The 41,681-nt window shown below is 67.1% G+C and carries 28 protein-coding genes and 1 pseudogene; 17 read left to right on the forward strand and 12 right to left on the reverse strand.

Annotated features, from left to right (window positions below; genetic code table 11):
* Nucleotides 1–389, forward strand: a 389-nt coding sequence (locus tag GPA27_RS20385) for a biotin/lipoyl-containing protein (protein WP_284440137.1), incomplete at its 5' end; no start/stop codon positions are given.
* A 121-nt stretch (nt 390–510) separates the two neighbouring features.
* Here the strand turns inward: GPA27_RS20385 and maiA are convergent.
* The 4 genes from maiA to GPA27_RS20405 form a co-directional block, all read right to left on the reverse strand.
* Nucleotides 511–1,155 carry a maleylacetoacetate isomerase gene (maiA, locus tag GPA27_RS20390; RefSeq protein ID WP_169142346.1) on the reverse strand — a complete coding sequence of 215 codons (645 nt, stop codon included), beginning with the start codon at nt 1,153–1,155 and terminating at the stop codon, nt 511–513.
* Nucleotides 1,156–1,340: 185 nt separating this feature from the next.
* On the reverse strand, nt 1,341–3,218 hold the full coding sequence (locus GPA27_RS20395; RefSeq protein ID WP_169142322.1) for a potassium transporter Kup: 1,878 nt from the start codon (nt 3,216–3,218) through the stop codon (nt 1,341–1,343).
* A gap of 34 nt (nt 3,219–3,252) precedes the next feature.
* Nucleotides 3,253–3,945, reverse strand: coding sequence for a response regulator (locus GPA27_RS20400; protein WP_169142323.1), 693 nt, complete (start codon nt 3,943–3,945; stop codon nt 3,253–3,255).
* Nucleotides 3,942–5,486, reverse strand: a complete 1,545-nt coding sequence (locus GPA27_RS20405; protein ID WP_169142324.1) for a DUF4118 domain-containing protein — start codon at nt 5,484–5,486, stop codon at nt 3,942–3,944. Before GPA27_RS20405 ends, GPA27_RS20400 begins: the two co-directional genes overlap by 4 nt.
* Nucleotides 5,487–5,710: 224 nt before the next feature.
* On the opposite strand from GPA27_RS20405, the gene GPA27_RS20410 reads away from it, so the two are divergent.
* Nucleotides 5,711–6,724, forward strand: coding sequence for a zinc-dependent alcohol dehydrogenase family protein (locus GPA27_RS20410; protein ID WP_169142325.1), 1,014 nt, complete (start codon nt 5,711–5,713; stop codon nt 6,722–6,724).
* A 17-nt stretch (nt 6,725–6,741) separates the two neighbouring features.
* A complete protein-coding gene (locus GPA27_RS20415; protein WP_169142326.1) occupies nt 6,742–7,179 on the forward strand; it encodes a YaiI/YqxD family protein in 438 nt (145 codons plus the stop codon).
* 133 nt (nt 7,180–7,312) lie between these two features.
* Here GPA27_RS20415 and GPA27_RS29630 read toward each other — a convergent pair.
* Nucleotides 7,313–7,683, reverse strand: a pseudogene (locus GPA27_RS29630) (DUF302 domain-containing protein).
* Between the two features lie 155 nt (nt 7,684–7,838).
* Here GPA27_RS29630 and GPA27_RS20425 point away from each other — a divergent pair.
* Together GPA27_RS20425 and GPA27_RS20430 are read left to right on the forward strand one after the other, a co-directional pair.
* Entirely contained in the window at nt 7,839–11,948 is a 4,110-nt protein-coding gene (locus tag GPA27_RS20425) for a hypothetical protein (RefSeq protein WP_169142327.1), read from the forward strand.
* 298 nt (nt 11,949–12,246) lie between these two features.
* Entirely contained in the window at nt 12,247–12,453 is a 207-nt protein-coding gene (locus GPA27_RS20430) for a hypothetical protein (RefSeq protein ID WP_169142328.1), read from the forward strand.
* Between the two features lie 59 nt (nt 12,454–12,512).
* On the opposite strand, the gene GPA27_RS20435 is transcribed toward GPA27_RS20430, so the two are convergent.
* Nucleotides 12,513–13,427: a LysR family transcriptional regulator gene (locus tag GPA27_RS20435; protein WP_169142329.1), complete on the reverse strand. Its 915-nt coding sequence runs from the start codon at nt 13,425–13,427 to the stop codon at nt 12,513–12,515.
* Nucleotides 13,428–13,584: 157 nt separating this feature from the next.
* Here GPA27_RS20435 and GPA27_RS20440 point away from each other — a divergent pair, with 157 nt between their 5' ends.
* The 6 genes from GPA27_RS20440 (at nt 13,585) to GPA27_RS20465 (ending at nt 28,312) form a co-directional block, all read left to right on the forward strand.
* Nucleotides 13,585–14,469 (forward strand): alpha/beta hydrolase, encoded by an 885-nt coding sequence (locus GPA27_RS20440; RefSeq protein ID WP_169142330.1) that lies wholly within the window; start codon nt 13,585–13,587, stop codon nt 14,467–14,469.
* Between the two features lie 94 nt (nt 14,470–14,563).
* Nucleotides 14,564–15,823: an efflux RND transporter periplasmic adaptor subunit gene (locus tag GPA27_RS20445; RefSeq protein WP_169142331.1), complete on the forward strand. Its 1,260-nt coding sequence runs from the start codon at nt 14,564–14,566 to the stop codon at nt 15,821–15,823.
* A 25-nt stretch (nt 15,824–15,848) separates the two neighbouring features.
* Nucleotides 15,849–19,091 carry an efflux RND transporter permease subunit gene (locus tag GPA27_RS20450; protein ID WP_169142332.1) on the forward strand — a complete coding sequence of 1,081 codons (3,243 nt, stop codon included), beginning with the start codon at nt 15,849–15,851 and terminating at the stop codon, nt 19,089–19,091.
* A gap of 10 nt (nt 19,092–19,101) precedes the next feature.
* A complete protein-coding gene (locus GPA27_RS20455; RefSeq protein ID WP_169142333.1) occupies nt 19,102–20,565 on the forward strand; it encodes an efflux transporter outer membrane subunit in 1,464 nt (487 codons plus the stop codon).
* Nucleotides 20,566–20,828: 263 nt separating this feature from the next.
* Nucleotides 20,829–22,181 carry a flavin-dependent monooxygenase QhpG gene (gene qhpG, locus GPA27_RS20460; RefSeq protein ID WP_169142334.1) on the forward strand — a complete coding sequence of 451 codons (1,353 nt, stop codon included), beginning with the start codon at nt 20,829–20,831 and terminating at the stop codon, nt 22,179–22,181.
* Between the two features lie 275 nt (nt 22,182–22,456).
* Nucleotides 22,457–28,312: a calcium-binding protein gene (locus GPA27_RS20465; protein ID WP_169142335.1), complete on the forward strand. Its 5,856-nt coding sequence runs from the start codon at nt 22,457–22,459 to the stop codon at nt 28,310–28,312.
* Nucleotides 28,313–28,525: 213 nt separating this feature from the next.
* Here GPA27_RS20465 and GPA27_RS20470 read toward each other — a convergent pair whose 3' ends face one another.
* Complete coding sequence (locus tag GPA27_RS20470) at nt 28,526–28,747, reverse strand: hypothetical protein (protein WP_169142336.1); 222 nt, start codon at nt 28,745–28,747, stop codon at nt 28,526–28,528.
* Between the two features lie 284 nt (nt 28,748–29,031).
* Nucleotides 29,032–30,603: an alkaline phosphatase D family protein gene (locus GPA27_RS20475; RefSeq protein ID WP_246261298.1), complete on the reverse strand. Its 1,572-nt coding sequence runs from the start codon at nt 30,601–30,603 to the stop codon at nt 29,032–29,034.
* A 258-nt stretch (nt 30,604–30,861) separates the two neighbouring features.
* On the opposite strand from GPA27_RS20475, the gene GPA27_RS20480 reads away from it, so the two are divergent.
* On the forward strand, nt 30,862–31,359 hold the full coding sequence (locus tag GPA27_RS20480; protein ID WP_256223056.1) for a GNAT family N-acetyltransferase: 498 nt from the start codon (nt 30,862–30,864) through the stop codon (nt 31,357–31,359).
* A gap of 185 nt (nt 31,360–31,544) precedes the next feature.
* On the opposite strand, the gene GPA27_RS20485 is transcribed toward GPA27_RS20480, so the two are convergent.
* Nucleotides 31,545–32,327: an SGNH/GDSL hydrolase family protein gene (locus tag GPA27_RS20485; RefSeq protein ID WP_169142338.1), complete on the reverse strand. Its 783-nt coding sequence runs from the start codon at nt 32,325–32,327 to the stop codon at nt 31,545–31,547.
* 459 nt (nt 32,328–32,786) lie between these two features.
* Here GPA27_RS20485 and GPA27_RS20490 point away from each other — a divergent pair, with 459 nt between their 5' ends.
* Nucleotides 32,787–34,298: a sialidase family protein gene (locus tag GPA27_RS20490; RefSeq protein WP_169142339.1), complete on the forward strand. Its 1,512-nt coding sequence runs from the start codon at nt 32,787–32,789 to the stop codon at nt 34,296–34,298.
* A gap of 65 nt (nt 34,299–34,363) precedes the next feature.
* Here GPA27_RS20490 and GPA27_RS20495 read toward each other — a convergent pair whose 3' ends face one another.
* The 3 genes from GPA27_RS20495 to GPA27_RS20505 form a co-directional block, all read right to left on the reverse strand.
* Nucleotides 34,364–34,825: a (2Fe-2S)-binding protein gene (locus GPA27_RS20495; RefSeq protein WP_169142340.1), complete on the reverse strand. Its 462-nt coding sequence runs from the start codon at nt 34,823–34,825 to the stop codon at nt 34,364–34,366.
* Nucleotides 34,800–37,115 carry a xanthine dehydrogenase family protein molybdopterin-binding subunit gene (locus GPA27_RS20500; protein ID WP_169142341.1) on the reverse strand — a complete coding sequence of 772 codons (2,316 nt, stop codon included), beginning with the start codon at nt 37,113–37,115 and terminating at the stop codon, nt 34,800–34,802. The genes GPA27_RS20495 and GPA27_RS20500 overlap by 26 nt, the downstream gene beginning before the upstream one ends.
* A gap of 185 nt (nt 37,116–37,300) precedes the next feature.
* Complete coding sequence (locus GPA27_RS20505; protein WP_169142342.1) at nt 37,301–38,224, reverse strand: LysR family transcriptional regulator; 924 nt, start codon at nt 38,222–38,224, stop codon at nt 37,301–37,303.
* A gap of 189 nt (nt 38,225–38,413) precedes the next feature.
* Between GPA27_RS20505 and GPA27_RS20510 the strand changes: the two genes are divergently transcribed.
* From GPA27_RS20510 to GPA27_RS20525, 4 genes are all read left to right on the forward strand, one after another.
* Nucleotides 38,414–39,748 (forward strand): dicarboxylate/amino acid:cation symporter, encoded by a 1,335-nt coding sequence (locus GPA27_RS20510; protein WP_169142343.1) that lies wholly within the window; start codon nt 38,414–38,416, stop codon nt 39,746–39,748.
* Nucleotides 39,749–39,833: 85 nt separating this feature from the next.
* Nucleotides 39,834–40,733, forward strand: a complete 900-nt coding sequence (gene ttdA / locus GPA27_RS20515) for a L(+)-tartrate dehydratase subunit alpha (protein ID WP_169142344.1) — start codon at nt 39,834–39,836, stop codon at nt 40,731–40,733.
* A complete protein-coding gene (gene ttdB / locus GPA27_RS20520; protein WP_169142345.1) occupies nt 40,730–41,338 on the forward strand; it encodes a L(+)-tartrate dehydratase subunit beta in 609 nt (202 codons plus the stop codon). Before ttdA ends, ttdB begins: the two co-directional genes overlap by 4 nt.
* 146 nt (nt 41,339–41,484) lie before the next feature.
* On the forward strand, nt 41,485–41,681 hold a 197-nt coding region (locus GPA27_RS20525), incomplete at its 3' end, for a SoxR reducing system RseC family protein (protein ID WP_211165140.1).

The following is a 41,681-nucleotide window of genomic DNA, read 5'->3' on the forward strand; positions in this document are numbered from 1 at the left end:
ACATCGAGCGCGGCAAGAGCCTCATCGTGCGCCAGACCGGCAGCAGCGACACGCCGGACGAGGAGGGCCGGGTCAAGGTCTTCTTCGAACTCAACGGCCAGCCGCGCCTGCAGCGCATCCCCAAGGCCGGCGCCGCGCCCACGGGACGGCGCCATCCGAAGATGGACGAAGCGAACCCCAACCACGTCGGCGCGCCGATGCCCGGCGCCGTGGTGACGGTCGCGGTGCATACCGGGCAGAAGATCGCCAAGGGCACGCCGCTGGTGTCGATCGAGGCGATGAAGATGGAAACCGCGCTCACCGCCGAGCGCGACGGCGTTGTGAAGGCGGTGTTCGTGAAGCCCGGCGACAAGGTCGCGGCCAAGGATCTGCTGGTCGAGCTGCAGTAGGCGGGCCGCACAAGGAGTTCTCCCCCTCCCTCTCCAGAGGGGATTTCACGTCCGGGTCATGGTGCCCGGACATTTTTTTGTCCGGCCGCGACGCGCTGCCCCGCTCTCCGGGGAGGTCCGGCTACTCCGCGTCGGGCTGCTGGCCGGGCGCCGCGCGCTGAAAGGCATCGAGCGCCGCGCAGCGCTCGACGATGCCCATCACGGTCGGGATCCCCGACAGGTCGCAGTCGAAGCGCTGCGCGTTGAACACCTGCGGCACGAGGCAGCAGTCGGCCAGCGTGGGCGTATCGCCGTGGCAGAAGAGGCCGGTGCGCGGGTCCGTGGCGAGCATGGACTCCACCGCCGACAGGCCGATCGCGATCCAGTGGCGGTACCACGCGTTCTTCTGCGCGTCGTTCACGCCCAGTTCGTGCACCAGGTAGCGCAGCACGCGCAGGTTGTTCACCGGGTGGATGTCGCACGCGATCGCCTGCGCAATCGCGCGGATGCGCGCGCGCTCGGCGGGGCTGCCCGGCAGCAGCGCGGGCTGCGGATGCACCTCGTCGAGGTATTCGATGATCGCGAGCGATTGCTGCAGCACGTTCCCGTCGTCGACCAGCGTCGGCACCAGCCCGGCCGGATTCAGCGCAAGGTAGTCCGCCTGCCGCTGCTCGCCGCCATTGCGCACGAGATGAACGGGGACCGCCTCGTATTCGAGCTGCTTGAGGTGCAGCGCAATGCGCACGCGGTAGGCGGCCGAGCTGCGGAAATAGGTGTAGAGCTTCAACATTGCAGCACTTCCATGAATTCGAGGTGTGGGACGAGTTGGGGCGAGTTGGGGCGACGCGGTGAAACGGGCGCCGGCCCTGCCGTGCAGACCGTTTACCGTGACCGACGGCGCGACTCCGGTCAATAGGCCACTTCCAGCGCAGTTCTCGACTCCGTCCGTCCCGGTCACGAAGGACTGCATCGTTACAGCAGCACCTGCGTCCCCAGTTCGACGACCTGATTGGGCGGGAGGCGGAAATAGGTCGCGGCTCCCTCGGCCTGCCTGCTCATCCACGAAAACAGTGCGCAGCGCCAGTGCGGTAGCGCGCCCGGGCCGTCGACGATCACGGAGCGCGCGACGAAATAGGTCGTCAGCATCGGTTCCAGGATCAGGCCCAGCCTGTCCGCACCCCTGAGCGCGTTCGGCAGGTCCGGCTCCTCGCGGAACCCGAAATGAACGTCGACCTGATAGATGTCGGGCCCGAGCCGGTGCAGGCGCAGGCGTTCGTCTTCGGCAACGTAGGGCACTTCCTCGCTGATGACATGCAGGAACACGGTCTGTTCGTGCATGACCTTGTAATGCTTCAGGTTATGGAACAATGCGCTCGGAACGACGCTGGTGTCCGAGGTGAGGTAAACGGCGGTGCCGGCGACCTTGGGCACGTCCGGATGAGGGCCGTGCACGAAGCCGTCCATCGGTACGTCGATCTTCCGTCGCTGTTCGGAGACCAGCGCACTGCCATCCTTCCAACTGGTGAGAGCGATGAAGATGAGTGCGCCGAGCACCAGCGGAAACCATCCTCCGGCCGCAATCTTCGTGAGGTTCGAGCCGAGGAAGGCACATTCCAGCAAGGCGAAGAGTCCCAGGCCGGCAATGATCGGCAGCCGGAAGCGGCCGGGAACAGCGATGGTGACGAAGATGGTGAGCACCGTGGTGATGATCATCGTGCCCGATACCGCGATGCCGTACGCCGCCGCGAGCGCGTTGGACGAGCGGAATTCCAGCACCAGCAGCACCACGGCCACCAGCATCAGCCAGTTGACGCTGGGAACGTAGATCTGGCCGCGCTCGCTGTCCGACGTGTGCAGGATGCGCACGCGCGGCAGGTAACCGAGTCGCGATGCCTGCAGCGTCATCGAATACGCGCCCGAGATCGTCGCCTGCGAGGCGATCACCGTTGCCGCGGTCGCAAGGCCGACGAGCGGGAAGACGAACCAGTCCGGTGCCAGCAGGTAGAACGGATTCTCGACCGCAGTCGGGTCGCGCAGGACCAGCGCGCCCTGACCGAAGTAGTTGATCAGCAGGGCGGGGCAGACCAGGCCGTACCACGCGACGCGAACCGCCTTTGCGCCGAAGTGGCCCATGTCGGCGTATAGGGCCTCGCCGCCGGTCAGTGCAAGGAATACCGCCGACAACAGCAGGAACGCAGCGTGCGGCTGTTCCAGCGCGAAGCGCAAGGCGTGGGCCGGGTTGATCGCGGCCAGCACCTGCGGTGTCTGGACGATCGAGTGCAGGCCCAGCACCGCGAGCGTTGCGAACCAGACCAGGGTCACGGGGCCGAACAGGGTACCGACGCGGCTCGTGCCGTGCTTCTGGATCAGGAACAGGCTGACCAGGATGCCGATCGTGATCGGTACGACCAGCCGCTCGAAGTCCGGCGCCGCCACCGCGATGCCTTCCACGGCCGACAGGACGGAGATCGCCGGCGTGATGATCGCGTCGCCGTAAAAGAGCGCCGCCGCGAAGATCCCGGCGCCGATGACCATCGCCGCGAGCCGCCGCGTGCCGGATGCGCGGCGGTGGGCGAGGGCGGTCAGGGCGAGCACGCCGCCTTCACCGTCATTGTCGTGGTTCAGGACGACCCACACGTACTTGACCGAGATGATCAGCATCATTGCCCAGAAGAACGCCGACAGCGTGGCGAGAACGGTTGTCTCGTTCACCGCCAGCGCGTGCGAGCCGTGGAACGCCTCCTTGAACGCATACAGCGGGCTGGTGCCGATGTCGCCGTACACGATGCCGAGCGCCGCCAGTGCGAGGGCGCCCAGGCTGCTGCGCGAATGATCCTGGTTTGCGGACATGATGAATTCCCGTAGAAGGCGAAGGAAGGGCCGGTCAGGCCTGGAAGCGGTAACCGACACCGATTTCGGTGCGCAGATGCACCGGCTGAGTGGGGTCCGCCTCCAGCTTCTGCCGCAGATGCCCCACGTAGATGCGCAGGTAATGGGTGCTGTCGACGTAGGCCGGCCCCCACACCTCGCGCAGCAGTTGGCGATGCGTCATGACCTTGCCGGCGTTGGCGAGCAGCACGACCAGCAGCCGATATTCGCGTGCCGTCAGATGCACCGGCTCACCCCCGCGCAGCACGGTGCGGTGCGCGAGATCGACATCCACATCGCCGAAGTGCACCTCCGCCGCGCCCGCGTCCGTGCCGCCCTCGGTGCGGCGCAGCAGGGCGCGGACGCGCGCGAGCAGTTCGCCCACGGAGAAGGGTTTTGTCAGATAGTCGTCCGCGCCCGCATCGAGCGCCGTGATCTTGTCGTTCTCGTCGGAGCGTGCCGAAAGGATCAGCACCGGCATCCGCGACCAGTCGCGTACCGCACGCACGAAGTCGACGCCGTCGCCGTCGGGCAGCCCGAGGTCGAGGATGGCGAGGTCGGGCTTCCCCGATGCCGCCTCGCCTACCGCCTGCTGCACGGTCGACGCCTCGAGCACCTGGTACGCCGCTTTCTCCAGCGTCTGGCGGATGAAGTGACGGATCTGCAGTTCATCCTCGATGACGAGGATGCGGGCCTGGTGCGCGTTCATGACGCGGCTCCCGCCGGGTCCGCAGGTTCGGGTTCGATGTCCGGCGGTTCGCCGCCACACGGCAGCGCGATGCGGACGCAGGCACCGCCCCCGGGCCGGTTCGAGGCGCTGACCTGTCCGCCATGCGCATCGATGACGGCCCGGCAGATCGCCAGCCCCAGGCCGAATCCGGGAGTCGGCAACTGCGGTGCGCCGCGCTCGAACAGCTCGAAGATGCGCGCCAGGCTGTCCGCCGGAAACCCCTCGCCGCGGTCGCAAACCTCGATCACGAGGCCCCCCGCGTCGTCCGTCGCCACGTCGATCGTCACAGGTGCGCCGGCCGGCGAATACTTCGCGGCATTCTCCAGCAGGTTGCAGAACACCCGCTCCATCAGCACCGCGTCCATCGCGACAAGGGGGAGGTCCGGCGGCATGGATACCTTCACCGGGTGCTCGCGCAAGGCCTCGCCCAGCAGCTGGATGCTCGCGCCGATCACCTCGTCGATCGCCTGCCACTCCTTCCGCAGGCGTACCTGCCCCGCCTGCAGGCGGGCCATGTCGAGCAGCTTTTCGACCATCTCGTGCAGCCGTCCGGCCTGATCCCGGATCGCGCGAGCGATGTCGCGCTGCTCTCCGCTCAAGGGGGCGTCGGCCAGCGCCAGCGTATCGGCGAGGCCGAACAGCACCGTCAGGGGCGTGCGGATGTCGTGCGAAATGGACGAAAGGATCGAACTGCGAAGCCGCTCGGCCTCCGTTTCCATGCGGCTCGCCTGCGCAAGGTCCACCAAGTGCAGCCGTTCGAGCGCGATCGCAGTCACGGAGGCCACGGCTTCCAGCATCGGCCGCAGCAGGTCGAGCCCGTCGCGACCGCAGTCCCGCACCAGCAATACACCGTGGCGGCGGGTCGCGCCGTTCAGCGGAAAAAGCAGGGTCGGCCCGTTCGGGCCGCTGGTACTGCAGGACGGGTCGCTCGCCTGACTCCGGAACACGGCATCGAGTACCAGCGACTCGTCGAGCCCGAGCGCGGACGTGCCGGGGGGAAATCGGTGCAACTGCCCGTCGGCATCGGGCAGGAAGAAGAGGGGCTGCCCGTCGGTCTGCTCGCGTACGAACGTGGCTACGTGCTGCACGGCCTGTTCGGGCGATATTGCGCCGGCCAGACTGCGCGCGAGGGCGTAAAGTGCCACGGAGTGCGCCTCGCGGTCGCTCGCCTCGCGTGCGCTCGCCTGCAGGCTGGTCGTCAGATGGCTGATGAACAGCGACACGGTCAGCATCACCGCAAAGGTGACGAGGTACTGCACGTCGCTGACCATGAACGAGAGATGCGGCGGAACGAAGAAGAAGTCAAACAGCGCAACGCTGACGAAGCTCGCCACCACCGCTTCGGATCGCCCGAGGCGCGCGGCGATGAAGACCACCGTGAGCAGCAGGAGCATCGCGATGTTGGTGAGATCCAGTACGTCGCGCAGCGGCAGGCAGATCGCGACCGCGAGGCCGCAGGCGGCCAGTGCGAGCACATGGCTGGAGATCGATGGCGGATGCTTTCTGGAGTCGTTTCGCATGTTCGGTTCGTCGATCCTCGCCCGCGGCACAGGACACCTGAGGCAGCGGGCGTGAGTTCGTCGTTGCGTCAATTCTGCCGGGGCGCAGATAAAAACGGGGTAAACGACGGGCAGGGCAGTCGGGCGCATCGCCCCCTCGCTCGATGTTCGCCCGCACTGCCGGCGGCACTTCGATCGACTAATATTGCCTGACTGCCACAACAGCGTGCTGCGAGGGGATCGCGATGAGAGTGTTTCAGGTCGACACGGCGTGGACGGACGATAACCTGCGGATCGGCGAGCGCCCGGAACCGACCGCCGGCCCGGGCGAGGTCCGGCTGAAGATGCTCGCCTCTGCGCTCAACTACCGCGACCTGCTGGTGCCCCGCCGCGGCTACGGTTCGCGCATGCAGGCGTTGCCCCTGATCATGCTCAGCGACGGCGTCGGGCACATCGACCAGGTCGGCAGCGGCGTCGACGCCTACCGCATCGGCGATCGCGTCTGCCCGCTGTTCTTCTCCACCTGGCCCGGCGGCGAGCCGAGCGCCGAGCACCTCGCCTACAGCCTCGGCTGCGAGACCGACGGCACCATGGCGGAATACATGGTAGTCCCGGCCTCGACGGTCGCACCCGTGCCCGCCCACCTCGACGACACCGAGGCCGCGACCCTGCCTACCGCCGCCGTCACCGCCTGGCGCGCGCTCGTCACCGAAGGGCGGGTCACGGCCGGCGACACCGTCCTCGTGCAGGGCACCGGGGGCGTCTCGCTGTTCGCCCTGCAATTCGCCAAGCTGCTCGGCGCCCGGGTCATCTGCACCTCGTCCAGCGACGAGAAGCTCGAACGCGCCCGCGAACTCGGCGCGGACGTCACCATCAACTACCGTGCGACCCCCGAATGGGGCCGCGTCGCGCGCGACGCCGCGGGCAGCGGCGGCGTAGACCACGTGATCGAAGTCGGCGGGCAGGGTACGCTGACGCAGTCGCTGCGCGCAGTGCGGCCGGGCGGTGCGATCAGCATGATCGGTGTGCTGGGCGGTTCCGTGATGGACGCTCCGTTGGGGCTGGTGGTCACCCGCCACGTCCGCCTGCAGGGCATCACCGTCGGCAGCCGCGAGGATTTCCTCGCGATGTCGCGCGCCGTCGCACACAGCGGCATGCGCCCCGTCGTGGACCGGACCTTCGCCTTCGAGCAACTGCGCGAAGCGATGCAGTATCTCGCCAGCGGCCGGCATTTCGGCAAGATCTGCATCCGGCACTGAGCGGCAGGACACATTCCATGCAAATCTGGGTCGATGCCGACGCCTGCCCCGGCGTCATCAAGGAAATCCTCTTCCGCGCCGCCGAGCGCACCCGGCGCCCGCTCACCCTGGTCGCCAACCAGTACCTGCGCATTCCCGCGTCCCCGCTGATCCGCATGATCCAGGTGCCGGGCGGCCTCGACGAGGCCGACAAATACATCGCCGCGCACGTGCAGGCCGGGGATGTGGTCATCACCGCAGACATCCCCCTCGCCGCCGCAATCGTCGAAAAGGACGCCCACGCGCTATCGCCTCGGGGCGAACTCTACGGCAAGGAAAACATCCGCGAGCTGCTCGACCTGCGCAACTTCATGGACACCCTGCGCAGCACCGGCGTCGAAACAGGCGGCCCGGCGGCGTTCAATGCCGGGGACAGGCAGGCGTTCGCGAACCGGCTGGATCGCTTGCTGAAGTAGGGGGCGGAGCGCAAGGGGGCGTCCTCCGGCCATGACCTGCCTGTGGCGATTTTCGCGAATCCGACGTTGCGGGACCGCCCATCCGTCAGCGGCCATTCACGTCGCCACCGCAGCGCTGCGGTGAACCATCGGATCAAGCGATCAGCGCCGAGCGCACGCACTCCAGTCGCTCGCGAACCTCATGTGCGACGCGGCCGATCTCGGGGTCGCGGGTCAGCTGCAGCACGGCCACCGGATCCATGAAAGCGACGACGATTTGGCCATCGGCGTCCTCGCGAACGACGACGTTGCACGGCAGCAGCAGTCCGATGTCGGGTTCTGCAGTCAGCGCCTGATCGGCCAGCGGGGGATTGCAGGCGCCGAGGATGCGATAGGGGCGCCCGTCGATCCCCAGCTTGGCATCGTGGCCTGCACGTCGATGTCGGTCAGTACCCCGAAGCCCTCGACCTTGAGCGCCTCGGTGACGAGCGCCACGGCTTGCGCAAAGTCCGTGGTCTTCAGCATGGCAGCACCCGCGGTATCGCGCGCCGATACTGCCGAAGAAGTTCATACCCGGAATGGTTTATCGGGCATCATCGGGTCTGCATTGTCATATGAACCCGATTCGTGCAGCCCGACTCGCGGGCATGCGCCGGGCAGGATCAGTGGAACCCCGAGCGATGAAAACTTTCCGAATCGTAGCCTCGATGGCAGGCTTGCTCGCCTGCATTTCCCTCGCACAGGCCGGGACCGGCCGGATGAGCCCGGAGGAGGTGCCTGCGCCGCTCCGCCCGTGGGTCGACTGGGCGCGCCATAATCCACCGGCACCTGAATGCCCGCGCACGGCGGGTGACGCTGCGCCCGCCGAATGCATCTGGCCGGCGGGTATCGAGATGCAGCTTTCAGCCCGACAGGGCGCCTTCACGCTGACGGTCGACGCCTTCGCCGACGGAACGGTGGAACTGCCCGGCGATGTCGAGACCTGGCCGCAGGACGTGCGCGTGGACGGCGAGCCCGCTGCGGTCGTGCCTGTGAACGGACGCCCGTCGCTGCGCGTCGGCGCGGGGCATCACGTGGTCGCAGGGCGCTTCGAATGGCAACAACTGCCGCTTAACCTGCAACTGCCGCGGCAGGTCGCGAAGGTTTCCGTCGCCATCGACGGCGAACGGTTCGCGGGTCAGCCGGATGCGTCCGGCCAGCTGTGGCTGCGCACCTCGCCGGACAAGGAGGGAGCGGTGGACTCCCTGTCCATGCGTGTCTTCCGGCAGTTCTCGGACGACGTGCCGATGGTGTCGACCGTCCGCTACGAATTCTCGATCTCGGGCCGGCAGCGGGAGATCCGCGTCCCGCATGCGGTGCTCGAAGGCTTCGTTCCCCTGACCGTCGACGGCGGGCTGCCGGCGCGCATCGACGCCGACGGCAGCCTGAAGGTGCAGGCGCGTGCCGGTTCGTGGGTGCTGAACGTGAGCTCGCGCAGGATGAGCTCAGCGAACGAGCTTCAATTGCCCGATGCCGCGAGCGAGCAGGAGGTGTGGTCCTTCGCGTCGCGCAACGAGGTCCGCGTCGTGAACCTGGAGGGGTCGCCTGCAGTCGATCCGAAGTCCGTGGGCGTGCCGGCGGAATGGGCCGGACTTCCGACTTTCGTGCTCCAGCCGGGAACGGCCCTGAAGATCGTCGAGGTGCAGCGGGGGGATTCCGGTGGCGCGGCGGATCGTCTGCAGATCCGGCGCACGCTGTGGCTCGACTTCGACGGCGGTGGGTTTTCCGTGCAGGACACGATAAACGGGACGATCGGCCGCAGCTGGCGGCTCGACCTGCCCGAGCAGTTCGCACTGGGGCGGGTATCGGTCAATGGCGTCGACCTGCCGGTGACCCGCAGCGAGGCCGGCCGCGGCGTGGAACTGCGTGAGGCGTCGATCGCGCTCGAAGCCGATGGCCGCATCGACTCGTCCGCACGCGAGATTCCCGCAAGCGGCTGGACGGTGCCGCTGAGCGGCTGGGCGGCCCAACTCAACCTGCCGCCGGGGTGGCGCCTGATTCACGCCTCGGGCGCCGATTCGGTGCAGGGCGAGTGGCTGATGTCGTGGACGCTGTGGGACATCTTCGGCGTCCTCCTGATCGCGGCTGTGACCTTCCGCGTCGTCGGCCCCGTCGCCGCCCTGACCCTGCTCGCGGGGCTGGTCCTGACCTGGCACACCTCGGGTGCGCCGAAATTCCTGTGGCTCGCGCTGGTCCTGTTCCGGGCGATCGCGGCCGCCGTCCCGGCCAGCGCGAAGTTGCGCGCCTGGGCCACCCGCGGGGCGCTCGTCAGCGGGATCCTGATCGCCCTCATGCTCGTTCCCTTCGCCGTCGCGCAGATCCGGCAGGCCATGTATCCGGCCCTCGGGATGAGTTATTCGCAAGCGACCGCCGGCAAGGGCAGAGCGGCGTACGCACCGCGTCCCGCACCGGCGGCACCGCCCGTCGCGCAGGAAGCGGATAGCTACGTGGAGCGCAAGTTGCGCGACGAAGCCGCTTCGGTGATGGCGCCGTACTCACGGGAAGCATCGTCACGGCCGGTGGCCGCCAAACCCGACCCGAACCTGAAGGTGCAGACCGGCCCCGGGATCCCGAGCTGGCGCTGGACTGCGATCCAGCTCGCGTCGCAGGGGCCGATCGCCAGCGGACAGACGCTGTCGCTGACATTGCTGTCCCCCGCTGCCTCCGCGTTGTGGTCCGTGCTCTCGGTGCTGCTGCTCGGCCTGGCGCTGTGGCGCTGCTGGGAGTTCGACCGGGCGGCGCTGGTGCGCAAGCTGCGCGGCGCGCTGAGTTCCGCGGCCGTTGTGGGCTTCGTCGCGGCTGTCGGTCTGGGCAGCACGCCGACGGACGCCCGCGCGCAATCCGCCTTCCCGTCGGAAGCGCTGCTTGGGGAACTGCGCACGCGGCTCCTCGCTCCCGAGCCCGCTCCGGCGTGCGCGCCGGTGTGCGCGGACCTCGCCGACCTGCGCATCGAAGCCGCTGGCAACACGATCACGCTCAAGCTCGAAGTTCATGCGCAGGCGCGCACGGTCGTTCCGCTGCCGAGCCCCGGGGCGAACATCCGGCCGTCGTCGGTGCTGGCGGGCGGGCAGCCGCCCGCCCTGCTGCGCGACGACAAGGGGCTGATCTGGGCGAGCGTGCGCGCCGGCATCACCTCGATCGAGATCGTCATTCCGGCGCATCAGGACGACGTGCCCGTGCATTTGCCGCTGACGCCGCGACGGGTGAGCGCGCAGCTCGTGCGCTGGAGCCTGTCCGGCATCGATGCGCGGGGCCTCGCGACGGAAACCCTGACGCTCTCGCGGCTGCGCGAAGTGCAGGCGAGGGCGGACAAGGAGTTCTCGGGCGGCGCCGATCTGCCGCCGTTTGCCGAAGTCGAGCGCCATGTGATGTTCGACCAGACCTGGACCGTCCGTACCGTCGTGCGGCGGCAGGGCCCGAGCGCGCTGCAGACGAGCGTGCGGATTCCGCTGCTGGCAGGGGAGGCCGTCACCGATCCGGGTATCAAGGTCGAGGACGGCGAGGCGGTCGTCGATCTCGCTCCCGGCGCATCGCGCAGCTTCACCAGCGTTCTCGAGCACGCCGCCAAACTGCGGCTGCTCACTTCGACGCACCCCGGCCAGATCGAGCGCTGGACCGTGTCCGCAACGCCGTCGTGGCATGTCGAGTCGGCGGGCCTCGCTCCCGCCGCGTGGACCAATGGCGGCACGTGGCAGCCGCGCTGGCTGCTCTGGCCCGGCGAGACGGTCGAGCTGGCCCTGTCGCGCCCGGCGGGCATCGACGGCAATACGCTCACGTTCGACGACGTCCAGATCAACACCACCGTGGGACAGCGTTCGTCAGACGCCTCGGCGACGCTGCGACTGCGCAGCAGCGCCGGCGGGAATCACGTCATCGGCCTGCCCGACGGGGCGGAACTCCTGTCGGTGCGGATCGACGGCCAGGTGCAGCCCTTGCGGGCAGAGAAGAACAGGCTGGCGCTGCCGATCACGCCGGGCGAGCATTCGGTGCAGCTCGACTGGCGCGACGTCTCCGCGGCATCGAACCACTATCGTTCCCCGCAACTGGATCTCGGCGCGCAGGCGGTCAATGCGACTATCACACTCGCCGTGCCGCAGGACCGCGTGGTGCTGTTCACCAAGGGGCCGCTGGTCGGCCCGGCGGTGCTCCTGTGGGGCGTGCTCATCGTCGTGGTCGCGATTGCCGCCGTCCTCTCGCGCGTCGTGCCGGGGCCGCTGGGCATGGTGACCTGGATTCTCCTCGGCGTCGGGCTCGTCCAGTCGTCCGTTGTCTCGGTGTTCTTCGTCATCGGCTGGTTCGTGCTGCTCGCGATCCGGCGCAACTACGTCGATCCCTCGCCGTGGCGCTTCAACCTGTTCCAGATGGTGCTGCTGATGTTCACGCTGCTGGCCGCGAGCGCGCTGCTGTCGGCGCTGCGCCAGGGTCTGCTCGGCTATCCCGAAATGCTCGTGACCGGCAACGACTCGACGGCGTTCAGCCTGAGGTGGTATCTCGACCGCCTCGACGGGACGACGCCGAGCGTGGAATTCTTCAGCATCCCGGTATTCGCCTATCGCCTGATGATGCTGGGCTGGGCGCTGTGGCTCGCGATCTCGCTGACCGGATGGGTGCGGTGGGCGTGGGCATGCGTTTCGGCTGGCGGAAGCTACTGGCGCCCGGTCAATGTGCCGAAGCTGGGGCCGCGCAAGGCGACGGCGGCCGATGCCGGCAGCGACGCCGACGAATCCCCGGGCCGGGGAACGCCGGGATAGGCGGCACGGGTCCCCCGGAGGGCGGGGGGCTCGCGGCGTGACGGAGAAGCCGGCCGGCCGCAGCTTCGTCGGCGCCGCATGAATATGTTGATCGGGTTGTAATATCCATGTCATAGTCATGGTTAAGTTGCGAGAGAAACCGGTCCGGCGACGACGGGAACCGTCGCGCTCGCGACGCGATTGTTCATGTGTGGAAACAAAGTGCTGGTTTTTTGCGCATTTATTCGTCGCGCACACCCCGGTACAGTGCGCCGGAATTCCAGCATTTCGCTATGCATCAACTTCAAAGGAGGATGGCATGGAGTTGTCGATACAAGCATCGGCGCGGACAACGGCGGGTTTCGGTACGGCCGACCCGCGGGCGGATATCGAGGCCAACGCGCGGAACGTCATCATGAAGACGCGCGCCAGCTTCGCGCACCCGGTCCAGATGGGCCGATGCGACGAGCCGGACTGCGGGCAGTCCCGTGCCGGGCGCGCGCGTCGCCCCTTGCGAGGTCGCTGACGCGCGGTTCGCCTGCAACCTGATGTAGTCCTGGTCCTGCGGGGCGGCGCTGGCGGAGGTCAGCGCCGCCCCGCGGCATTGAAGGGCGCGAAAAGCTCCGCTACCCAGTCGACGAAGACGCGGATCTTCGCGCTCAGGTGGCGGTTCGGGGGATAGACGACGTAGACCGGGAAGCCCGGGGTGGTCCAATCCTCCAGTATCGGTACCAGCTCCCCCGTCGCCAGTTGTCGATCGACCATGAAGCCGGGCAACTGCACGATCCCCAGGCCCGCGAGTGCGCCGGCCAGGTAGGCGTTGCTGTCATTGACGGCGACGGCGTAGCGGCCCGGCAGCTCGACGCGCTCGCCTTTGCGCTCGAATTCGAAGGGCGAGATCCTGCCTGTGCCCGCCGAGAAATAACCGACGACGCAGTGCTGTCCGCCAAGTTCCGATGGGTGCCGCGGGATCCCGTACTCGGCGAGATAGGCCGGTGCGGCACACGTGATGTGCTCGACGTATGCGATGCGTCGGGCAACCAGCGATTCGTCGATGAGGTTGCCGGCGCGGACCACGCAATCGACGTTGTCGGCGATCAGATTCACGAGGCGGTCGCCGGCGCCGAGATCGATCTGGATATCCGGATAGCGTGCGTGGAAGCTGTGCAGCGCGGGGATGATGATTCGGGTCGCGACCGCGGCGGGAACGTCGACGCGCACGCGCCCCTTCGGCGAGGCTTGGGCGTTCGACAGGCTGGCGTCGATTTCTTCCAGTTCCGTCAGCAGTCGTGCCGTGCGTTCGTAGTAGGCCGCGCCGTCGGCGGTGACCGTGACGCGCCGCGTGGTGCGGTTGAGAAGCTTCACCCGCAGGTGCGTTTCCAGGCTCTGGATCAATTTCGTCACGGTCGGCTTCGGCATGCCGAGAGAGTCGGCCGCCTTCGTGAAGGTGCCAGCCTCGACGACGCGCGCGAATACGCGCAGTGCCAGAAATTGGTCCATTCGACTCTCCTCGCTTCCGTCCGCGTCGATTGCTGCAGTGCGATTATTCATCAAGGGAAATAAAGAAGCTACGGATAGCCTATTTATTCAGTAGCAAGCGATGACTATCGTTCAGGCCATCAGCGCTGCCTGGCGCGCACAGTAGGTCCCGACGAACATGTCCCGCTTTTCTCAATCCCGCCCTGCCAGTCCGACCCGATTCCCGGCCACGGAGGACTGCAGCATCGACGTCGGCCTCCGACGACCGCTGGGCGTACGCGTCTACGGAAAGCGTCACGTCGGGGGGGCGCTGGTCGTGCATTTCCATGGCGGGGCCTTCGTTTCCGGTTCGCTCGACAGCGGAGCGATGGTGGCCGGTCTGCTGCACGAAGCGGGCGCCGTCGTGATGTCCGTCGATTACCCGCTGGCGCCGGCCGATCCGTTTCCGGCGGCGGTCGACGCGGCCTACGCGGCGTTGCAGTGGGCCTATTGCAAGCGCTCTCGGCTCGCGGGGCAGGGGGCTCGTGTCTTCGTCGCCGGCGAGGAGGCGGGCGGCAATCTCGCCGCCGCCACGGCGCTGATGGCGCGCGATCGCAACGCTCCACGGCTTGCTGGCCAGATCCTGCTTTCACCTATGCTGGATCCTTGCCTCGGCACTGCGTCGGTTCGCCGCAGCGAGCAGGGGCCGGCCGGCTGCCCGCTCGCCCACGGCTGGTGCGGATACCTGCGCGAGGCGTCCGCCGCCGAGCACCCCTATGCCACACCCGGCCGCTCGTTGCGCCTGGCGGGTCTGCCGCCGGCACTGCTGATCACGGCCGACGACGATCCGCTGCGCGACGAGACGCTCGCCTATGCCCGGCGCCTGGATGAGTCCCGCGTGCCGGTATCCGGGTTCGTGCTGCCGGCGCCCACCGGTTGGCCGGGCGCGCTGCAGGAAGTTGCGGGCGCGGGAAGGCCGTGGGTGGAGGAGGTGGGTCGTCGCATCGCGGCCTTCCTCGCAACGGCGGGTCGCAGGGAAACCGTCGATGCCGTCGAGCAGTTCGCACCCCAAAAAAGGTGTTGACTCCGTACTTGACTACGGACTTTAGGATGCCCCTGTTCGCCGACGCCACGAGCGTAGTTCAGAACAAATCAACAAAGTAACCAAGGAGTTTGCCATGTCCCCAGAGACCCATTCCAAGCACCGCCGGCTGTGGGCCGCCGGCCTGGCCGTCACAGCCCTCACCGTGGTTTCCGGTGCCATCCTCGGCCTGCGGTCGGCGCAGGTCGAAGCGAATCCGCCCGCCGGTGCGCCGCCGGCCATGCCGGTTTCGGTCGCGACCGTTGAGCAACGCGAGGTCGCGACCTGGGATGAGTTCTCCGGCCGCCTCGAAGCGGTCGAGCGCGTCGATATCCGCTCGCGCGTTGCCGGCACCGTGCAGGCCGTTCATTTCCGCGAAGGCGGACTCGTGAAGGCGGGGGATCTGCTGATCACGATCGACCCCGCGCCCTATGCGGCGGAAGTGGATCGCGCCACGGCCCAGGTCGCCGCCGCCCAGGCGCGCGCCGCCTTCACGACGAGCGAGCACGAGCGCGCCCAGCGCCTGTGGGAGCAGCGTGCGATCGCCGAGCGCGAGTTCGAGGAACGGGCGAACGCGCGTCGCGCGGCGGACGCTGATCTGCGCGCCGCCCAAGCCGCGCTGCAGTCGGCGCGCCTGAATCTCGGCTACACGCAGGTGAGGGCACCGGTGTCGGGTCGCGTCGGCAAGCTTGAAGTTACCGTCGGCAACCTTGTCGCCGCTGGCCCAGGCGCTCCGGTGCTGACGACGCTCGTTTCCGTCAGCCCGATCTACGCGAGCTTCGATGCGGACGAGCAGGTCGTCGCGCGCGCACTGCAAACCCTGCGCGAAGCGAGCGGCAAGGCGGCGCGGCTCGAAAGCATCCCGGTCCGGATGGCCACGGCGACGAGCGCGGACACGATCTTCGAAGGGCACCTGCAACTCGTCGACAATCAGGTCGACGCGGCCAGCGGCACGGTGCGCGTGCGGGCGGTGTTCGACAACGCGGACGGCGGCCTGATGCCGGGCCAGTTCGCGAAGCTGCGGATGGGGCGCCCGCAAGCGGCCTCGGCCGTGCTCATCGACGAGCGCGCGGTCGGCACCGACCAGAGCCGCAAATTCGTGCTGGTCGTCGATGCCGACAACAAGACCGCGTACCGCGAAGTCACGCTCGGCGGAACGGCGGACGGCCTGCGTATCGTGACCGCCGGCCTGCAGGCGGGCGAGCGCATCGTCGTCAATGGCCTGCAGCGCGTGCGGCCGGGGTCGCTCGTCGCGCCGCAGGCGGTGGTGATGGACGGCCGCATGCAGGTCCGCACTCAGGTCGGCAATGAGAGCGCTGCGCGCGTGGCCGAGTCCACCACTTCGCCGCAGTCCTGATTCGCCTGCAATCGAGAGCACGATCATGAACCTGTCCCGTTTCTTCATCGACCGCCCGATCTTCGCCGGCGTGCTGTCGTTACTGATGTTCGTCGCCGGCCTGCTCGCGCTGCGCGTGCTTCCGATCTCGGAGTATCCCGAGGTCGTGCCGCCGTCGGTGGTGGTCCGCGCGCAATACCCCGGCGCCAACCCGAAGGTGATCGCCGAGACGGTCGCGACACCGCTGGAGGAGGCGATCAACGGCGTCGAAGGCATGCTCTACATGGGCAGCCAGGCGACGACCGACGGCCTGATGACGCTGACCGTCACCTTCCGCCTCGGCACCGACCCCGACAAGGCGCAGCAGCTCGTGCAGAACCGCGTCTCGCAGGCCGAGCCGCGCCTGCCGGAGGAGGTGCGCCGACTCGGCGTCACGACCGTCAAGAGCTCGCCCGACCTGACGATGGTCGTGCACCTGCTGTCGCCGAACGGCCGCTACGACATGACCTACTTGCGCAACTACGCGCTGCTCAACGTCAAGGATCGGCTCGCACGCGTCGACGGCGTCGGCCAGGTGCAGCTCTTCGGCTCGGGCGACTACTCGATGCGGATCTGGCTCGATCCGCAGAAAGTCGCGGCGCGCGGCTTGTCGGCAGGCGACGTCGTGCGCGCGATCCGCGAGCAGAACGTGCAGGCCGCAGCCGGCGTCATCGGAGCGTCCCCGGGCCTGCCGGGCGTGGACCTGCAGCTGTCGGTGAACGCTCGCGGCCGCCTGCAGAGCGAGGAGGAGTTCGGCGACATCATCGTGCGCACCGGCGAAGACGGTGCGGTGACGCGCCTGCGCGATCTCGGCCGCATCGAGCTGGGCGCCGCCGACTACGCGCTGCGCTCGCTGCTCGACAACAAGGACGCGGTCGCGATTCCGGTGTTCCAGGCACCGGGCTCTAATGCGATCGAGATCTCGGACCGCGTCCGCGAGACGATGCAGGAGCTGAAGCAGCACATGCCGGAAGGCGTCGAGTACGAGATCGTCTACGACACGACCCAGTTTGTGCGTGCGTCGATCGAAGCGGTCGTGAAAACGCTCCTCGAAGCGGTCGCGCTGGTCGTACTCGTGGTGATCCTGTTCCTGCAGACCTGGCGCGCGTCGATCATTCCGTTGCTCGCCGTGCCGGTGTCGATCGTCGGCACTTTCGCGGTGATGCATCTCTTCGGTTTCTCGATCAACGCGCTCTCGCTGTTCGGCCTGGTGCTGGCGATCGGCATCGTCGTCGATGACGCGATCGTCGTCGTCGAGAACGTCGAGCGCAACATCGAGGCGGGGTTGTCGCCACGCGAAGCGACCTACCGGGCGATGAAGGAAGTCTCCGGTCCGATCATCGCGATCGCGCTGGTGCTGATCGCGGTGTTCGTGCCGCTCGCCTTCATCACCGGTCTTTCCGGCCAGTTCTACAAGCAGTTCGCGCTGACGATCGCGATGTCGACGGTGATCTCGGCGATCAACTCGCTGACGCTTTCGCCGGCGCTGTCCGCGCTGCTGCTGAAGGGCCACGACGCGCCGAAGGATGCGCTGACGCGCGGCATGGACAAGGTCTTCGGGCGCTTCTTCGCCGCCTTCAACCGGACTTTTCGCCGCGGCGCGGAAGCCTACGGCGGCGGTGTGCGTGGCGCGATCGGACGCAAGGCGGTGATGATGGCCGTCTATCTCGCGCTCGTCGGCCTGACGTTCGGGCTCTTCAAGGCGGTGCCCGACGGCTTCGTGCCGGCGCAGGACAAGCAGTACCTGATCGGCTTCGCGCAGCTTCCGGACGGCGCGACGCTCGACCGCACGGAGGAGGTCATCCGTCGCATGGGCGACATCGCGCTGCAGCAGCCCGGCGTCGAGCACGCGGTGGCCTTCCCCGGCCTGTCGATTAACGGCTTCACGAACAGCTCGAACTCGGGGATCGTGTTCGTGCCGCTGAAGCCCTTCGACGAGCGCAAGGGCGAGGCGCTGAGCGCGGGCGCGATCGCGATGGCGTTGAACAAGAAGTTCGCCGGCATCGAGGACGCCTTCGTCGTGATGTTCCCGCCGCCGCCCGTGCAGGGTCTCGGGACGACGGGCGGCTTCAAGCTGCAGCTCGAAGACCGCGCGTCGCTCGGCTACGAGGCGCTGGACGCCGCGACCAAGGCCTTCCTCGCGAAGGCGTCGAAGGCGCCCGAGCTCGCGGGGCTGTTCTCCAGCTACCAGGTGAACGTGCCGCAGCTCTATGCCGACATCGACCGCACCCGCGCGCGTCAGCTCGGTATCCCGGTGACCGACGTGTTTGACACGATGCAGATCTACCTCGGCAGCCTGTACGTGAACGACTTCAACCGCTTCGGCCGGACCTACTCGGTGCGCGTGCAGGCGGATGCGCCGTTCCGTGCCCGCGCCGAGGACATCGGCCTGCTGAAGGTGCGCGCGCCGGGCGGGGAGATGGTGCCGCTGTCGTCGCTGATGAACATCCAGTCGAGCTTCGGGCCGGAACGCGCGATGCGCTACAACGGCTTCCTGTCGGCCGACATCAGCGGCGGGCCGGCCCCGGGCTACTCGTCGGGACAGGCCAAGGCGGCGGTCGAGCGCATCGCGGCGGAGACCCTGCCGTCGGGCATCGGCTTCGAGTGGACGGAGCTGACCTATCAGGAAATCCTCGCTGGCAATTCCGCGGTGTGGGTGTTCCCGCTCGCAATCCTGCTGGTGTTCCTCGTGCTCGCCGCGCAGTACGAAAGCCTGACCTTGCCGCTCGCGATCATCCTGATCGTGCCGATGGGGATCCTCGCCGCGATGACCGGCGTGTGGCTCTCCGGTGGCGACAACAACGTGTTCACGCAGATCGGGCTGATCGTGCTGGTCGGGTTGTCGGCGAAGAACGCGATCCTGATCGTCGAGTTCGCCCGCGAGCTGGAATTCGCCGGCCGCACGCCGGTGCATGCGGCGATCGAGGCGAGCCGGCTGCGGCTGCGCCCGATCCTGATGACCTCGCTGGCCTTCGTGATGGGCGTGCTGCCGCTGGTGCTCTCCACCGGCGCCGGCGCCGAGATGCGCAGCGCGATGGGCGTAGCGGTGTTCGCCGGGATGATCGGCGTGACGGCCTTCGGCCTCTTCCTGACGCCGGTGTTCTACGTGCTGCTGCGCCGCCTCGCCGGCAACCGCGCCCTGAAGCTGCACGGCGAGATCCCGCACCTCGAAGCCTTCGCCGGCTCGTCCGCGACGGGCGGTGCAGCGACCGCGACCGGCCTTGCCGCTCCGCGTGCGCATCACGAATAAGGAGTTGACCATGACATTGCTGACTCATCCCCTGCGCATCGCGCTCGCTCCGCTCCTCGCCGCCCTCGTGCTGGCCGGCTGCGCGACGGCGCCCGCGATCGATCCCGCCGCGTTGCCGAGCGCGCCGGCGGCCTTCAAGGAAGGCGACGGGCGCTGGACGCAGGCCTTGCCGGTGCAGGCACAGACCGACGGCGCTTGGTGGAAAGCCTTCTCCGACCCCGTCCTCGACCGGTTGGTGGAGCGCGCACTAGAGCGCAACAACAGTATCCAGATCGCCGCGGCCCGCCTCGCGCAGTCCCGCGCGCTGCTGCAGGCGACCGACTCGCAACGCCTACCTCAGGTCGGCGTCGGCGCGGATGTCACGCGGCAGGGCGGGGCGATCACGCCGGCCGGCGGTGGCGCGGGCAATCTGCTGCGTGCCGGCGCGAACTTCTCGTGGGAGCTTGACCTCTTCGGGCGGCTCTCGCAGGCGAGCAAGGCCGCGTCGCTCGACGCCGACAGCCGCGAGGCTTTGCTGCGCAACGCGCGTCTTGTCGTGCAGGCGGACGTCGCGCGCAGCTATCTCGCGCTGCGGGCGCTTGACGCCGAACGCGCGCTGGTGCGCGAGACCGTCGGCGCGTATCGCGACACGCTGGCACTCACCGAACGCCGTTTCGAGGCCGGCGACATCGCCGAACTGGACGTCGCGCGCGTGCGCACCGAGCTCGCCGCGACCGAGTCGGACGCACTCGCGCTCGACCGCCGCCGCGCCGAAGTCGAGCACGCGCTCGCGGTGCTGGTCGGCGACGCCGCCTCCGACTTCGGGCTCGGCGCCGGCGACTGGAACACCGTGCTGCCCGTGATCCCGGCCGGCGTCCCGTCCACGGTGCTCACGCGCCGGCCCGACATCGACGCCGCGCGGCAATCGATGCTCGCCGCCCAGACGCGCGTCGGTGTCGCGCAGGCGGCGTGGTTTCCGGACATCGCGCTGACCGGTTCCGGGGGCTTCGCGTCCACGGAGCTGGGTGAGCTCTTCAAATGGTCGGCGCGCTCCTGGGGTATCGGCGCATTGCTTTCGCTGCCGATCTTCGACGGCGGGCGGCGCGATGCGGGCGTGCGCAACGCCAACGCGGAACTGGATGCCGCGCTGGCCGGTTACCGCGAACAGGTGCTCGTCGCCTTCAAGGACGTCGAAGACCAGTTGTCCGCGCTGCGGCTCCTCGCGGAACAGGGCGAGGCGCAGGCACGCGCCGTCACCTCGGCGAGCCGCGCGACCGTCCTGTCGGACGTGCGCTATCGCAACGGGCTTGTCAGCCAGCTCGAACTGCTCGACGCCCGCCGCAGCGAGCTGCGCAATCGGCGGGAGGCATTGCAGGTGCGCTCCGCCCAATACCAGGCGACCGTCGGGCTGGTTCGCGCCCTCGGTGGAGGGTGGGAGCGAGATGAGGGGCTGGCGCTCGGCGGTCGTGCTGCGGCCGCGAGCACAGGCGGTTGAGATTCGGCCGGTATGCGCCGGGCGATGGGCCGGCTGTTCGGTTCGAACTGCCTACCATCGCCCGATGCGGCCAATGCCGGGCCGCACCGGGTCGCGGACGCCTCAAGCGTGGAAATGTCGGTGACGCTTTGCCGATATCGGCTAACGTCCTGCCGACAACCGCCACGAGAATCGGACCGTCACGCGCAGGAGCCTTGATGTCCTTCTCTCGAGGTCCGGCGCGCTCGGCATTCATCGACCACAACCGCCCGAGAAACCTGAGGATGAGCACTAAGCGGATCGTCGTGCTAGGCGCCGGCCCGGCCGGAGTCGCGGTTGCCATCGGCTTGAGGCGTGCGGGGGAGGAGGTGCTGCTGGTCGGCGAGCCGCGACGCTTTGCCGCGGTGGAGGGGGTGTCCGCGCGGGTGCTGGGCGCCCTGCACAAGGCCGGCTTCGCCCGGGCCGTCCGGTGCTTCGCTCCGCCATCGCAGCGCTGCGTGACGTGGGACGGTACGCGGTCGCGTGCCAATTGGGAGAGTCTCGTTGACCGCCAGGCCTTCGACCGGGCTGCGCTCGAGGACGCCCGTAGCGCGGGTGTGCGCGTGGTGGCCGACCGGATCGTGTCCTGCGTGTCCGCCGTGAGCGGGCATTACGTGGAGGTCGATCACGACGGCAGGCGGACGACCTTCGAAGCGGATTTCGTCGTCGAGGCGCGGGGTCGTGCCGCACCGGGGCAAGGGAGCGCGCGTGTGCGCGGTGCGGAGACGGTGTCCCTGCTGCAGTACTGGGTCGGTCCGCCCGCGACCGCCGGTTCGGCGGTGGAGAGCTGTGCCGACGGCTGGGTGTGGATGGCCGCGCTGCCGGACGGGCGGCGTTATCTCCAGCTGACGCTGGACGTCGCGACTGCGGCGCTGCCGCCGAAGCGGGAACTCGGCGCCTTCTGCCGTGCCCGCTTCGAGGCGATCGACGCAGCGCGTCCTTTCCTGGAGGGCGCCGAGCCGGTCGGCGAACCGCATGCGCGGACGAGCACGCCCGTACTGCAGGAAGATGTTGTCGGGCACGACTGGATCCGCGTCGGCGATGCGGCGATGGCGGTCGATCCCTTGTCCGGGAACGGGATCTTCCAGGCGCTTTCCTCGGCCTTGCAGGCCCCGGCCGTGATCGGCACCCTGCTGCACGATCCCGACCGTGCAGCGCTGGCGCGGCGTTTCCATCAGGAGCGGATCGAAAACCTGTTCTTCCATTTCGCGCGCATCGGCCGCGATTTCTACGCAATGGAGTCGCGTTGGCAGGACGAGCCGTTCTGGCGCACGCGCCGCGCTTGGCCCGATGCGCAGCCGATCCATCCCGACACTTCCGCCGCCGACTTGCAGGTGATGCGCCGGCCCGTCGTATCTGACGGCCGGATTGTCGAGGACGAAGTGGTCGTCACGCCCGGCCAGCCTCTCGGCATCTGGCATGTCGATGGCGTGAGGCTGGCGCCGCTGGTGCGGGCCTTGCACGCGTGCGGGTCGCAGACGAGCGCCGAGGCGGTGTTGCGCGCCGCACTCGGCGGTGATGCCACGCGTGCAGCGCGGGTGGCGGCGTGGTTGCGGGAGCAGGGCTGGCTGGCGGGGGAGCCCCAAGAGCTTCCGTAGGGCGGGAGCAGCGCAGCGTATCCTGCCACGCGACGGTCCGGTCGATTCCGGTGGCCGGATTGGCGGGGCGCACTGCGTTCCTCCCGCCCTACCCGAATTCGTGCATTTGTCCTCGGCCTATCGAAAATGAGTTTGGATACAACAGCATGCCGTGGCATGCTGTTGTATTTTTCACATTGCCGCCTGTCTGACACTTTTGCGCAGGCGGAGTCGTTCGCTGCGGCCGCGTGCCGACCGGCAAGAGATCGCGTTCCCTCCATTTCCGAGTATTCAATATGCTTGATAGCCTGATCTTTATCGACAGCTTCAATAACCGAATCGTTACCGCGCCGTCGATCGATCCGAACCAGTTGGTGTTGTACCGCGATCCCTATTCCAACCAGTACACCATTCGGCTGCTGGGTATCGACGACGAGCTGCGCTTCGCCCCGGGCACGATCCAGGAGATCCAGTTCGGCGACGGCACGGTGTGGGATCAGTTCGCCATCGACCAGGCGGTGTGGCAGACGCAGCTGCAGCAAGGCACGTCGGGCAACGACTGGCTGTGGGGCACGGAAGGGCAGGACGTGCTGCTGGGCGGCGCGGGCGATGACCAACTGGTGGGCAACGGCGGCAACGACGTGCTCGACGGCGGAACGGGCAACGACAAACTCGATGGTGGCGCTGGCGCGGACACCTATGTGCTCGCCGCCGGCGGCGGCTCCGACACCGTCATGGACGGGGGCGCCTACTGGATGGAACAGAACCGCATCGTCACCGCCCCGACCATCGACCCGGGCCAGGTGATGCTGGTGCGCGAACCCGGCGGCTACGACCAGTACGGCCAGTGGACCGGCGACCAGTACGTGCTGCGCCTGCTGGGTTCGCACGACGAGCTGCGCTTCAACCCCGGCACGATCCAGGAGATCCAGTTCGGCGACGGCACGGTGTGGGACCAGTTCGCCATCGACCAGGCGGTGTGGCAGACGCAGCTGCAGCAAGGCACGTCGGGCAACGACTGGCTGTGGGGTACGGAAGGCCAGGACGTGCTGCTGGGCGGCGCGGGCGATGACCAACTGGTGGGCAATGGCGGCGACGACGTGCTCGATGGCGGCACCGGCAACGACAAACTCGATGGTGGCGCCGGCGCTGACACCTATGTGCTCGCCGCCGGCGGCGGCTCCGACACCGTCGTCGACACCTACGCCTACTGGATGGAACAGAACCGCATCGTCACCGCCCCGACCATCGACCCGGGCCAGGTGATGCTGGTGCGCGAACCCGGCGGCTACGACCAGTACGGCCAGTGGACGGGCGACCAGTACGTGCTGCGCCTGCTGGGTTCGCACGACGAGCTGCGCTTCAACCCCGGCACGATCCAGGAGATCCAGTTCGGCGACGGCACGGTGTGGGACCAGTTCGCAATCGACCAGGCAGTGTGGCAGACGCAGCTGCAGCAAGGCACGTCGGGCAACGACTGGCTGGGGGGCACGGAAGGGCAGGACGTGCTGTTGGGCGGCGCGGGCGACGACCAGCTGCAGGGCAACGGCGGCAACGACGTGCTCGACGGTGGAACGGGCAACGACAAGTTGGACGGCGGCGCCGGCTCGGACACCTACGTGCTCGCCGCCGGCGGAGGCTCCGACACCGTCGTCGACTCCTACTGGATGGAGCAGAACCGCATCGTCACCGCCCCAACCGTCGACCCGAGCAAAGTGATGCTGGTGCGCGAACCCGGCGGCTACGACCAATACGGCCAGTGGACGGGCGACCAGTACGTGCTGCGCCTGCTGGGTTCGCACGACGAGCTGCGCTTCAACCCCGGCACGATCCAGGAGATCCAGTTCGGCGACGGCACGGTGTGGGACCAGTTCGCCATGGACCAGGCAGTGTGGCAGACACAGCTGCAACAGGGCACCTCCGGCAACGACTGGCTGGGGGGCACGGAAGGGCAGGACGTGCTGCTGGGCGGCGCGGGCGACGACCAGCTGCTGGGCAACGGCGGCAATGACGTGCTCGACGGTGGAACGGGCAACGACCACCTCGACGGCGGCGCCGGTTCGGACACCTACGTGCTCGCCGCGGGCGGCGGCTCCGACACCGTCGTCGACACCTACGCCTACTGGATGGAACAGAACCGCATCGTCACCGCCCCGACCGTCGACCCGAGCAAAGTGATGCTCGTGCGCGAACCCGGCGGCTACGACCAATACGGCCAGTGGACGGGCGACCAGTACGTGCTGCGCCTGCTCGGTTCGCACGACGAGCTGCGCTTCAACCCCGGCACGATCCAGGAGATCCAGTTCGGTGACGGCACGGTGTGGAACCAGTTCGCCATCGATCAGGCGGTGTGGCAGACGCAGCTGCAGCAAGGCAGCGCCGACAACGACTGGCTGTGGGGCACGGAAGGTCAGGACGTGCTGCTGGGCGGCGCGGGCGACGACCAGCTGCTGGGCAACGGCGGCAATGACGTGCTCGACGGTGGAACGGGCAACGACCACCTCGACGGCGGCGCCGGCTCGGACACCTACGTGCTCGCCGCGGGCGGCGACTCCGACACCATCGTCGACACCTACGCCTACTGGATGGAGCAGAACCGCATCGTCACCGCCCCGACCGTCGACCCGAGCAAAGTGATGCTGGTGCGCGAACCCGGCGGCTACGACCAGTACGGCCAGTGGACGGGCGACCAGTACGTGCTGCGCCTGCTCGGGTCGCACGACGAACTGCGCTTCTACCCGGGCACGATCCAGGAGATCCAGTTCGGCGACGGCACGGTGTGGGACCAGTTCGCCATCGACCAGGCGGTGTGGCAAACGCAGCTGCAGCAAGGCAGCTCCGGCAACGACTGGCTGGGGGGCACGGAAGGGCAGGACGTGCTGCTGGGCGGCGCGGGCGACGACCAGCTGCTGGGCAACGGCGGCAATGACGTGCTCGACGGTGGAACGGGCAACGACAAGTTGGACGGCGGCGCCGGTTCGGACACCTACGTGCTCGCCGCGGGCGGCGGCTCCGACACCGTCGTCGACACCTACGCCTACTGGATGGAACAGAACCGCATCGTCACCGCCCCGACCGTCGACCCGAGCAAAGTGATGCTCGTGCGCGAACCCGGCGGCTACGACCAATACGGCCAGTGGACGGGCGACCAGTACGTGCTGCGCCTGCTCGGTTCGCACGACGAGCTGCGCTTCAACCCCGGCACGATCCAGGAGATCCAGTTCGGTGACGGCACGGTGTGGAACCAGTTCGCCATCGATCAGGCGGTGTGGCAGACGCAGCTGCAGCAAGGCAGCGCCGACAGCGACTGGCTGTGGGGCACGGAAGGTCAGGACGTGCTGCTGGGCGGCGCGGGCGACGACCAGCTGCTGGGCAACGGCGGCAATGACGTGCTCGACGGTGGAACGGGCAACGACCACCTCGACGGCGGCGCCGGTTCGGACACCTACGTGCTCGCCGCGGGCGGCGGCTCCGACACCATCGTCGACACCTACGCCTACTGGATGGAGCAGAACCGCATCGTCACCGCCCCGACCGTCGACCCGAGCAAAGTGATCCTGGTGCGCGAACCGGGCGGCTACGACCAGTACGGCCAGTGGACGGGTGACCAGTACGTGCTGCGCCTGCTCGGCTCGCATGACGAGCTGCGCTTCGCCCCGGGCACGATCCAGGAGATCCAGTTCGGCGACGGCACGGTGTGGGACCAGTTCGCCATCGACCAGGCGGTGTGGCAGACGCAGCTGCAGCAAGGCACGTCCGGCAACGACTGGCTGTGGGGTACGGAAGGGCAGGACGTGCTGCTGGGCGGCGCAGGCGATGACGAGCTGCAGGGCAGCGGCGGCAACGACGTGCTCGACGGCGGCGCCGGCAACGACAAACTCGATGGTGGCGCCGGCGCGGACACCTACGTGCTCGCCGCCGGCGGTGGCGCTGACACCATTGTCGATGCGTATGCCTCCTGGATGGAACAGAACCGCATCGTCACCGCACCGGACGTCGATCCCGATCAGGTCACGCTGCTGTATCGTCCCGGCTCCTATGATCCGTACATGGGCGGGGCGCAGCCCGAGCAGTATGTCCTGCGCATCGTCGGCTCGACCGACGAGCTGCGTTTTGCGCCCGGTGCGATCCAGGAAATCCAGTTCGGTGACGGTACGGTGTGGAACGCACAAATGATCTCGATGATGGCCGTGACGGACGTCAATGATCCGCCCAACGGAGAGGTCACGATCAGCGGGGCGCCGGTGCAGGGCGAAACGCTCGTTGCATCCAATACCCTGACGGATGCGGACGGTATGAGCGAGGTCCACTATCAGTGGCATGCCGACGGTGTCGCGATCGACGGTGCGATCGAAGATACCTACACCCTGTCGCAGGGTGATGTGGGCAAGACCATCACCGTCACCGCCTCCTACATGGATGGCTTCGGAACGCAGGTGAGCGTGGTCGGCTTCGCGATGGCGCCTGTCGCGAACCTCAACGATCTGCCGAGCGGTGAGGTGCTGGTAATGGGCGAGCCGGTGCAGGGGCAGACCCTGACCGCAATCCACAACCTCGCAGACGCCGACGGACTGGGCGCACTCGGCTACCAGTGGAGTGTGGACGGCGCGGCGGTCGCAGGTGCCAACGAGAGCAGCTACACCCTCAAGCAGGGTGACGTGGGCAAGAGCGTTGCGGTCACCGTGAGTTATGTGGATGGCTTCGGCGCTGCGGAAAGCGTCGCAAGCGCGCCGACGGTTCCGGTCGAGAACATCAACGACCTGCCCACCGGAGAGGTCACGATCGATGGAGTCGTCATGCAGGGCCAGATCCTCACGGCGACCAGCAGCTTGGCCGATGAAGACGGAATCGGGCTGCTCCGCTACCAGTGGAGCGTCGATGGTGCCGCAATCTCCGGCGCGACGGAAAGCAGCTACATGCTTGCCGCAAGTGACGTCGGCAGGAGCATCTCCGTCACGGCCAGCTATGTCGACGGCTTCGGTACGACGGAAAGCGTCAATAGTCTCGCCACGGCCCCGGTGCTGCCCATCCCGAATCTCACCCTGACCGGTGCCGGCGGCAACGATACGCTCTACGGCGATGGCGGTCACGACAGCCTCACCGGCCTTGGCGGGAGCGACACGCTGTACGGGCTCGACGGCAACGACATGCTGGATGGCGGAGCGGGAACGGACAACCTGCTGGGCGGGGAGGGCTCCGACCTGTATGTGATCAACCTCGCGTCGGATCACCTTGCGGCGGAGATCTCCGACACCGGCATGACGGGTACGGACGAAGTCCGCTTCGCGTCGGCATCCGCGAGCACATTGAAGCTCTACGCGTCCGACACCGGCGTCGAGAAGATCGTCGCGGGCACCGGCAGCGGAGCCACAGCAAACACCTCGGGTACGACGGCACTGAATGTCGATGCCTCGGCGGTGCTGAACGGCCTGACGCTGATCGGCAATGCGGGTGCGAACACCCTGACCGGTACCGCCTACAGCGACACGCTCGACGGGGGCGCAGGTGGCGACAGGTTGACCGGCGGATACGGCGACGACACCTACGTCGTGGACAACATCAAGGATGTCGTCTCCGAGGGCAGCGTTTCGGGCGGCTCGGACACGGTGGTGTCGAGCATCGCCTACACCCTGGGCACAAACGTCGAAAATCTCGTGCTGACGGGACAGTCCGGGCTGAGCGGAACGGGCAACTCGCTGGCGAACCGCCTGTCGGGCAGCGACGGTGCGGATACGCTGAAGGGGCTTGCAGGAAACGACGTCCTCCTGGGCGGTGCCGGGAACGACGTGCTGATCGGCGGTCTGGGCATGGACGAGCTGACAGGGGGGGCGGGCGCGGACGTCTTCCGCTTCGAAAGCACCCTGGGCTCGACCAACATCGACACGATCACGGACTTCGACGGCACGAGCGACACGATCCAGCTGGAAAACCTGGTGTTCAAGAAGCTCGCGGCGACCGGCAGCCTCGCAGCTGCGAACTTCGTCGCCAGCGCCACGGGCGAGGCCGCCGATGCCAACGACTACGTGCTTTACAACACGAGCACGGGCGGCCTGTACTACGATGCGGACGGCAATGGAGCGGGCGCGGCCGTTCAGGTGGTGACGCTGACCGGCGCCCCGACCCTTGGCGCCGGGGACTTCATCGTTACGTGATGAGCGGGAAACGGCTCACGGGCTGAATCCGGTCGGCCGGACGTTACCGCGTCCGGCCGATTCCATGCGGTCAGAGCTCCTGCAACGCGGTGGCGATGGCGCTACTTGCAAGCCACCCGGATGGTTGTTCCGCCCGAGTGGCTGCGGTTCAAACTCCCGGCGTCGACACGGTGATTACAAAATGGTCGGCGCTCACGGGACGCGATGATTGTCTCAAGGTACCGAGACCCAGCCCTCAAGCGCCTGATGGGCCGCCTCGTCCAGCGTCTTGGGACCGAAAGGATCGCCGTAGTTGCGATCCTGTCGGTCCTCCAACATCTGGCCGAGCATGCCGAGTCGGTTGGAATAGTCCCATATGCCGCCGCGCACGGCGCTCATGGCCTTGACGTCGAGCGTCTCGATGGCGGGCAGGTTGTGGATGATGAGATGGGTCATGATGGCTCTCCTGAGGCGTGTATCGCGTTTCTGCTGGTAGTGAGCTGGATGTTGCGCTCGCCACTCTTATTGCAGAAAGCGCGCCAGGGGCGCCATAAGCATCTTGAAAGAAGCGTAAGGGCCTGAAAATAAAAATAATGTGAAGGCGCATCGCTTGCGGCGAAGGCGATGTGGGTACCATTGGCGGACGCCAAGCGGTGGGCAATCCCCGACAGGTTCAGGTCAAGTGTTGGGTCTGTCACGTCACGGTTGGGCAGCCGACGCCGCATAAGGCAGGGGAGGGGCTAACGGGTGTCCCCTCGTGTGCTCGCGCGCGTCGGGCGCGTGGCGTCGATATCCCGGGCGGGTGGGCGCGCTCCCGGCGTGCGCAGCCGCGCGGCCGGAAACTCCTCCTGCCACAGGCGCGTGCCCGCGGCGTTCCACGCGGCGATGCGCAGCAACCGCGCGCCGGCCGGCCCGGAGAACTCCAGCGTGCAGAAGTTGCGCTGCGTGACCAGCGTCCCGGGCACCTCGCGCACCGGGAACGGGCGGGGATGCACGCGCGAGGTCAGCGGCGAGCAGGTCAGCTCGGTTAGCGGGTAGGTGCCGGGGCGCTCGCGCTCGGTCAGGTGGGTGTAGTGGATGTCGCCGGAGAGGAAGAACACGCCGTCGATGCGCTCCGCAGCGAGCCAGTCGAGGAACGCGTGGCGCTCGCGCGGGAAGTTGTGCCAGCCCTCGCCGCCGCGCTGCTCGGGCGAGGGGCGGTCGCTGAGCATGCGGCTGCCGTTGGCGACCAGCTTGAAGGTGGCGCGCGAGTCGCGCAGCGCGCCCTTGAGCCACTCGAGCTGCACCGCGCCCAACATCGTCCGCGTCGGGTCCGCGGCGGCATCGTCGTCGCGGTGGTAACGGTCATCGAGCAGGAACAGCTCGACGTCGCCGAGCGGCACCCGGGCGAAGGTCCCGCCGCCGTTGGGCAGTCCGTAGCTGGGGTTCGCCCAGTAGTCCTGGAACAGCTCTAGCGCCGTCGCCTTGAGCGCGAAGTCGCGGTTCGAGTTGTCCGGGCCGTAGTCGTGGTCGTCCCAGATGGCGACGTGCTGGCCGGTGCGCAGCAGCCGCTGCAGCGGCGCGAAGGCGCGCGTGATCGCCCAGCGCCGGTGCATCCGCGCGGCGGCCTCGTCCGCGGGCGCGAGGTCGTCGTCGCGGTAGTAGATGCTGTCGCCGAGCCACAGCATGACGTCGGGTCGCCGTGCGGCGATGGTATCGAAGATCTCGAAGCCGGCGCCGAAGGAGCCCTGCGTGACCGCGTAAGGGGGGTCGGGGACGTAGTTGCACGAGCCGGTGGCGATGACCAGCTCGCGAGGCGCGGTCGGATCCGCGGGCGCGGTGGTGAACGCGGGCACCTCGCCGTGCTCGACCGGGGTTCCGTCGAGCAGCACGCGGTAGGCGTAGCGGGTGGCGGCCTGCAGACCGTCGAGGTCGACGCGCGCGGTGTGGCCGCGCTCCGGGCTGACGGCGACCGGCGCGCTGCGCCGCGCCGCGTCGGGCTGCCCGTGCGGCCAGTACTCGAGCTGCACCTGCGCGGGGGCGTCGGTCATCAGCCACACGCCGACGCGCGCGGCCGTCGCCGGGCCGGCCATCGGGCCGCCGGCCAGGGTGGCCGCGCTGGCGCCGGCCGCGTTCAGCGCCAGCAGCAGCCAGGGTAGCGCCAGGAGGCGCAGTACGCGCCACCCAGGCGTGGAACGGCGAACGTCCCGAACGACATTGCGCAACAGGCCGATATGGCGGATCAGCAGGTCATTGTCCCCGCGCTGCAGGGCATTGACCGTGAAAAACAACCAGGTGCCGCCGGGATGCCAGGCGCGTCGATAGTCGGGCATGCCATCATGTTGCGCGGAACGCCATGGCGGCGCAATGCCCTTCGGTTCCTGCACCCTACGGGATTGCCGTCGCGGCCGATCACAAAGCGCCACCGAAGTCGCGTATTTTCGAGTGGCTGAGTTGGGACGAGAATGGCCGATTGCGGCAAGGTGATCTGCAGTTCGCTGTCACGCGTCAGGCAAGCTTTTCACCGGTACTGCGCGTAAGCTCGCGCAGCGCGGTGCATTCACAGGTTCGCCTTTAACGCCATGACTACAATGATCCGGCCCGAGACAGCATTGGACGAGGAGGCAATCGAGCAAGTCACTCGACGGGCTTTTCTCTCTCATCCTTACAGCCATCAAACCGAGCAGTTCATCATCCGCGCCCTGCGGGCGGATCACGCACTGTCGGTATCTCTGGTCGCCGAAGAGGCCGGCCGCGTCGTGGGGCACATTGCGCTGTCGCCAGTAAGTGTCAGTGATGGTGCTGCCGGCTGGTATGGACTTGGGCCGATTTCGGTCGAGCCGGAGCGGCAAGGCCGTGGTATCGGGCGGGCGCTGATGGAAAGGGGGCTTGCCGAGCTCCGCAGGATCGGCGCGAACGGGTGTGTGCTCGTCGGTGATTCGGCGTTCTACACTCGTTTCGGGTTTGCGAGCAATCCGGCGCTCGTGCTTGAGGGCGTTCCGCCCGAGTACTTTCTTGCGCTGTCTTTGGGCACTGCTTCCGCTCTTGGCAATGTCCGGTTCCATCCGGCATTTCAGGCCACGAGCTGACCCAACACTCCATCGGGCTTCCACGGCTACGTCACGCTGCCCGACCTGCCGGGCATCGGCTTCGAGGGCAAGGCGGACCTGTATCGCGAGATGCAGAAACTGTCGGCCAGATCGCCGCGGCCCCGGTTGGGATCTTCGCTGCGTCGCTCGGCGGGTGAGGCTTTGGCCGACCTGGGAACTCGCGCCTACGCCAATCCGGCGTCCTCAAGCACCGGCTTCCAGCACCTATTCACGATCTTCCTGAACCCGGTCCCCTTCGGATGCAACTCGTTCGCCCAGTCCTTCGGTCCAAGCGTACCGCGGCTGTCCACGAGGAGCAGGTGGTTGGGGTCCCCTGGCGTGATCGCGGCGAGCATGTCGTGGAATGCGTCAATGAGGTATCTGACGCAGTCTTGCCGGAGTGCTTCCGGAACGTTGGCGGCGACGAGTGCGGGCTTGAGCCAACCGTCGGAACCGAACACGCCCCGTCCGTCGGGATTCGTGTAGTCGTAGCTGTGCATGACGATCTTGCAGTCAAGCGAGGTGTGGGTGTAGATGCGGCCGATCAGCGTGCGGTAGTGCTGATCCATCCGCAGGAGGAATCCTGAGAGGCCGCTATCGCCCGAGCGGAAACATTCCTCGGCGGACTGCGCGTCGGTACAGTCGAGATTCAGAAGCGGGCGCATGTCGTTGAGTCCCGCGAAATCGTTTCCGCCGCCGCTGATGAACGCCGCAGAAAGGCTCGATCCATAGAGACGCAGGGCGTCATTGACGCTTCGCTTGTACTTGCCTTCGACGTAGTCGAACGCCTCCGCGCCGTTCATACCCTTCGCAAGGATCACGTGTTCCTTCGTGTCGACCAGCGGGGCGAGATAGCTGGTGAGGCTTCCTCCCGGGAAGGGATACCAGAACCATGAGTCGCCGATCGCCAGAATCGTCGGTATGACGCCTGCGTTTCGCATTGCCCCTTCGTCCCAGTAGATGCTCATGATGGCTCATCCTCTTCTTGGTCTGGCACTGCAGCAACAGACGGTGCGTCATGCCTGCGCATGATCGCGCGCATGGAGCTTCACGACGGTCTACCGGGCGAATGCGTTCGTTGACGACCGGCCTTCTTACGCCCATTGGAACCTGCTCGAAATGAGAGAACAACGGGCCGCACGACGCTGTGCTGCATGCTATGCAATCAAGGTGATCGCCTGTCGTATGTCAAGGTCGTCAAAAGGAAAAGGGCGACAAGCCCAACGTAGAAAGGGACCAGCGCCAGACGCCGCCCGAAGCAGTACCAGTTCGGGCGAACCGACGTTGGGCAGGATGGATGTACTCGGGTTGACTCGGTGTGGAATGGCATCTATCCAGAATGACGCCGTTCAGGAAGGAGTGCGATCATGTTTCACACGCAATCACGCTCAACAAGATCGGCAGTCCTGCGAGCGGCGGCCCTCGGCTTGACGGTACTGGCAACCGGCTTGTGGTCCGGCGCGATATACGCACAGACGCCGATCAGCGACGTGAGCTCGAACCCGGACGGCGGCGATGCGACCGATCCGCTCGCGGTGACGCAATGCAACGGCGCGCCGCAACTGGGTGTCCTCTATCGCAATAGCGAGAGCGAGCCGCACCTCGCGGTCAACCCGCTCGACCCGGCGAACATGATCGCCGGGTGGCACCAGGACCGCTGGAGCTCCGGCGGCGCGCAGAGCCTGGGGGCGGCGTACACGACCGACGGCGGCGTGTCATGGACGCAGGTGGTGATCCCGTTCACGCGCTGTTCCGGGGCGGCGCCGCGCTCTGCGGGCGATTACGAGCGCGGCTCGGATCCGTGGATCAGCTTCGGCCCGACCGGCACGGCGCATTACATGGCGCTGGTCACCGACAGGTCGGTCAACGCGAACGCGATGGTCACCGCGCGTTCGACCGACGGCGGTAACACCTGGTCGGCACCAGTGGCGATCGCACGCATGCCCGCACAGGATCCCGTCTTGCGTTCGCTGTTTCACGACAAGAACACCCTCACCGCCGACCCGTTCGACGAGCGGCTCGTCTATGCGACCTGGACCTTGTTCCGCACCGGGATCACGTCGCTCGTGTTCGCGCGCTCAACGGACGGCGGACTGACGTGGTCCAAGCCGGCGCCGATCGCGACGATGGGCGGGGGAGTCGGGAGTTCCGAGAAGACCGTATTCCGCCAAGGCGCGCAGATCGTCGTGCTTCCTGACGGAACGCTGGTTAACGCGTTCTTCCGCATACTGTTCGATGACGCCACTGGGCGCGTAACCAACGAGCAGGCGATCCTGCGCTCGACCGACAAGGGGCGGCACTGGACGCGCCTGGACACGCGGGTCGCGCCGTTCGAGAGCGCGTCGGCGGTCGATCCCGAGCTTGGTATTCCGGTGCGCGACGCGGGCGGATTGCCGAGCATCGCGGTCAATCCCGGTACCGGCGAAATCTATATCGCGTGGCAGGACCGCAACGCCAATAGCGCGGGGCTCGTGGGCGCCTTCGTCGCGCGCTCCAACGATGGCGGCCTGACGTGGTCGGCGCCGGTGCGCGTCAATCAGGGCACGACGGATGATGCCCAGGCGTTCCTGCCGATCGTCGCGGTCAGTGCGGACAGCACCGTGGGCGTGCTCTTCTACGATTTCCGCAACGACGTGTCCGGCGATGCGCCGTTGAGCACCGACGTGTTCCTGTCGCTGTTCTCGCATGAACTGGTCTTCATCGACGAGCGCCGGCTGACGGCCAGCTCATTCGACATGCGTCAGATGGCGATCACCGGCCCGCGCGGCTTCTTCCCCGGCGACTACGTCGGGCTCGCCAGCGCCGGCGGTGATTTCGTCGCGGCATTCACGAGGAGCAACAACCTCGGTCTGCCGGTGGTATTCCCGCAAAACGAGAACGGCTTGTTCCTCGACACCCACAACCGCCAGGACATCGTGTTCGTGCGCGAGACGCCGTAAGCGGCGAACGCTGCCGGAAAGGGCTTGTACCGGCAGCTCGCGCCGTCGGTGCGGCTTGGAATGCGCTATGCCAGTTTCGCGGCAGCCTGATGAATGGCGGCGCGAATCCGCGGATACGTGCCGCAGCGGCACAGGGTGCATTCCATCGCCGCATCGATCTCCGCATCCGTCGGATGGGGGGATTTCTTCAGCAGTGCGCAGGCACTCATCAGCTGACCGCTCTGGCAATATCCGCACTGCACGACATCGACCGCCATGAAGGCCAGGCGCAGCGCGTCGGCTTCACGTCCGGCCAGACCCTCGATGGTCGTGATCGAATGTCCTTCCGCGAGTGCGTCGGCGATTGTCGTCGTGCAGGCGCGAACCGGCATGCCATCGAGGTGTATCGTGCAGGCGCCGCAAATCCCGACGCCACACCCGTACTTGGTGCCGGTCAGCTTCAACTCGGCACGCAGCACCCACAATAGCGGTGTATCCGCTTCGGCTTCGACGTCGGTTGTCTTACCGTTGATGAGCAGTCTGGGCATGGCAATTCCACTCGGGGGCGGGTTTGAACCGGAGCGGCAGCGATCGCAGGCGCTGCCCGGTCAATGCAAACAGGGCATTGGCCAATGCGGGGGCGACGGGCGGTGTCGCGGCTTCGCCGACGCCTGCCGGCGCTTCGGTACTGGGCATGATCTCCGTTTCGATCTCCGGGCAATCGACGATGCGCACGATGTGCTGGTCGCCAAACGTGCTTTGCCTTACGCGGCCGTTTTCGATCGCGATTTCGCCGAAAAGCGCGGCGCTGAGGCCGAAAATGATCCCGCCTTCGACCTGCTGACGGATCAGGTTGGGATTGACCGGAAAGCCGCAGTCGATGACGCACGCCACGCGGTGGACCCGGATCTGCTGGTTCGTGTCGAGCGATGCTTCGATCACCTGGGCGACGATGCTGCCGAAGCTCTCGTGCAGTGCGACACCATGGGCCCTTTGCGGGCCGCTTGGTGCGCGAGCCGGCGGTGTCCGCCAATTTCCCAGCGCGGCCGCGCGTTCGAGCACTGCGCGATGCCGGGGATGGCGCTTCAGCAGTGCGAGACGGAAATCCACCGGATCCTGACCGGTCGCCGCAGCGGCCTCGTCGAGAAAGGATTCCGTGAAAAAGGCGTGGTGCGAGTGCCCCACGGAACGCCAGAAGCCGATCGGCACCGGTAACTCGACCTGCTCGTGAGCGACGCGCACGTTCGGTAATTCATAGGGCAGATCGAAGGCGCCTTCCGAGGTCGTCTTGTCGCGGAACGGCCAGGGCAGGCCATACGTGCGTTCGAGCACTTGGGGAATGATCGACTGGCTGGCCGAGACGTTGCGCCATGCTGTCAGCCGGCCGTTGGCGTCGAAGCCGGCCTTCAGGCGCGATACGCACGCCGGGCGGTAGAAGTCGTGGGTCGTGTCCTCCGCGCGTGACCACAGTGTCTGCACCGGAAGACCGATCGCTTCGCGGGCGATTGCCGCCGCCTGGGCGATGAAATCCACTTCGAGGCGGCGCCCGAAGCCGCAGCCGAGCAGCATGACCTTGATGTCGACCTTGCCGGCCGGAATCCCGAGGACCCGGGCGACCGCATGCCGGGCCATCGTCGGCACCTGCGTCGATACCCATACGGTTGCCGAGTCGTTGTCGACCCGGACAGTGCAGTTCATCGGCTCCATCGTCATGTGGGCGAGGTATGGCGCGCGATATTCGGCCTCGATGTGCTTCGCAGCACCGGCCAGCGCACGCTCGACGTCGCCAGTCCGGTGGTACGTTCGGCCGTCGGCCTCATCGAGCGCCTGCGACAACTTCTGCAAGAGATCGACGCTGTTCACGCCGGCCATTGCGCCTTCGTTCCAGGTGATCGATACCGCTTCGAGAGCCGTGATCGCACGCCACGGGCTGTCTGCGATCACGGCGACGCCGGCGGTGCCGCCGTGGTAGCCATCGACCGGGACGACCTTGCGCACGCCCGGAAGGTCGGTCGCGCGTGCAGCGTCGACGCTTGCAACCGTGCCGCCGAGCACGGGACACATGCGCACGCTGGCGTACAGCAGCCCCTCGGGCAAGGCGTCGATCCCGAAGGCCGCGCTGCCGTCGAGCTTGCTCGGGCCTTCGATGCGCGCCAGCGGCTTGCCGATCAGCGTGAAGTCCTCGAGGGACTTGAGCGGAGGATGCTCCGGCAACGCTTGGCGTGCAGCCGCTCCGGCCAGCTCGCCGAACCCGGTGGATCGTCCCGAAGCATGGATGACCCGGCCGGACGATGCGCGGAACTCGCCAACTGGCACCCGCCACTGCTCGGCTGCCGCCGCAATCAGCATGTGGCGTGCAGCTGCGCCCGCTTCACGCATCGGCAGCCAGAGATCCTTCATGCTCGAGGATCCGCCCGTCGCCATGATCCCGAACTCGCGTGCGATCTTTGCGGTCATCCAGTCCGCAGCGCGCTTCACGGTGCCCTGATCGTCGGGCCGGAAAGGCAGGCTTTCGACGACGGCGGTGATGTTGTTGTAGATCGCGTCGATGGGCGCCATCTCGATGCGTACGCTCGACCAGTCCGCATCCATTTCGTCGGCCAGCAGCATCGCCAGCGAGGTCATGACGCCCTGGCCCATCTCGCTTCTGGTCATCATGATGGTCACGGTCCCGTCCGGCGCGACCTTGACCCAGCCGTTCATGGCCGTCTCGCCGCGGGAGCTCGCCAGCGGCTGCGAGGAGACCATCCGCTGCCGTGGCGGCAGCACGGACCAGCCCACGACCAGGGCGCCCAATGCCCCGGCTGTTCCGAGAATGAAGCGGCGTCTGCTTACCATGCGGCCATCTCCGTCTTGGATGGGACGAATTGCGCTCGCTACGTTCCTTCGCCACGGGAACTCACTATTGATAGATGGCGCCCGGCAGCGGGTCAAGGCGGTTTGCCCGCCGGTCCGGGGGAGGGAATGCGGACAGACCCCGAAGAAAGCGGGGACGGACCCTGACAAGCGCCCTCAGCCGCCGCTCACCACGCCGACTTCCGGCTCGCCGGGCTGTCCGCGTGCGTGCTCAGGTATTCCCGCAGGTGTTCGATGAAGAAGGACACCTTGGCCGACAGGTTGAGCCGCTCCAGATACACGGCGTAGATGTCGGCCGGGGGCGTTTCGTAGTCGGCGAGCACCTGTTCCAGCCGGCCGCTGCGCAGGTACTTGGCGACGTCCCACTCGGCGCGCATCAGGATGCCCAGCCCGTCGAGCGCCCAGTTCAGCGCGACCTCGCCATCGTTGGTGCTGAGCTTGCCATGCACCTTGATCGCCTCGCCCTGCTTGCCGCGCGCGAGGCGCCATACGCCGTAGGCCGATTCATTCTGCCGCAGCACGATGCACTGGTGGCGGGCGAGATCAGCCGGCACTTCGGGCCTGCCGTGCGCGCGCAGATAGAGGGGCGATGCGCACAGCAGGCGGCGGTTCGAGGCGATCTTTTTTGCGATGAGGCGTGAGTCGGGAATCTCGCCGAAGCGGATGGCGACGTCGATCGCCTCGTCGGGCAGGCCCACCGGGCGGTCGGTGAGCTGCAGCTGCACTTCGACGTCGGGGTAACGTTTGCTGAAGCGTGAGATCGCCGGGCCGATATAGGAGCGGCCAAAGCCGAGGGGGGCGTTCACGCGCAGCAGCCCCTTGGGCACCGCCCGGCTGCCGGACACCCGGTTCTCCATTTCGGCGATGTCGCCGAGGATGCGCTGGGCGTTGGTGAAGTACACCTCGCCTTCGTTGGTGAGGCTCAGGCGGCGCGTCGTGCGGTTCAGCAGGCGCACCCCGAGTCGTTCTTCGAGCTGGGCCAGCCGCTTCGTGACCGCCGGCGGCGTCAGGTTCATCTCGCGCGCGGTCGCGGCGAGGCTTCCCATCTTGACCAGCAGGCAGAAGAAGGCGAGCTCGGAGTTTGGATTCATGGCGCGCTCCCTCGGGTTCAGTGCCGGTTGATTATTAACCTGCAGGAAGCAATGTATTAACTTCTGCTCGATTCTAGCAAGAATCAACGCCCTTACTCTCCTCCTCGCGTTCAAGCCCAGCAGGGAGCGATAGCCCAGCCGCGGAAGACGGTCAGCTCGTTCGCCCAAGCAAGTCCTATCGGAGGAGATATGTTCAAACGATTAATTAGTAAGTTGTACGTGCAGGTGCTCGTCGGCGTCACGGCCGGCGTGTTGCTGGGCATTTTCTACCCGCAGCTCGGTGCCGACCTGAAGCCGATCGGCGATGCCTTCATCAAGCTGATCAAGATGGTGTTCGCGCCGATCATCTTCGCGACCGTCGTGCTCGGCATCGCGAAGATGGAAAGCATGAAGGAGCTGGGCCGGGTCGGCGTGCGCGCGCTGATCTACTTCGAGATCCTGTCGACCTTCGCGCTGGCGCTCGGGCTGATCGTGGTCAACGTGGTTCAGCCGGGCTCGGGGATGAACATCGACCCGGCGACCCTCGACGCGAAGAGCATCGCGAACTACACGGCGTCCGCCGCAAAATCGATGACCTTCGTCGAGTTCATGCTGAACATGATCCCGGCTAGCCTCGCCGAAGCTTTCGTCAAGAACGAGATCCTGCAGATCCTGGTGTTCTCGTCGCTGTTCGGCGTCGCGCTGTCGCGCCTCGGCCAGCGCGGCAAGCCGGTCGTTGATTTCCTCGAGTCCTTCTCGCACGGCATGTTCGACATCGTCGGCATGGTGATGCGCGTCGCCCCGCTCGCCGCATTCGGCGCGATGGCCTTCACGGTCGGCAAGTACGGCCTCGGCTCGATCGCCTCGCTCGGCAAGCTGATGGCGAGCATGTACCTGACCTGCTTCCTGTTCGTCGCGGTCGTGCTCGGCGGGATCTCGCGGATGTGCGGCTTCAGCCTGTGGAAGTTCCTCAAGTACATCCGCGAGGAACTCTTCACAGTGCTCGGCACCAGCTCGTCCGAATCGGTGGTGCCGCAGCTGATGAAGAAGCTCGAGAACGTCGGCGTGCCGAAGCCGGTCGTGGGCCTCGTCGTCCCGTCGGGCCTGACCTTCAACCCCGATGGCCAGTGCATCTACTACACGATGGCCGCGATCTTCATCGCCCAGGCGACCGACACACCGCTGACGATGGTCGATCAGCTCGTGATCCTCGGCGTGCTGATGCTGACCTCGAAGGGCTCGGCGGGTGTGACCGGCTCCGGTTTCATCACCCTGGCCGCGACCCTCGCGTCGATGGGCAAGATCCCCGTCGCCGGCATGGTGCTACTCCTCGGTGTCGATCGCTTCATGTCCGAAGCCCGTGCGATCACCAACACGATCGGCAACGCCGTCGGGACGATGGCGATCGCGAAATGGGTCGGCGACCTCGATGATGCCCGCGTCAAGGAAGTCCTGGACGGCAAGGTTGAGGAACGCCGCGAAACGCCGGAAGCCACTCTCCCCGAATTTGCCGACCGCACCGCAGTGCAGGCGAAAGCCGCCTGACAGAGCGGCGAACCATCCGCGGGTGAGCATCATCGTGGCGCCCGCGGAAAGCAGTCCCCCAACCGATTACCAACGGAGCAACATCATGGATAAGGAAGTCGCAGTTCAGTCCCTGACCGACACGATGGCCAAGTTCACGTCCTACATCGGCAAGCGCCTGCCGACCGACGTGAAGCAGAAACTGGCCGATCTTCGCACCCTCGAGACCAACCCGCTCGCCAAGTCGATCTACGACTCGATGGCCGAGAACCAGGAAGCCGCCGACAAGCTCGACCGCCCGAGCTGCCAGGACACCGGCGTGATCCAGTACTTCATCTCGGCGGGCGCGAAGTTCCCGCTCTTGGGCGAACTGGAAGAGATCCTGCAGAACGCGACGCTGGGCGCGACGAAGATCGGCCCGCTGCGCCACAACGCGGTCGAGACCTTCGACGAGAAGAACACCGGCACCAACACCGGCTCGAAGATTCCCTGGCTGGACTGGGAAATCGTGCCGGACTCGGACTGCGCGACGATCGACGTCTACATGGCGGGCGGCGGCTGCACGCTGCCGGGCAAGGCGACGGTGCTGATGCCGGGCCAGGGCTACGAAGGCGTCACCGAGTTCGTGTTCGACGTCATCACCTCGCGCGGCGTGAATGCCTGCCCGCCGCTCTTGGTCGGCGTGGGTGTGTCGACGTCGGTTGAGACCGCGGCGCGGCTTTCGAAGCGCGCGATCCTGCGGCCGGTGAATTCGAAGAACCCCAACGCGAACGCCGCGCTGATGGAAGAGCTGCTCGAAGAGGGCCTCAACGAAGTCGGCATCGGCCCTCAGGGCCTCACCGGCAACAACAGCGTGATGGGCGTGAACATCGAGTCATCGGCGCGCCACCCCTCGACGATCGGCGTGGCCGTCTCGACCGGTTGCTGGGCGCACCGCCGCGGCAAGATCCGCTTCAACGCCGACCTGTCCTATGAAGTCCTGTCCCACGAAGGAGTGGTGCTGTGAAAAAGATTCTGCAAACCCCGATCCGCGACGAAGACCTCGAGAGCCTGAATGTCGGCGATGTCGTGTATCTCACCGGCCACCTCGTCACCTGCCGCGACGTTGCGCACCGCCGCCTGATCGAGCAGAAGCGCGAGCTGCCGGTGGATCTCAAGGGCGGCGCGATCTTCCATGCCGGCCCGATCGTGCGCAAGAAGGACGACGGCAAGTTCGAGATGGTGTCGATCGGCCCGACCACCAGCATGCGCATGGAGAAGTTCGAGCGCGAGTTCATCAAGCAGACGGGCGTGAAGCTGATCGTCGGCAAGGGTGGCATGGGACCGGAAACAGCGGCGGGCTGCCAGGAAGGCAAGGCCGTGCATGCGATCTTTCCGGGCGGCTGCGCGGTGCTGGCGGCGACCAAGGTCGAGGAGATCGAGCGCGCCGAGTGGCAGGACCTGGGGATGCCGGAGACGCTATGGGTCAATCGCGTCAGGGAGTTCGGGCCGTTGATCATCTCGATCGACACCAAGGGCAAGAACCTGATCGAGCAGAACAAGGCGCGCTTCAACGAGAAGAAGGCGCCGGTGATGGAAAGGATCTTCAGCCAGGTGCGTTTCATCAAGTAAGCGGTGCGTTGCCACGACGCGGGCGGGGCGATGAGCGATCCCGCCTGCGTCGTGCTCGCCGACCTGCAGTTTTATCGTGTGACAGTATTGACTAAGGTCAGGAGGAAATTGTATCGTTTCACAAACAAACTGTTTGATATCAACCAATGAGCCAAGGCTATCGCTCTCCCGCAGAAAACGACGACCGGGGACTTCGACTTATCGAAGCCGAGGCGCGTGTGGTCGCCATCGAAGGGCAGGTCGCCTGGCTTCAGCCCGAGCACCGCAGCGGCTGCGGCGCGTGTGCAGCGGCCTCGCTGTGCGGGGCCGCGACGCTTGCGCGCGCGGCGGGGGGCGGCAGGGC

It is taken from the genome of Aromatoleum toluolicum (genome assembly GCF_012911005.2).
Classification (GTDB): domain Bacteria; phylum Pseudomonadota; class Gammaproteobacteria; order Burkholderiales; family Rhodocyclaceae; genus Aromatoleum; species Aromatoleum toluolicum.

Bases quoted from the DNA above. Each gene is read 5' to 3' on its own strand.
- GPA27_RS20395 (WP_169142322.1), bottom strand. From the start codon at position 3,218: ATGTCCGCAAACCAGGATCATTCGCGCAGCAGCCTGGGCGCCCTCGCA.
- GPA27_RS20400 (WP_169142323.1), bottom strand. From the start codon at position 3,945: ATGAACGCGCACCAGGCCCGCATCCTCGTCATCGAGGATGAACTGCAG.
- GPA27_RS20405 (WP_169142324.1), bottom strand. From the start codon at position 5,486: ATGCGAAACGACTCCAGAAAGCATCCGCCATCGATCTCCAGCCATGTG.
- GPA27_RS20410 (WP_169142325.1), top strand. From the start codon at position 5,711: ATGAGAGTGTTTCAGGTCGACACGGCGTGGACGGACGATAACCTGCGG.
- GPA27_RS20415 (WP_169142326.1), top strand. From the start codon at position 6,742: ATGCAAATCTGGGTCGATGCCGACGCCTGCCCCGGCGTCATCAAGGAA.
- GPA27_RS20425 (WP_169142327.1), top strand. From the start codon at position 7,839: ATGAAAACTTTCCGAATCGTAGCCTCGATGGCAGGCTTGCTCGCCTGC.
- GPA27_RS20430 (WP_169142328.1), top strand. From the start codon at position 12,247: ATGGAGTTGTCGATACAAGCATCGGCGCGGACAACGGCGGGTTTCGGT.
- GPA27_RS20435 (WP_169142329.1), bottom strand. From the start codon at position 13,427: ATGGACCAATTTCTGGCACTGCGCGTATTCGCGCGCGTCGTCGAGGCT.
- GPA27_RS20440 (WP_169142330.1), top strand. From the start codon at position 13,585: ATGTCCCGCTTTTCTCAATCCCGCCCTGCCAGTCCGACCCGATTCCCG.
- GPA27_RS20445 (WP_169142331.1), top strand. From the start codon at position 14,564: ATGTCCCCAGAGACCCATTCCAAGCACCGCCGGCTGTGGGCCGCCGGC.
- GPA27_RS20450 (WP_169142332.1), top strand. From the start codon at position 15,849: ATGAACCTGTCCCGTTTCTTCATCGACCGCCCGATCTTCGCCGGCGTG.
- GPA27_RS20455 (WP_169142333.1), top strand. From the start codon at position 19,102: ATGACATTGCTGACTCATCCCCTGCGCATCGCGCTCGCTCCGCTCCTC.
- qhpG (WP_169142334.1), top strand. From the start codon at position 20,829: ATGAGCACTAAGCGGATCGTCGTGCTAGGCGCCGGCCCGGCCGGAGTC.
- GPA27_RS20465 (WP_169142335.1), top strand. From the start codon at position 22,457: ATGCTTGATAGCCTGATCTTTATCGACAGCTTCAATAACCGAATCGTT.
- GPA27_RS20470 (WP_169142336.1), bottom strand. From the start codon at position 28,747: ATGACCCATCTCATCATCCACAACCTGCCCGCCATCGAGACGCTCGAC.
- GPA27_RS20475 (WP_246261298.1), bottom strand. From the start codon at position 30,603: ATGCCCGACTATCGACGCGCCTGGCATCCCGGCGGCACCTGGTTGTTT.
- GPA27_RS20480 (WP_256223056.1), top strand. From the start codon at position 30,862: ATGATCCGGCCCGAGACAGCATTGGACGAGGAGGCAATCGAGCAAGTC.
- GPA27_RS20485 (WP_169142338.1), bottom strand. From the start codon at position 32,327: ATGAGCATCTACTGGGACGAAGGGGCAATGCGAAACGCAGGCGTCATA.
- GPA27_RS20495 (WP_169142340.1), bottom strand. From the start codon at position 34,825: ATGCCCAGACTGCTCATCAACGGTAAGACAACCGACGTCGAAGCCGAA.
- GPA27_RS20500 (WP_169142341.1), bottom strand. From the start codon at position 37,115: ATGGTAAGCAGACGCCGCTTCATTCTCGGAACAGCCGGGGCATTGGGC.
- GPA27_RS20505 (WP_169142342.1), bottom strand. From the start codon at position 38,224: ATGAATCCAAACTCCGAGCTCGCCTTCTTCTGCCTGCTGGTCAAGATG.
- GPA27_RS20510 (WP_169142343.1), top strand. From the start codon at position 38,414: ATGTTCAAACGATTAATTAGTAAGTTGTACGTGCAGGTGCTCGTCGGC.
- ttdA (WP_169142344.1), top strand. From the start codon at position 39,834: ATGGATAAGGAAGTCGCAGTTCAGTCCCTGACCGACACGATGGCCAAG.